Here is a 57,671-nt window from a genome sequence, read left to right as displayed (position 1 = left end):
TGAATGGGAGGTCCATCGGCATCGCCCTGACGGGCAACTTTTCTTCCCGGGACAACCCCTCCGGGAAAAAGGGACATCCCGAGCCCACCACCGCCCAGCTGAAGGCTCTGAAAAACCTCGTCAGCTTCCTTACGGACGTCTACTCGATCCCGCCTTCGGCGGTGCTCAAGCACTCGGAGGTGCCGGGAGCCAGAACCGAGTGCCCCGGCGATAGATTTGTTTTTTCTTTTTGGCCTTGACATCGAACATACGTTTGGTTATAATTGTCTTAAAGTTTCGCCTTCGCCAGATTTTGGGAGGTGGATGGCCAATGAAGGATGCGGAGATTTTGATAAAGGCCGGTATTGCCGCCGTGGTGCCGGTATACGAAGCCGGAGCGGGAAACGCCACCAGGGTGATTACCTCGGACGGAAAAGAGCATTTGATAGGAAATACCTGCAGGACAGTGATAAGGCGGATTGCCAGGGCTTACGGGGTGGATCTCGCCGCCGTAAGGGAAAATTACGGCAGGGCCGTCAACAGGAGAAACTACGTGCCGGTGCCGCTCTCGCCCTCCCTCATACTAATTCCCGTGAAATTCCGGGAAAGGCCCCTGGGAGAAAACGACGGCACCGTTGGTTACCTTTCCTTTTACGAAATCCGGGAGATCGAGGAAGACGGCTCCTTTTCCAGGGTGCTCCTCGCCTGCGGCAGGTGCCTGAGGGTCCTTTTAGGCAAAGCCACCCTGCTGGAGTATATGAAGGACGCCAGACTTATAGCGGGAATCTACGAGGAAAGGCACCGGGCGGCAATAAAGGCCGGACAGGTCCGGGAGCCGGAATCCGCTTACCTGCAGGACGGCGGAAAATTGAGGGAGGAACTGATAAACCTCCTGATAAGGATCCTCAGCAAGAGCGGCGGATGAAAGAATCCGCCGCTTAAATCACCGGTCCCATTTCGGTAAACAGTTTGACCAGTTCAGGGTCGAACTGGGTGCCGGCGCACCTTTTCAGTTCTTCTACAGCCTCCTCGTGGCTCAACGGTTTCCTGTAGGGCCTGTTGCCGGTCATGGCTTCATAAGCGTCTATTATGGCAAAGACCCGGGACAGAAACGGTATTTCCTTTCCCCGCAGCTTAAAGAGATAGCCGCTGCCGTCGTAGTGTTCATGGTGGCTCAGGATCAGGTCCGCAATCCCGGAAAGCGACGGCACGGCGATGGCTATCCTGTAGCCGGCGGTGCAATGCTTTCGCCATATTTCCCTCTCTTCCCAGGTTATCCTCCCCTTTTTAACCAACAGGTCCTGCGGAAGGCTTATCTCTCCTACGTCGTGATAGCGGCAGAGCAGTAAAAACTTTTCCATATTCTCCTGCGAGAGATCCAGCTTTTTTCCGAAGGCCTCGGCCAGCTTGATCAGCCTCTCGATACGTCCTTCCCGTGCGCTGTTTCGCTCCCGGAGCTTCCTGGTTATTATGAGAGATATAGCGTTTTTGGCAGTCTGCCGCATCAGGAGCTTGTTTCTGTACATGTTATTGCCGGCTTCGTTGAACACTTTGTAAACGTCCTGAATACCGCTGTACTTTATGGAGTAGCCCACAGACGCCGACAGGTACAGGTCCTCATGTTTCGAATTAAAATCCTCGATTTTCGCCGCGATCCTCTTTATGACGGAATCAACGGCCTTTTCATCGCAGCCCCTCATTATAATGCCGAATTCGTCGCCGCCTATCCTTGCCGCCACGTCCTTTTCCCTGAAACTGCTCTTCAGGATACCGGCAAAAGCCCTGAGCAGTTTATCTCCGGTTTCATAGCCCAGCACATCGTTTATGAGCTGTAGCCCATCCAGATCGTACACTATTATGGCCACCGGTAGTTCGTCGGTCCGCCGGAGTTTTTTCAATTCCTTTTGGAACATCCACCGGTTGTAGAGATCTGTCAGCTCATCGCATATGTTCAGCTTCTTGATCTGCGTTTGCTTTTTTTTCGTTTCCGTGATGTTTATATGGCAAATTGCCGCGGTGACGGGATTCGAATCGATCCGGGACACCACCATCAGGTACCACCGGTCCTCGCTATCCGCGTGGCAGGGGTATTCCAGGTAAAACTCTTCTCTCTTTCCCGCCAGAATCTCCCTTATACCCTCCAAGGCAACCCTCGCCAGGCCCAGATCCATATATTCGTCGCGAACGGCATTTTCCAGTACTTTTAAATAATTGACTCCGGGACCAACCATTCTAACATCGGCAATGCCATTTTTTCGGGCAAATTCCTCCCATTTCCTGTTGACCAGCAGGATTTTCCCGCTTTCGTCTATAACGCACAGGTTTACCTCAATCGAATTCAACAACAATTTTAAAAAATCGTCCGTAATCCCGTTACTCTTTCCCATTTACCATCCTCACCCCAGCCAGTTCGGTTAATTTAGCCGGTATCTCGTAACTCGGAAGTACAAACTCGGCCCCTCCTCTTTCAATCGCCGCCCGGGGCATCCCGAATATCACCGCCGTCTCGCGGGACTCGGCAATAGTCCTGCCGCCGGCTTTTTTTATTCTGACCATCGCCCCGGCTCCGTCATCGCCCATACCGGTCATAATAACGCCTATAGTATTTTCGCGGAATACGGTGAAAACCGAATCCATCGTGACATCCGCCGAAGGCATGAACCGGTTTTTCGGGGTGTCGGTCAGCACCAGCCTGCAGTTTTTTCTATCGCCAAAAAGCAGTAGATTGTAGCCTCCTTTGCCCACGTAGCAGGTGCCGGGTTTTACTTCCATGCCGTCCTCGGCTTCCACCACCTTTATGCTGCAGCGCTCATCCAGCCTCCTCGCTAAGGGTCCGGTGAACGCCGGAGGCATGTGCTGCACCAGGAAGACGGCTGCATTTATATCCGGGGGAAGGAAAGGCAGAACGTGCATTATGTTCCTGGGACCCCCGGTGGAAATCCCGATGACCACGGCCTTCATTTCGGAAGTGAAATGTATGCTGGGCACAGGCGGATTTACCGGCCTTTCCCGGATACTCCCGGCTTTAAATCCGGCCTTCACTTTGGCGATTATCTTATCCGCGAATTCCTTTATATCGGGCGATATGCTCCCGCCGGGCTTTGCCACGAAGTCAAAGGCGCCCATCTCCAGGGCCTTGAGAGTCACCTCGGCGCCTTCTCGGGTCAGTGAGGAAAGCATCAATACTTTGCCCAGTTTTTTTTCGTTAATCTGTTTCAAGGCCGAAATCCCATCCATTTCGGGCATCTGGACGTCCATTGTAATGACGTCGGGCTTGAGCTTTTCAGCTTTCTCGACGGCTTCCCTGCCGTTTCTGGCGGTATCCACCACCTTTATCTCGGGGTCCTTTTCCAGCAGGTCCTTTATCATGAGCCTCATCAGGGCAGAATCATCCGCGACCAGAACCCTTATCACGACGATCACCTCGAACTAGTTAAAATCCGGTCGATTTATGTCTCCCATAAACCGTTGTCCTCATATGCATTTATTAATACTCTTATATATAATACCAATAAATGTAATAATTGCCAATGACCGTATCGATTTTCTGTTATAAAAAATCTCTACCGTAATAAAAATTTTAAAACCGGGGTTGAAAAACCCCGGTTTATTTTATCGTGCATCGGCGCACCCGTACGTTAAAACTTCGTCTCGATGCCACAGTCTTCGAGAAATTCAACCACGCGGTCCACCGGCCATTTCGTTTCCTCCGACAGGAAATCCGGATCATTTTTTTCCAGCACCTTTACTCCTGTTTTTTGCAACGCATTCTTTATATAAGACCGGCGAAGCTCATCGAGGTCAACATCTCTGTATCCCAGCTGCGATATGCTTTCCGGTATGATTATGTTTTTCCCCGGAATATTCTCGGAAGGATGGCCGCGCCTGACCTCTATGCCGTTCCTCCGTGCAAAAGACAGCTGGGCCAGCGGGTGTTTGCCGGCGCCGGTATATTCCGTTTCCTGTACCACGATAATCTGGTCCCTATCCATCTCTTTTGCAAGGGCTATGGCAGCCGCCAGGGAAGTATTCCCGGCGGGTCCTCTCTCCAGCCCTTCCAGCCGGGCCAGGACTTCGGTGGTGAAGAATACTTCTCCCTGAGTAACGGTGACGTACCTGTCCAGGTACCTCAGGGGTCTTGCCGCATTCCTGGGCACGTCGGACCTGTCCGGCCATACGGCGAAGGGCACTCCGAACCCAGTATGGCCCGTGGTAAACGACTTTTTGTTGAAATCGCCGTCGGAGGCCATGTGAAGCCCCGTCAGGTCCACCGACGCCCCTATCACCCGAGTCTTTACCGCTCCGGCTTTAAGCAGGCCCCTGGCGGTGCCTGTAACGTTTCCTCCACCCGCATGGGTGATCACTACGGCGTCAGGGAACCGGCCCTCCCTTTCTTTGATCTCTACCGCAACCTCGTATCCCAGGGTCTCGATACCTGCTATGCTGTAAGGGGTATAAAGGGATGCATTGAAGTACCCGGTTTCTTCCAGCAGCATCAGGAAGACGTAAAACAGCTCCGGCCCCACGGTGAGCTGCACCACCTCGGCACCGTAAGCCTCGCACTTCCGCGCTTTTTCCAGTATTTCGGGCTGGCCCACTTTCCTCGAATCGTAAACTTCCTGGACAACTATGCACTTTAATCCCCTCTGTGCCGCCTGAGCGGCCACGGCGGCGCCGTAATTCCCCGATGTGGCTGCAATCACTCCTTTAAACCCCAGCTTCTTGGCGTGATATACCGAGAGGGACGCCCGCCTGTCTTTAAAAGACCCGGAACAGTTGGCGGCTTCATCTTTAATAAAGATTCTCGCCCCCTTGCCCGGCGGGGAGTACCGCCGGATAAGAGAAGTCAGGTTTTTGAGTTCAAAAAGCGGCGTCTTCCCCACTTTGGTTTCCGCCTGGATTTCTGCCACCTGTTCAAGGCTGTAAGGCACGCTTTTCATGAGGCCTTCATAATCGAAGGAAAGCCTGCCGTATTCCAGCACCGCATAATCTATACCGACGGATTTCTTCATTATCTCTTTTTTCCGGGCCATTACTGCCTGATAAGAGTTATCCTTCATTGGAGTCTTCCTCCTTCAAAACCATCTCCAGCTCTTTTTTGAGCCCTTCTCCCGCCTGCAAGAGCTCTTCCACGCAATCCCCAAAATCGTGCTCGTGTCTCGGATTGATCGCGACGAGCTTCCCCTCCACAATTCTGCCGGCCAGGGTGCGGACCTTTACGCGGTCCCCCAAAAAAGCCTCATTAGACTCCAGGAAACCCTTTACCCACATGACCAGAGGTACACGCTTCGTATCTTCCGGCACATGAGGTGCCCGTTCTCCCGGTTGAAGCACTGTGTTTTCTATTTCCACCCACATGCCTTTTTGGGCCTGCAAAGCAATCATCTCCTTCCTTATTAATTGGCAGCCCATGATCCGCGGTTATAATATACCGGGCGCCCGTCCTCTCCTATATATTCCCTGCCCCAACCAGTAACGACGGCAAATATCATTACAGCGAGGAGTATCCAGCAGTATATGATCCAGGGGGTCATCTGAACCGTGTTGAATACCGGCACCATACCGCCAAAGGTTTTATTGGCTTCTTTTGCAAGAGACTGAGTTAAAAGCAGCGCAGGAGTCCAGGGCATAGAGTAGACCAGTGTGCACGCCGTGGCATCTAGCAGGTTGGCTCTGCGGTAGGGATGGATGTTGTATTTTTCCCCGATGGGCTTTGCAAAGGAGGTTCCCACCGCCAGAATCGGCGGAGCGTTGAGCCCCATGATGGTGGACATCGCTATAACCAGGAACACTATGGACGCTTCAACACCCCTTACGGTCTTTACAAACACACCCGCCAGTTCCAGCAGTTTCCGATCACCCCCGCCCGCCTGCATTATGTGGACACAGGAGAGCACCAGCAGGGCAAGGATGCAGATATCGACCATACCTGCCACACCGTTGACCAGAGCGCCTCCCACTGCTCCGTCTTTCACGAAAAACAGCGTGTTGACGTCCGCAAGGCCGAACAGAATTGCGAAGGCGGCCGCAGCAACGGTTCCTATGGTAGTAGCTATGATTATGTCTCCTTTTTTCACGGCCACGTATATGGTAAGTGCGGCCGGTATGAGCATTATCAGACCTTTGGGGTTCATATACGCTGCCAGGGTCTCGTAGGGCACGCTGGAGACACTCCCGCCTCCTCCGAATAAAACCAGCAATACGAGAGTGGTCACACCGGCGGCGAGGCAGTATTTCAGCCTGGTCATCACCACTCCCCCGACGTCGGCACCCTGGCTGGCAGCGGAACATATGGTGGTATCCGATACCGGCGCCAGATTATCGCCGAAGGCGCCGCCGCCCACAATCGCCCCTATAAGCGCCAAGGGATTGGCACCTAAAAACACTCCTGCCGGGTAAAGTACCGACATTCCCGCAACTATCGTGCCGAATCCGGTCCCCGTTGCTGTTGAAAAAATACAGCATGCTAAAAAGGTGACAATTACGAAAAACGTTCCCTTTGCACCCAGGTGATATGCCGCCCATATGATGCCTTCCACCAGTTTGGAGGATCTCAATACGGCGGCAAAAGCGCCTGCAAAAATCCAGCAGGCTACCGGTACTATCGCTATCGGGTCCGCCATACCATCGATGACTACTTTTGCGTAGGTTTCTTTGTCTTTTGCAAGGAAATAGGTAAACATTATTCCCGCCAGGGCTCCGATCCACATACCCCGCACATCGGGAGCTTTAAGAAAAGAGATGTAAAGCGTAACCGTGAGAAAGATCAAAAAAGGAAGAAACGAAACCCAACCTCCCCCGTAAAACTCTATTCTCTTTTTTTCTTCCATAAAAACCCTCCTTGCTGAATATATTGATTTCCGGCTGTAAATCCAATTTTGCAAAAAGTATTCCAATAAAAAAACCCCGCAAAATTGCGGGTGTTGGGCACAACCATTATAATTTAGCAGGAAATAAAATTCCCGGGTAGGAAATAAATTTCCTACTTTATCGAATACTTTTTTATCTTATTGAAAACCTGCCGGCGGCTTAACCCGGAGAGCCGGGACACCTGGGACAGGTTGCCGCCGCTCAGTTCGAAGAGCATGCTGAAATACCGCCTTTCAAAATCTTCCTTGGCGGTTTCGTAGGCGACGGGAGCAGGGGCCTCCCCGCCCCTCCCCGGTGATTTTTGCGCTCCCTGAAGGCTTCTTTTCACATCCTCTTCGGTTATGATACCGTCGCAGAGGACGAAAAGTCTTTCGATTATATTTTTAAGCTCCCTTATATTTCCCGGGTAATCATAGGCCGCCAGCAGCCGGACAGCCCCCTCTTCCATCTCGGGGTATTTGCCCATGATCCTGGAATAACTGTTCATAAAAAACTCAATGAACCCCGGAATATCCTCTTTTCTCTCTCTGAGAGGAGGAATTCTTATCACGATGGTACTGATCCTGTAATAAAGGTCCGGTCTGAAGGTCCCCTGTTCTATGGCTCTGTCTATATCATTGTTAGTGGCGCAAATCAGCCGGAAATCCACACTCACGGGCTTGTTCGAACCCAGCCTTTCCACCGTCCGGGTCTCAAGGACTCTCAACAGCTTTACCTGGACGTCCGCCTCGATCTCGCCGATTTCATCGAGAAATAAAGTACCACCGCCGGCCTCTTCCAGTTTCCCCTGCCTTTTCGAGGTCGCCCCCGTAAAGGCTCCCTTCTCGTGGCCGAAAAGTTCCGATTCCAGTAGGCTCAAAGGGTAAGCCTTGCAGTTTATCGCCACAAAGGGCATAATGCTTCTGGAACTTTTTTTGTGGATCAGCTTTGCAATTACTTCCTTTCCCGTTCCCGATTCCCCCAGGAGAAGCACGTTTGAATCGGTCCGGGAAACCCTCTCTATCATCTCCAGGACTTCCATCATTTTCGGATTTTTCGTCGATAAAAAGACGTCTTCTTCGAGAAGGCCGTATTTGAGCATGGAATTTTCGGCTTTCAATTCGAACATTTTCCTGACCTTTTCCACTTCGGCCAGCATTGACTCTGGATCGGAACTTTTTATGAAGTAACCGAAAGCGCCTAGCTTGACCGCCCTGACTGCGTTCTCTATGGTGCCGAACCCGGTGACGATTATGACTTCAGTCCTGCTGCCGTACAGAGCCTTGACATTTTTCAAAAACTCCATGCCGTCCATCCCCGGCATCACCAGGTCCACCATTACCAGCGGGAAATACTCTTTTTCCAGCAGGCAAAGAGCTTTCCGGGGCTGGGATTCGCATATCACCTCATAACCCTTTTCGGACAACAGTATGCTGTAGGCTTCAAGAAATTCAGGTTCATCGTCCACAACCAGGATTTTAAATCCTCTCTTCATTTTTACTCCTCCGTTTAGCCGGTATCCTCACTCTGATTTCGGTCCCGATCCCTTCTTCACTTTTTACAAATATTTCGCCGTTCAGTTTTTTAATTTCCGTGTAAGTTATAAAAAGGCCGAGGCCTGTGCCTTTTCCAGGCTGCTTTGTGGTGAAAAACGGATTAAAAATGTGGTCCATGTGTTCCTTTTTTATTCCTTCCCCGGTATCGGCAAAGGTGACTGAAAATCCGTCGGCCTTGTCTTCAATCTCGACCGTCAGAGAGCCTCCTTTATGCTTCATAGCATCTATAGCGTTAGCGATGATGTTCATCACTATATGGTGCATGCCGTCGACACTCGTGTAATAAAGAAAAGCGGTTTTATCTTCGATCTTACTGCTTATCTTGTATTTTTTAATATAGCTCTCCTGGAGTTCCAGGGTGTCCCTGATAAAATCATTCAGGTCTACCCATTCCCATCTTTCACCCGGGATCCTGGAAAAATTCAGAAGGTTGTTTATTATCCTATCAGCCCTGTCCACGGCTCTGTTTATTTCGAATATGGATTTGGCCGCCACGCCGTCTCCCTCCGGAAGGCGGTTGCGCAGGATATAGTTATACGTCCGTATAATTCCCAAGGGGTTTCTTATTTCATGGGCGACGCCCGCCGCCAGCTGGCCCACAGCCATCATCTTATTGGCCTGCAGGACCTGGATTTCATTGAACCTCCTGATGGTTATATCGTCTATAATCACCAGCACCTTTTTCGAAGACAGGCTCTGGTTCCTCAGGTTGTAGGTACTTATACTGTAGATTTTATCTCCCGCCTTGAACTCGCAATTTTTCAGAGGTTCATCGATACATTTCCTGAATATGCAGCAGGAGCAGTCCTTCCTGCAGAATACCCCGGCGGCGTCGCACATTTTCATATTTTTTAATACATCCAGCGGCTTGGCGGTAAACTGCTGGAAATTTTTATTGGCATCTATTATGGACAGGTCCTCCGAAACAACAGCGATCATCTGCTCGATGCCGTCAAAAATGGTCTGCAGGTGGTTCTTGCTTATCTCCAGGTCTCTCGTCCTCAAATATACTTCCTTTTTTAGCGAATGGTTTATCACCGCAAAAAACGCCATTACCAGCACCAGTATCACGGAGATGGGCATCAGATACCTGTTGATATTCGAGGTATCCTTCCTCACGATTATGGAGGTGGATAGCCCGAACCATTTCTGCTGGATCTTTTCCAGCACGTTTTTGCCGTTTATCCTGTCGATCCCCTTGTTTAAAATAGGTACAAGGTCCGCTTCACTCCTGGAAACCCCGAATACAACCGGCTTCTCGTAGAGCGGGTGGTCCAGGACGTCCACTACCCCCTCGAGCCCCATTTTGTTTATAAAATATAGGACGACGGGCTCGTCACCCGCTACAGCGTCGACTCTGCCTGCCGAAAGAAGATCCATCGCCTGTTTTATATCGTCCACGTATAATATTCGGGCACCGGGGAAATTCCCGGCAAAAAATTCATTGGTGTAATCGCCTTTTTCCAGGGCGACAACCCGCTTATCTAAGTCGGCAGGTTTTAATATCTCCTTGTTGTTCGACCTGACCGCAACCACGCCCCGTAAATTGTATATGGGCTTTGTGAAAAGATATTTTTTACTCCTTTCCGAGCTTTCAAACATGTCACAGATATCGGTCCGGCCGGATTCAAGTCGGCCCAGAGCCTCGGTCCATAAGTACGGTCTTGTCTCGATGTTTACTCCGAGCTCGATCGAGAGCGCGTGCAGGTAATCGATTACGAGCCCTTTATACTGCCCATCGCTCTCATCCACGTATCTGAGGGGCGGCGCGTTGATGTGGGCTCCGTAAACGATTTTCCCCTTTTTTAACAGGTAATTTCTCTCCTCTTCGGTGAGGCGGACATCCCCGGTTGAGATTTTTATTATTTGAATTATAAAAAAAGCTATCAGTATTAATATCAGAGACAGCGGCAGATAGAAAAAGGCCTTTGATCTGAAAAAAGACAATCCACTTCAGCTCCCATATATCACTTCAAATCTTATTCTTCAAAAACGCTCCCAGCACCTTGTCAGTTTTTTTGATGTGGTTTATAAGCCAGTCGATGAGGAAGTGGTTTATTTTTACGACCAGGTCTACCGTAGGACCGTTCTGCTCCATCTTTCTCTTTACTTCATTAAATTCCGTCACAAAGCCGTCGTGCTGCTCTTTATGTGCCCTGTAGCCGGGAAAATCGTTGTCCTGCATGTATTTTTCTTCGGCGCCGAAGTGCATGACGACGTATTCCCCCAGAAAATCCATGACCTTTACGATCTCTTCCCTGCCTTTCCCTTTCGAGCAGGCCGCAATCAAATCGTTTACCCTTTTAAAAAGTTCCTTGTGCTGTTCGTCGATCTGGCTAACTCCTGTTGAAAGGTCTTCCGTCCAGATAATCGCCATAAAATATCACCCCCATCGTTATTACGATAAGTATTCGCCAAAAAAATCTTTTGTCCTGTTTCAGCGGTGGGTCCCTTTCCAATTTTGCTGCCGCAGCTTAAATCCATGATACCAGCGACCGGTAGCATTGTAAATGCTATTTTTCTGATATGGAAAAATATAACTTGACTATGTAAAAGCGAAAAATGTAAAATATTTAGTAGTATTTTCAACGAAAATTCGACAATATCTGCCGATAAGGGCAAACCTGTCGAAAGGCAGGGGCGCAAAGCCATGGGCCTAAGGCTCCCTTTATTATCGGGGCTACGGCTGCCAGGTTGCCGGCTCGTATAAAACAATCGGCCGAGAGAAAGATCCCAACCAGGGCAGCCAAAACACTATTATTCGAAGGCTGCCTTTTTTATTACAAAACTAAAAGGCTTAAAGCCGCTGGAAAGGAGGGAGCACTTGAGACAGATAGTTGTTTTCGGCCTCGGAGAAGAACTTTACGGTATAGACATTTTCGATCTGCAGGAGATCATCAGGATGGTGGAAATAACGCACATCCCCAGGGCTCCTCATTTTATCGAGGGTGTAATAAACCTGAGGGGCAGAATAATCCCGATAATCGACCTCAAAAAGAGGTTCGGCCTTGCGGACGGTGAAATAACAAAAGACTCCAGGATCATCGTTGTCAATATCGATGATGCCGTGGCAGGCCTCATAGTAGATCACGTTACCGAAGTGGCGGCACTGAAAGAGGAAGATCTGGAAAAACCGCCCGAGGCTTTGACTATCGATGCCCGCTTCATTCAAGGACTGGCAAAAATGGGAGACAGGATCGTAATACTTATTAAAACCAGCGAAATACTCAATGTCACAGAAAAACACCAGCTAAAATATTTCTCAAAGGAGGATACATATGAAGAAGCCGAACGGACCTAAATTAAAGGGTGGAATAAGGACAAGACTGACCGTTCTGTTCCTGCTAATATCCCTCGTACCTCTCATAATTCTGAGCCTCTTCAACTACATGACCTCAAAAAACAACCTGACCCATGCGGCAGACCGGGAACTGCTCGGAAAGGCCGTATCCACAACCGGCGTTATCGACCTCTGGGTTAACGAAAGAATGGGGATATTGGAAACTCTCGCAGAAAATCCCATAATTAAAAGCGGCAACTTGGAAGGTATAATCCCCATATTAAAAACAGTGCAGCCTGCAGCACCGGACATCCAGCTCCTCTGGTACGCCACGCCCGACGGCAAAGTTTACTCGTACCTGAACGAGGACATCACCAAGGAAATCGCCGACATCAACGACCGGCAGTATTTTAAGGATTTAATGTCCTCGGGCAAAACCATTGTGTCGGATATCGTCGTTGACAAGGTGACCGGCGACAAAATTCTGGTCATAGTAGCCCCCGTAAAAGGTCAGGGCGGTATAACCGGCATAGTCGGTGCTGATGTAAACGCGAATGCGCTCGGCAACATCGTAAACTCGACAAAATACGGCACCACGGGGTACGCATACCTGGCAGACAAGAAGGGTACCGTCATAGCCCATCCCGACGAGAAGATGGTTATGACCATGAACATAACAAAGACCGAGTCCGAGTCGCTGAACAGGGTCGGGGAACGCATGATAAAAGGCGAAGAAGCCACCGTAAGGTATGATTTTAATGGAGAATACAAACTGGCTGCCTTCTCTCCGGTTAAGAGCACCGGATGGTCCTTATGCGTCACTGCTTCGGCAGCTGAAGTATACGCCGGCTTGAAGAGCTTCTACTGGACCACCATCACCCTGATCCTGGTTGCAGCGATAATCGTCATCACCGCAGCCCTTACCTTCAGCCGGCAGATGTCTTCACCCATACTTAAGCTCACGGCGGTGGCCGATACCATGTCAACGGGGGACCTTAGAGTGGACGTACCCGAAGGGTTTTCCGGCGAACTCGGAATCCTCGGTAACTCCCTCAAGAAAATGCTGGATAACACCAGGGCGGTGCTGGGCGTCATGAGCAGCACCATAAACAACCTGGAAAGGGCTATAAGGGACATATCCCAGGGAGCCCAGGATACCGCCCAAGCCGCCGAACAGGTGGCGGAAACCGTAAATCAGATTTCCGCCGGCGCCCAGGACTTGGCCCAGAACACCGGAAATATTTCGGCGGCTGTCGAGGATAGCACCAGGCAGATGCAGGACCTGGTGGAAAACCTGGAATCCATTACACAAAACACCATGGATACGGTGAAGAGAACCGAGCAGGGCGAGAAGATCATGAAAGAGCTCGCCCAGAAGATAGAACTCACCACCTCCAAGGCCGAAAATATCAAGTCCGCCATGGCCAGCCTCATAGAACAGGCAAAAGAGATAGCGGGCATTACCGACATAATAACGGGCATAGCCGAACAGACCAACCTCCTGGCTCTCAACGCCGCCATCGAAGCAGCCAGGGCCGGCGAGGCCGGCAGGGGATTTGCGGTGGTGGCCGAGGAAATCAGAAAGCTAGCCGAACAGTCCAGCCAGCAGGCAAGCCAGATAACCAGAATAGTTAAACAGGTCACGGAGAATATTGACCTTTCGGATAAGGCTACCGAAGAAGCGGTAATCCTCATCGAAGAACAGGCGATCATAGGCGGCGAAGCCCTAAACCATTTCATGGAAATATCGGTAGGTGCCAGGAAGGTAGCCGACCTTCTGAGGGATATCGAGGAAATGGCCAGGACCGTCAACGAACACAGCAGAAAGATCAACGAAGAAGTATCCAACGCCGCCGCAATATCGGAAGAGAACGCGGCGTCTTCCCAGGAGATAGCCGCATCGGCAGAAGAGATGAGTTCGGCAGCCCAGACCATAAGCGCCAGCGCCACGGAGCTCATCGACCTGGTGGAAAAGCTCAAAAAGGAAAGCTCAAAGTTTACCCTGTAAAGTCAAGTCGCACCTGCTTTCCTGAGCGGAAAGCAGGTGCCTTTTTAGCAGCAAAGGAGGCTTCACGAGTTGAAACTCCCCACAACCCACCTCCTGCCCGGAATGAAACTGGCAAAACCCGTATACGGTAACTGCGGCGAGCTGCTGTTGAACCGGGGTGTCGTCCTGACATCGCGCTACATAAACGCGCTCAAGAGAAATAATGTCATCGTGGTGGATGTGGACGGTCCGGTACCTTATGATGAAATGGAAATCAACGAGACCCTTTCGGAAAAAATAAGGGTCGAGGCGATGCGAGTGCTGAACTCCTGGGTGAAAAACCTGGAGAATACACCCATTTCCAGCATTTTTGAAAGTGTGGAGGCCCTGCTCGACGAGATCCTTTCCGGAAAAGCAGTAATCGACCACCTGACCGACATATGCTCCAGTGACCTTTACACCTTCGCTCACTCGGTGGACGTGTGCACCTTGGCCATCCTTACGGGCATAAGGCTGGGCTACAGCAGGGAAAAGCTTTTCGCCCTGGGCGCCGGAAGCCTGCTTCACGATATAGGCAAGACCTTGATCGATCCGGCTGTTCTGAATAAACCAGGGAAGCTCACACCGGAGGAATTTAAAATTATAATGACACACCCGGCCAAAGGGTGGAAGCTGATAAAAAATAAAAAGGGGGAAAACGAAGTTCACCCCCGGTCAATGAACATCATATTAAACCACCACGAAAGGTACGACGGTACCGGCTACCCCAGGAACTTGAAGGGAAGCGAGATCGACGAATTCTCGATGATATGCGCTGTGGCTGACGTGTACAACGCCATGACCACGGACAGGGTCTACAGGAAGGCCTTTCCTCCGAACGAAGTCTACGAGATGTTTCAGGCTTCGGGCAATACCAAATTCGACTTGAGAGTGATAAACGCCTTTTTATCCTGCGTAAAACCCTACCCCGCGGGTACGCTGGTCAGGCTCAGCAACGGCACAATCGGCTGCGTAGTTTCCGCAAACCCCCCGCTTCCTTTCAGGCCCAAAGTCCAGTTGATACCTTCGGGAGAAATCCTGGACCTGGAAAAAGAACTCTCCTTAGTTATTGAGGCTCCGCTGTCACCGGAAGAAGCTCAAAAATTTGTGATCTCCTACGGTCCCTGATGACACGCGTTTCAATTCAGGTTCACATCGGCGCCGATCACACCGACCACGCTGCCTTCCCCGTTTCTGACGGGCACCGATATGGTCACCGTCATGCGGTTTGCCGAAATGTCGATGTAGGGTTTTGATATGAATTCGTTTCCACGGATCGCTTCCTGAAACCACGGCCTGAAAGCCAGGTTTCTTACGGGGATGTCATTGGTTACGTAAATGATGTCACCTTTGTTGTCGAGAGTAACTAAATCAAGTATTCCCGGCGTTTCCCGTTTTATCTTTTCAAATTCACGCCTCTGGGCGTCCACATCCCTGTTTACGACGAAGTCCTCCCGGGCCAGCAGGGAAAGCTGCTGTTTTATGGCGGATAGCTTTTCCCTGGCGCTTTCAGGTATCCTATAGTTCCGGGTGTACGCCTCGGATATTTCCATGAGTTCGGAAGACATGTGCGACAGCCTGCCGGCTTCCTCTGATATAGCGCCGACCAGATTTTTCTGTTCCTGGCTGGATGCCGCTATTTCTTGCACTCCTGCCGCAGTCTCCTCGGACACGGCCGCCATCTTCTCCGCCGCCTCGGATACCTTAACCACCTTCTCCACCTGCTCCCCGACCATCCTGTTTATGCGCTCGATGGAAACTTTAAATCCGTCTATTCCCGATACTATATCGTCAAAGGCAGTCATGGACTCGTTGCCTTTTTTGATGTTCTCATTTACTACTTCGAGGTTTTTTTCCACCTGTAACGCCGTTTCCCGGGCCTCTTCCTGGATTCTCTCCGACAGTTCCTTTATCTCTTTGGCAGCTTTTGCCGACTGCTCCGCCAGCTTTCTCACCTCACCGGCTACCACGGCGAAACCGCGCCCCTGTTCCCCGGCCCTGGCCGCTTCGATGGCGGCGTTGAGCGCCAGCAGATTGGTCTGGTCGGCAATATCGGTGATTACCTGGACAAAACCGTTGATCCTGGTTGTCAGGTTTTCCAGGTCCCTCATCTTGGAAGCAGAAAGGGAGCTGGTCTGAGACGACAGGCTCAGGTTGCTGATGAGGCCTTCCAGTACCTCCCTCGTCTCCCTCACCTTCTCGACCATCGCCTTTATGCCCTGTTCCCCTTCCCTGGTCTCCCCGGCTATTTTTTCCGCAAGGGCTGAAAGTGTATTGATATTATCCGATGTCTCCTGGGCGGCTTCAGCCTGCTCTCCCGCCCCCAGCGCTATTTCATCTATGGAACCGGCAATCTGATGAGCCGCCTGGTTTATCTGGTCCATGCTCTCTGTAAACTTACCGGAAAAGTAATTTATTTCTTCTGCAGCCCTCTGCATCCTGCCCATTACGGTGAACACGTGTTCGAAAGCCTTCATGACCGGGGCTACGAGGAAATCGAAAAGGCCCCTGCCCCGCCCCAACCTGCTTATGGAAGGGATTTCACCCCGGGAAAATTCCCCTATAACTTCGGCCAGTATGTACAGCTGTTTTACCGCAGAGTTCAGTATGAAATAATTCATAAAGGGCATAATTACAGCGGCGGCGGTAAAGGAAATCAGCTGCACCCTGAAGGGGACTCCTGCCGCAAGGTTTACCGCCGAAACTACCAGGGAAGGCAACAGAGAAAGCTGAATAACAAGCTTTATAATGCCCTTTTTTGAAAACTTCATACAGAATCCTCCCGGACAAATTAGTGTAATAGATCCACTTCTATTCCAAGCCCCATTTCCAAGGCCTTTTCATAAATCCGCGCCGCACAGGCCACATCCTGGACCGCTATCCCCACAGTCTTGAAAAGGGTTATCTCGTCATCGCTTTCGCGCCCCCGCAGTCTCCCGGAAGTGATCTCTCCCAACTCTCCGTAAATACCTTCCGGCGAGAAATCTCCGCTGTTAATGGGTATTATAAAATCCCCCGCTTCCGAGAGCACCGCCTCCCGCGAATCCACCACGATCTTCGAGGCCTTTTTCAAAAGCTCCGGCGGGATTTCCTGCATCTTTGGCGTATATGCTCCAATGGCGTTGATGTGGGCGCCCTTTTTTACGCTGGCGGCGGAAAAGACGGGTGTCTGGGAAGTCGTGGCGGTAATGATTATATCGGCTTCTCTTACCGCCTCGTCGGCACTGCCGCATTCCACAAACCTGACCCCCGGCAGCCTGGCCTTCATTTCGGCTATGTAATCCCCAACCCTTTTCGGGTCCCGGTCATAAATCCGGGTCTCCTCGATGCTCCTCACACAGCTCACGGCCCATAGCTGGGTTGTCCCCTGGACGCCGGCCCCTATTACGGCGGCCACCTTCGAGTCCTTTCGCGCCAGGTGCTTCGAGGCGGCTCCCGACGCCGCACCGGTCCGCAGCGCCGTCAGGTAGGCACCGTCCATCAGCGCCACGGGTTCTCCAGTTTCCCGGTCTTCCAGCACTACCACGGAGCTGATCGTCGGTTTGCCAAACCTTGCGTTGCCCGGAAAAACCGACACTAACTTGACCGCCACGCCGATGCCCTCTACGTACCCCGGCATGAACAGGGCGTCACCCTCCGCACCATCGACGTGGATTGCGGTTCTGAGCGGAACTTTAGCCCTTCCCGCCGAATAAGCTGCAAAGGCTTCCTCCATGGCATTTATGGCCTCTTCCATTGAAAGGGCTTTTTCCACATCGCTCTTTTTAAGAATAAGCATCCTGCAACATCCTCCCGGTAAATGATGGCGAATTTAGTTAGATATATTATATCAGATTTTGTACAAATTTGGAAATAATAATTGAAAATTTCCGAAAGTCGACATTTCTGATAATTGTATAAATTCCTTGCCCTAACAGGCCGCTTTATATATAATGGTAATTGTAAAGGGGGAATGGAAATGAAGGTAGGGGTATTCTGGAGAAAATTCCGCAATGTGGAGCTCCAGCTGAAACTTTCCGGAGAAAGCATTTACGACGACGCTTATGAAGAGGCCTACCAGCACTACTCGGCAATAAAGGAAGCGGGTTACGACGCTGTAATGATAGAATGGAAAAAGGACAACCCGCAGGAAACCCTCAGGGAAGTGCTGGAAGAAAAGGTGGACCTGGTTTTCAACGCCTCTTCGCTCCAGGAAGTAGCTTTCCTCGAAGCCTTTGGCATTCCCTTCGCCGGTTCCGGGCTGGACCTGGTGGCGATAGACAAAGCCGCGCGCAAGAAGATAGTAGCGTACCACAAACTTCCCACGCCGAGGTTTGTGCTGGTGGAAGACCCGCGCAAAATACCCGATCACGACCTGAGATACCCGCTTTTTGTCAAGCCTGTCCGCGGTCGGGGCAGCGCCGGTATAAGCGAAGAAAACATCGTCGAAAGACCCGAAGACCTGCCTCGAGTCGTATCAAAGATAACAGATAAAATCGGCCAGCCCGCCCTCGTGGAGGAATTCATCAGGGGCAGGGAGATCACCGTGGGAATAATAGGATATGCAGATCCCCGGGTGCTGCCGCCGGTTGAAATCGAATACAATTCGGTCAGGACGAACACCTTCGAACACAAGATGTACGACAACGAGATAATCCACTGTCCCGCGAGGCTCTCCCCCGAAGAGGAGGAGAAAGTAAAAAGCACGGCATTGAGCATCTACAGGGTCCTGAACGCCAGGGATTTTTCCAGAATAGATATGATCCTGGGGGACGACGGTACCCCGTACTTCCTGGAGATAAACACCTTCGCCGGACTTACCATGTCGCGGGACGGTACCCATCACGGTTACATGGGCTACATGGCCAAGGTCCAGAGCATGACGCGGGCTGAGTTCATCGGCTCCATAGTGAAGAGCGCCCTGGAAAGGTACGGCCTTTAATACATCCATAAAATCATTCAGGGCAAAGCCGGCCGCCCGGCTATGAAGGCGGCCATCTGAGGGGCTCTCGGTACGCCGGAAAAGCACCCCTTATCGGGGTGCTTTTATTTCAAGGAAGCGGGTGGATTCTTTCCACCGGCGTATATCCGTTTTCGCCCTTTGGGCAGAGACAGCAACCCTTCCAGAAATAGCGCAATCCCATCCTCGTCGTTGCGGGCCGTCACAAAGTCCGCTTTTTGCTTCACCGCATCGGGGGCATTGCCCATCGCCACCCCCAGCCCGGCGTATTCCAGCATCTCCAGGTCGTTCATATTGTCGCCTATGGCGATTATTTCTTCCCTTTTTATCCCCAGGTGCTCGGCGAGAACCGACAGGCCCCTGGCCTTGGACACGCCGCCGTCCAGGATGTCGATGCAGTTTTTTATGGCTGAAGTGATGTAGATCCTTTCGCCCAGGACATCCTTCAGTTCTTTTTTGAAGGCCTCAAGTTCCCCGGGATCGCCGTAAATCACTATTTTGGCCGGCGGTTCCGTAAGGCGCCTTTTGACCTCATCGATGCTCCCGGCGTTTTCCACGGGTACAAATACAAAATCCCTGAGGTAATTGTAGCATCCTATCAGGGAGTATCTGCGAGAAAAGCGTAAAAACCGTTTAAATTGCATCATACGGTAATCGGCCCCGGCAAAAAGTTTCCTGTCCTTTAAAAAAACCTGCACTTCGAAGCTGGGGTAGCAGCCCGCGGCTGTAAGAATTGCTTCCGCCAGGTCCTGCGGTACAGGCCTGAAGAAGATGGTTTCGCCGGAGAAGACGTCCCTTATGAGCGCCCCGTCGTTAGATACTATGGGGACGTTTACAGGGATGCACCTGGCCAGGCAACAGGCGCTCCTGAAAAGGCGGCCCGTAGCCAGAGTAACCAGCATGCCATTGTCCATAGCTTTTTTCAGGGCTTTTCGGGTGCGCCGGGTGAGGGTATACCTGCTGGTTATGAGGGTACCGTCGATGTCCAGGGCTATCAGTTTATACGGAGCACTCATGAGCCCGCCCCCTTTAAAAGGCCTAAGAGCTGCCTTGCGTTGATGACGGCCGACGCGTTGAAATGGTTGTTCATCGATATAAATACGACCTTTGTCTTGCGGGAAAGTTCTCTTATTCTGGGCACCCATTCGGCGAGTTCCGTCTCGGTGTACAGGTAATCGTAGCGCTCGTATGATTTCTCGTGGTTATACCATTTCTGTATGTTCCTGCCGTGAAACCGCACGTATCCTATGGAACTGGTGGCCACCACCACCGGCGGCAGAAGTCCCCTTATGGGCGGCTCGTCTACGCATACGAAGGCCATATCGTTTTCCCTGAGCATCTTGATAATGTCAAGTCTCAGCCAGTCGTCGGACCTGAACTCGACGGCCAGGGGCAGATCCTTCATCCTCTCCCGCAGCCTTTTCAGGTAATCCCTGTTTTTTTCGTTATTGTGAAAACTGTACGGGAACTGGGCCAGCACGCAACCCAGCCTTCCCGCTTCCACCAGCGGCTTTAAGGCGTCCCTGAACTTCCCCACCGTTATATCGCTCAGGTCGCCCTGGTGGGTCATGCCCCCGTAAGCCTTGACTACGAAGATGAAACTCTCGGGGGTTTTTTTCATCATATGGTAGAACATATACGGGGTCGGCATGCTGTAGTAGCTGGAGTTCACCTCGGTAAAGGGAAACTCCCGGCTGTAAAAGGTCAGCATGTCACCATCCTTCATGTCCTCGGGGTAAAACCTTCCCTTCCAGTCCCTGTATGCATAACCCGAAGTGGCAACTAGTATCAAGGCCATTCCTCCGCAATATTTATACTCATACTTTAACAATATCGTGTTTTATCGCCAAAAGCAAGGCCTGAGTCCGGTCGGTTACCCCCATTTTTTGAAAAATATTCGTGAGGTGATTCTTTACGGTCTTCTCGCTGATGAAGAGCTTTTCGGCTATATCCCTGTTGGAAAGCCCCTGGGCCACATGCTGCAGCACTTCTATTTCGCGTACGGTCAGGTTGAAGGCGTTGAAGGGCTCCTCCTGATTCCGGGAGAGGCGGTTGAATTCCTGAAATACCTTGGGAGTCAATGAAGGCGGTATAAAAGCCTGGCCCTCCACCACCCGGCGGATGGTTTTGATGAGCTCGTCGGGGCGCACGTCCTTCAGCACGTATCCAGACACCCCGCTCCTTATCATTTCGAAAAGGTAGTCCTCCTGTTCGTGAATGGTAAGGGCGATTATGTTCACTTCGGGCTTTTTTCCCTTGATTATTCTTGTGGCTTCGATTCCGTTAATTTTTGGCATGTTGATGTCCATGAGTATTATATCCACGTCCATTTTTACGGCAAGGTCGACGGCCTGCTCACCGTCTTCGGCCTCTCCTACCACCAGGATATCCGGTTCGAGGGACAGGATCTTCACTATACCTTCCCTCACCAGGGCATGGTCATCAGCCACAATTGTCCTTATTTTCTTTAACTTTTCACCGGGCATATCAATCCCTCCGGCTGCCAATAGAGAGTTTCTCGTTGTTTACCACCGGAACACTGAAGGCGATCTCCGTCCCGTGACCGGGAGCAGATTTTATCTCAAATTTGCCTTTTAAAAGCTGTATTCTTTCCCTCATGCCTACTATACCGAAAGCAACACCCCGTTTTTCGGAAAGCACCCTTTCCACATCAAATCCGATCCCGTTGTCCCTCACCACCACGTTGACCCTGTTTTTCGAAAATTCCACCTTTATTACCGCCTGCGATGCCCCGGCGTATTTTTTTATATTCGTCATGGCCTCGTGGATAACCCTGAAGATCGCTACGGCCTGGCAACCGTCCAGGGGATACTCTCTGCCCAACACGGTCAATTCCACGTAAATGCCGCAATCGTTCCTATACTGTTCTACATATTTCTTCAGGGCGGGCACGAGGCCGAGGTCGTCCAGCGACATGGGGCGCAGGTCGAAAATTATCTTCCGCACGTCCTGCAGGCTGCTTCGCACCAGGTCCATCAGCCCAAACAGCTCTTCTTTCACCTTTGACGGGCTTATGTCCATCAGCTTAAGGCAGTACTCAGCCCTCATCACGATGTTGGCCAGGCTCTGGGCAGGCCCGTCGTGAATTTCCCTGGCCACCCTCTTGCGTTCTTCCTCCTGAGCCATGATGATGGAAAAGCCCAGGGCCTGCCTCTGCTGCATCTCACCTATCTCCACGCTGAGGGATTCCAGGTCCCTGCCCAGGATCTTCAGCACCATGCTCACGTTGGCTATCAGTTCCTCCGAGCGCCTTATGGTGGTCTCCAGGTTCTTCAAATTGCGCTCCAGGTGGTCTCTAGTAAGCCTGAGCAGTTTTTCCTTTTCGCGCTTGCTCAAAAGTTCCAGCTGCTTCGCATGGGCCGCCTCGTAGGCGCCTTTGATCTGTTCCTCGCTGTGCCTGTTGAAGTCCCTGCTGACCTCCATCAGGTACAACCTGGCCTTCGTGTATTCCCCCTCCAGTTCGTCCACTTCTCTTATGAGGTCGGAAATCTGGTTTTTCACCGAATCCAGTTCGTACCTCGTGCGCTCATATTCCTGACGGGCGGTCTCGCCCAGACGGTAAAGTTCTTCCCTGCTCTTCTCCACTATTTTTTTCGTCTTGTTTATAATCCTTTCGAGGTTTGACACATTCACCATTTACAAATCCCGCCTCAATCCCGCCAATTTTTGTCCCCTAAAATATAATTCGCTGCATCCTGCCCGATTCCCTTTTAGAAAAACTACGAATCCGTCTTAAACTGCTGCACCAGGGAGTTCAATTGATTGCCCATGCGGGTGATGCGCCTTGCGGCCGAATTTATTTCCTTCATCAGCTCGGACTTTCTCCCGGCGTCGAGCCCGTTGCCGTCGTACTGTTCGATGTAGGACGAACGCTGGCCGATCAGGTCTGAACTCTGTATCATGTCCTTCATGATGTTTCTTATGTTCCCGAACAAGAGTCCCAGCTGGTCCATCATAGTGTTGAAAGCCTGGGCCAGCCTCCCGAGTTCATCCCTGCTCACTACCTCCAGCTTGTGGGAAAAGTCACCGATAGATACCCTCTCCGTAGCGGCAAGCAGGGATTTCACGGGCCTTTCCACGGCGTTCAGTATTACGCGCCGCACCAGTACGACTCCTGCGAGGCACGCTATTATGTAATTGACGATTATGTAGTACATCGTTTTCTTCAGATGGTCGTTGATGGGGTTGAAATCATACAGCACGTAAAGGTAACCGGCTACCGTACCCTCCTCGCTGGTGACAGGCGATAAAAATGAAACCGCCTTTACCCTGCCCTTTTCATCCAGCAGTGCCTCCGACTTCCCCGCGGAAGACAGCTCCGGATTCGACGGCGGCTTGATTCTCGACCCGGCGTACGTGACGACCCTGCCCTTCGGGTCCAGCAGGGCTACCTGCATCACATATTTTTCCTTTACAAGGCTGTTTACGATCCCGTTTAAGAGCTCGCGGTTGCCGGTCTTTACGGCCTGGTAGGCGTATCCGTTGACCGCCTGTACGACAGCCCAGCCGCGACCGGTGAACTCTTCTATGAACGCCTCTCTGTCCCGGACGTATATCGTAAATCCCATTGCCCCCAGCAAAAAGGTCAAAATCAGGGTAAACCCCATGCTCAATCTGAAGCCTATTGAAAAATTCCCAAACCTTCGCCCGGCTTTTACCATTATATACCCACCTCCTGTACAAATTCGAACAGATCCCCTTCTTCAGTGGAAGTCCCGCGGCAGGTGCCCGCAGGCAGCTCCAGTACGGCCCGGGCTTCTTTCACCACAGGCCCGAAGGTATAAGGAAGCATCGTATCAATAACCTTCACCACCCTGCCGGACCCGTCCAGATAAACCGCATCTATGGCATACCTCATAAAATACGTGTGGACGGCCCGGCACGGTATTAAGAGGAGCCCCGAGCCGCGCTCCAGGCGGTCCGTGCCTATGAGCCCTACCAGCCTCTCCCGAAAGGTCGCAGCCAGGATGAGTCTTTCCGCCAGGACCGTGTTCTTGCTCCTGTTAACCGCCTTCAAAGGACACCACCGCCTATCTGCCGAATACCCGCATGATCTGTATGGCGGCGGGCCCTAAAAGGATCACGAATAAGGCGGGAAATATAAAGGCCACTATGGGGACCAGCATCTTTACCGGCGCCTTCATGGCCGTCTCCTCGACCCGCTGGCGCCGCTTCTCCCTGATTTCCCTGGACTGAAGCCGCAGCACGTTGCCCATGCTTATTCCCAGCTGTTCAGCCATTATGACGGAACCCACAAAGCAGGACAGGTCGTCTACCGCAAGCCTATCGGCCATTTCCCTCAAAGCTTCCCGCCGCGGTTTACCCATCCTCACTTCCGTCAGAACCCGGGACAGTTCCCCGGCCAGTATGCCGCCGGACTTCTCCACCACCTTCATCATCGCTCCTTCGAATCCGAGCCCGGCTTCTACGCATACGGTGATGAGGTCCAGTACGTCGGGAAGCTCTCTTTCCACCTGCTCCTTCCTGTTCCTTATTATTGAGCTGACGAGCATATCGGGCAGGAGCCACCCCATCAGTGCTCCAGCCGCGGTGACGGCCACATGTTGAACTAAAGGTAAAACCAGGAGGCCGGAAGCCGTATACAGGGCAAAGCCCGAAAAGCCCGCCAGCAGACACTTGACGGCCATGAATTCCCGCGGGGAAAAACCGTAGGGCCTACCTGCCTCGACGAGCTTTTGCGCCATGGCCTCCTCGCCGAAGGCCGGGATAAACCTCACTATGATTCCCGCAACACTCTTCAGGATAGGTTTGAAAAAGCGCTGGAACAGGGGTGCGGAAAGCTCCAGCTCCCGGATGGGCCTGGGATGTCCTGAACCCACCACTTCCGTAAGCCTCTTTTTTTCCGCCGCCCGCCTTTCCACCAGGGATTTTAAAAGATAATGCGCCGTTATAAAAGTCAAGCCGGAAACACCGGCTGATATGAGGTAAAGCTCCACACCGCCACCCCCTACACATCGATATCCACTATCTTCCTGATCAGCCAAAACCCCACGGCTTCGCCCATAACTGCGGTCATGAGCATGGCGCGGCCTACAGGATCTGTGAAAAGCTCCATGATGTATGACGGGCGCGTAACGAACAGAAACACCCCCAGCATCACCGGGAGCATACCTATAATAAGCCCCGACATCCTGCCCTGGGCAGTCATTGCCCTTATCTCGCGCTTTATCCGCACCCGGTCCCTGATGACCGAGGCTATATTATCCAGCACCTCAGACAGGTTGCCGCCCACCTGCCGCTGAACCAGGACGGCCGTCACCACCAGGTCCAGGTCCCTGCTGTTTACCCTTTCGGCCATATTTTTCATAGCCTCCTCGGTGGGGGTACCCAGGTTTATCTCGCTGATGGTCCTGCCGAATTCCTTCCCCACCGGGCCCTGGAGCTCTTTTTTCACCAGATCCATGCTCTGCAGGAAGCTGAAACCGGAACGCAGGGAGTTGGCGAGGATGGTGAGGGCGTCGCACATCTGTGCGTTGAAAAGGGACAGCCACCGCTCCCTCCTGCTGTTCACCGCGACGAAAGGCACAACGCCGGCTGCCGCGCCGGCCAGTACACCGGCCCTCAGGTCGAAGGTAACGGCCAGGGTAAAAAGGCACGCGCCCAGAACCAGGACAGCGACCAGCACGATGAATTCCCCGCCCTTCAGTGGAATATCCGCCTCCGCCAGCTTCTTATCCAGGAATTTCCCGAGGGACCTGGTGGCGGAAAGGCTCCCGGCCCATTTTAAAAGGTCGCGCCAGAATTTCCTGAACTCCACCCTGCCCGAGCCCCTCGCCTTTTTCTTTTCGCCGCCTGCGGCCAGCTGCCTCAGGCGCTCATTCAGTCGTTCCCTGTCGGGATATATTATTTCACTTAACCCTATCGCCGCCAGAAATACGGCGGTAAAGGTTAATGCCCCTGTCGTTTCCGGAGACATCGGATACCTCCTCTCCGGCGTATGGATAGAATATCTCCCTCGGGAGCTTTATACCGTAAACCTCAAACCTTTCCATGAACCTGGGCAGCACCCCGGTGGTTTCAAAAACCCCCTTGACCCTACCGTCCTCTCCTACTCCGGTCTGCCTGAAGGTAAACAGGTCCTGAAGCAGGATTACGTCACCCTCCATGCCCTGAACCTCCACTATATGGGTTATGCGCCTTGATCCGTCTTTCAACCTGCTCTGTTGTATGATGAGATCTATTGCCGATGCAATCTGCTCTCTGATAGCTCTCACCGGAAGGTCTACTCCGGCCATCAGTACCATAGTTTCCAGGCGGGCCAGCATATCCCTGGGGGAGTTGGCGTGACCCGTAGCGAGAGAGCCGTCGTGGCCGGTATTCATAGCCTGGAGCATGTCCAGAGCTTCACCGCCCCTTACCTCGCCCACTATTATCCGGTCCGGGCGCATGCGCAGCGCGTTCCTGACCAGGTCCCTTATAGTTATCTCCCCTCTTCCCTCGATGTTTGGAGGCCTGCTCTCCAGGGTAATGACGTGAGGCTGCTGGAGTTGAAGTTCTGCGGCGTCTTCTATGGTCACTATCCTCTCCGTCGCCGGGATGAACGAGGACAGTACGTTCAGCGTCGTGGTCTTACCGCTGCCGGTGCCTCCGGAGACCAGGATGTTCAGCCTCGCCTTGACGCACGCCTCCAGGAACGTGGCTATCCGGGGCGTCAAAGTGCCGAAGTTTACCAGGTCCTCCACCGTGAAGGGTTCCCTGGAGAACTTCCGGATGGTTATCACCGGCCCTATGAGTGATATAGGCGGTATTACGGCATTCACGCGGGAACCGTCGGGAAGCCTGGCGTCCACCATGGGCATGCTCTCGTCGATGCGCCTGCCTATGGGAGCCACAATGCGCTCTATGATGTTCATTACATGCTCATCGTCCCTGAAGACGACGCCGGTCAGCTCTATGACGCCGTTTCGTTCCACATAAACCCGGTTGGGGCCGTTCACCATGATTTCGCTGATCTCCGGGTCGTTTATCAGCGGGGTTATGGGGCCGTAGGCCAGTATTTCGTCTATCATCTCGGCTGTTATTCTGATCCTGTCACTTTTTGATACGCGGTTTTCCCCCTCTTCGGCCAGGTACTTTTCCACCAGCCGCTCGATGTTCTTTTTCAGCATTTCGTTATCCTGTTTTTCACCGGCGGGCAGTTCCTTGAGCTCGTCCACGATCTTTCTGTGCAGCTCCGCCTTGAAGGCGAGTTCCAGGTTGTGGTTGTTTTTTTCCGGAAAGTTTTTTCTGCTTTCAAGCCTCTTGAGAAGGGACACGATTTATCACCCTCACAAACTAAACATACGCATGATTATCGATTTTTTCCGGGGTTCTTCCGGGCTGTTTTCATCTTTTATCAGCTCGAGTTTTTCCATGAGCTCCCTTACGCCGTCCGATACCCTCGCGTTGGGCTGTGCCATGACGAAGGGAACACCCCGGTTTATGGCGTTCTTTACGGTTCTGGAATCTTCCGGTATAATCACGGCCAGCGGGCTTCCCAGCGTCCTCTCGACGTCCTTTACCTTGACACCGTCTCCGTCCTGACCGTTGAGCACGAATTTAATCTTGAACTCGCAGTTAAGCCTTTTTAATATGTCGGCATCGGTTTTTACGTGCTTAAGCGTCGTCAGTTCCTGGTTGAGCACCAGCACCACGGTATCGCTCAGTTCAAGCACCGCCAGGTTTATTTCGTTGTAAAGCGGCGAGGTGTCGATTATTAAATAGTCAAAATTTTCCCTCATAACTTTCAACAGCTGTTCCACGTGGTTTGCGTTTATGAGTTCGGCCTGTTCCGGCGACGGCGGAGCCGGCAGCACCCGGACTCCCGAGAGGTGGGGAATCAAAAACCCTTCCACCAGCTGCATGTCGAAATTCTCCTGCTCCTGGGCCAGATCCGCCACAGTCACCTTTGCGGAGATGTTGAGCATTACAGCCACGTCCCCCGAGTCCAGATCCAGATCCAGCAGAGCCACGTTCTTTTTGGTCTCCTGGGCCAGCATCACAGCCAGGTTGCATGCCAGAGTGGTCCTGCCGACTCCTCCTTTGGAAGAAAAAAAGGTGACGATTTTACCCCGCTTTTTACTCGCCCCGCCGAATACGCTCACCGGGGGAGGGGCGGTTATAAGGGCGTTCCTGCGCTGCTGGGCGTCGTGTACCCGGCGGATGGCGTTGGCCAGGTCTGTGGCGGAAAAGGGCTTCACCAGGTATTCCCTGGCCCCGGCGGCCATGGCCTTCCTCAGGTACTCGTATTCGCCCTGAATGGAAATGATTATAATAGCCGTTTTGGGGGCAACCATTGTAATCTGCTCGGTGGCCGCTATACCGTCCAGATTGGGCATATTTATGTCCATCAGGACCACATCGGGCTTCAGCTCACCTACCATCCGCACCGCATCCTGGCCGTCAGCGGCCTCCCCCACGACCTCTATATCCTCCTCGAAATACAAAAGCCGCTTTATGTCTTCCCGGGTTGTAGGTATATCGTCGGCAATTAAGACCCTTATGGGCATTTTCAACACCCCATCATTCTAACAATTTTTGCAGGTTGACCGGGTTTACAGGGTTTTTGCTGTTGTCGGACGGCGACCGCAGCACCAGCTGAACGCTCCCCTGCTGAATGGCCAGAGCGATCTTCTGGGCGTCCCGCGGCTCTACCATGACGGTAACGGTTTTCGGCTCGTCTTTCGGCTGGGTAGAGGTCTCCAGGCTGGCGTTCACCGCCAGCACCGGCACGTTCTGCACGATGCCGGCCGACACGGAGCCTCTCTCTCCCGGGGGCGTGAACGTAACAATTATGTCCACCCTGTCGCCGGTGTTGACGAGCCCGTGTAGCGCCGTTACATTGTTGACGGGAATCGAAATGGCCCTCTTGCCGGGTTCCACTTTGGAAGAAAGCCCGGCTCCGGCTGAATTTCTATCCAGGAGTTTGTTCTGCAAAAGGAGTTCCCCCGGATATATATCGGTACGGCTGAGCTTTCCCACGGCATCCTTTTTACCGGTGACGGCGCCTGCAGGGATGTACGCCGCCGGCATTTCCTTCATTTCGATCATGTCCTCACCGATTACAATCCTGGCGGGGATTTTCTTTTTCGCCACAGCCACCGGGGTGAAATTCCCGGAAGAAGTATAAGCCATTTTCAGGTCACCCATATACTTATATACTCCGAAGCCCGCTGCAAGGGCGAAAATTAAAGCCAGAAGAAAAATAAATCTATTCTTCATGTTCATCCTCCGCTCTGTTAGTTACTCCACGAGCCGCGAAGCCGTAAATCCGTAGTCGGTCTGACCGGGATCTATCGTAAATTTGAGCCCGTCCTGAGGCACAATCCTCAGGAAATACCCGGACACTACATTCTGGTTGCCCGAACCTTCCACTCCTTTGAGGAGGAAGGCGGCAAACCCCACGATTTTTACCTGGTCCCTGCCCGATGACAGGGAATCGGGATCAAAAACGGGCACCATCATCACCATGGGGCAGTTGGGATCGTAATTGTCCACCGTGCACTTCGGGTAATGGCTGCATCTGCTCAAACGGTAATTGACGCCTTCTTCCGTCGGGCCCGACATGTTGCCCGGTTCGGTTAATACCCAGTCGCCGACGTTTATCATGCCCTGGTAGCCGTACTTCATGTTGTTCTCGTAGCTGGCGGCTCCCCTGAATTCCAGGGCCAGGGCGCCGTAATTGCCGGGGGAGTAATCGTCCGGGGGAGCCGACTTCAGCCGGTATTCCCGGCCGAATTCCAGCTGCTGATCGGGAATGCCGAATGGCACTATGCCTGTCATTCCGGAAACCGCCCCGAACACGGCGGAAGACCTGGCGCTGACCTCGCTGGATTCAAACCCCAGCACCCCTCCGAAACTGTGGCTCACGCGCCTGCGGGCTTCAACGGTTATCCGCCCGCCGACGGTGTCTACGGTTATCGAGGCCTCTTCCGGTGACACCCCGTTGTACTCCAGGTACTCCATGGCAGTCCTCTCGGCCGCGTCCGCGGAAGGCAGTTCCCTGGCCGCAGCCAGAGCGGCCGCGTCACAGGCGTTTTTGAGCCTCGCCCTCTCCAGCGCCATTTTCCCCACGTCCACCGTCATCGCCGTCATCCCCAGAATTCCGGCGATCACGGCCGCCGCCAGCAGCGCCGCCACGCCCCTTTCATCTTTTTTTAATGTCGTCAGCATACCCCATACCTTTTTCATCTCACTCCACCCTCATAACGGTTCTGGATTTGAGCACCACCGGATCGGGGAGAATGCTGGAAAAAACGGGCGTCGCGGGAGTAACGTAATAGGTGACCTCCACCGTAAGAGGAGTCCCAGGCGCCCGCAGGTTTTCTTCCGGTTCGAGCCTGGTTATCTGGAGCCTGGTGTCGGATTCGGGCAGCGCCGCCGCCTCGTAAATTCTGGCTCTGATTTCGGAATCCGACCTTCCTACAGCCCCTAACCTTGCCCCTTCCCTGGCGGCGTTGGTTATCACTATGTATGAGTGAAAAATCCTTCCGAACTCAAGGATGCCGAAGAGGATAAGCACCAGTACCGGCAGCACCAGGGCAAATTCTACCACCGCCTGGCCCCTCTGGTTGCGGAAAAATTTTTTCAACCGCATCACGGCATTCACCTCGCTAGAAAGTACGCCAGAATGGTGCCCGCAGCTATGGCAACGCCGTATGGAAAAGACCCGGTACTTCCGGTCTTCGGATGCCCCAGCAGGTTCAGTCCCCTCGGCATGACACCGAGAATTGACAGAAAGGTGTAAAAGACCGCCCTCAACCGCAAAAGGAGTCTGCCCTCGGCGGCCATCACCCCCAGCGACAACAGGCCTCCCGCCAGGGCCGAACATATGAAGGCCGTCCACACGAACCCGGGCCCCTTAAAGGCTCCCACAACTCCCATCAGCTTCACATCCCCGCCGCCCATCCCTCCTAGAGCGAAGGGCACGAACAGGAAGGCCATACCGAGCATCATTCCCTTCAGGCTGTCAAGGCCCCCGGCGGCCCCGAAAAGATATAGGTTCCCCAAAAGCGCGGCAGCCGCCGCGGGTGCAAGCACGGCGTTAAATATTTTATTATACTTCAAATCGGTGTAAACGCTTATGCCGAGAACCGCAAACAGCATCGCGTCAAGGACCATGTGTCATCCCTCTGTGATAATTTTCTTTTGAGTTGTAAATCGGCCCTACTTAAAATTAAGTAGGGCCGCGGAAAGCAACCACCGGGCTTTACTGCGACGAATTAGGACCTATTGTATTACCCACTTCTTCAAATCTGGCTTTGATATTGTTTCCCAGAGTCGTCAGGGCTATGATGACCACCACGGCCACCAGCGCCAGGATCAGTCCGTACTCGGCCATGGCCTGTCCTTCCTGATCCGCCCATAGGTTCCTGATGAGACCCAGCATTTCAATCTCCTCCTCAGTCAAATTTTTTTACTTTTCTCCATTTTTAACTTAATGATAATCTATTTTGAAAAATATTCCATGAGGCAGAGGTCTCAATTTCGCCTGGCAAGAGGTCCTAGAGCCGGACTGCCCTTTTGGCCTATAAGGTCCCGGGACTTCAACTTCGCCCGGAAGATGGCGTCGTCCCCGAACCTGTCCCTTATTTCGTCTATAACCCGGTTGAGCCTCTTTTTCTTTTCGTCGGCCTCAAATACGGAAATCTGGTCGAATTCCCTCATGAGGCCCGAAAGGCTCACACCCAGAAGCCTCAGCGGCGTCCTGCCGTCCCAGTTGGAGCGCAAAAGCCGCTTTGCGGCGGCGTATATATCTTCGGTGGCGCTGGTGTAGGGGATCGAGGAGGAACGGGTTATGGTGGAAAAGGAAGAGTCCCGGAGGGTGACGGTCACCACCCTGCCAACGTAGTTTCCCCGCCGCACCCGCCTCCCCACCTGCTCCGCCAGGGACAGCAGCACCGCCTCGGCCTCATCCCAGGTGTCCACATCCCGGGGGAGCGTGATCGAGTGACCCATGGACCTGGCATCGTCCATGGAGTGGGGATCTACCGGTGAATCGTCTATGCCGTTAGCCCACTGGTGAATGTGCCGTCCCACCAGCCCGAAAGCCGCCTCCAGCATCTCGACGGGCACTCCTGCCAGGTCGCCTATCGTGGTTATGTTCATCTTCTTTAAGCGTTCCGCCAGCCTGGGGCCCACGCCGTAAAGTTCATCCACCGGCAGGGGCCATATCACGTCGGGCACGTCTTCGGGCGTTATGACCGTGATCCCCATGGGCTTTTTCATGTCCGAAGCCATCTTGGCCAGCAGTTTGTTGCAGGAAACCCCTACGGAACACGGCAGCGAGAGTTCCTCCATCACAGCCCTCTGGATCTTCTCCGCTATGGTCACCGCATCCCCGAAGAGCCCCTCGCAGCCGGTGACGTCCAGCCATGCCTCGTCGATGCTGAACACCTCCACGAGGGGAGAAAATCTGTTGAGTATTTCCAGCACCCTGTGGCTGGTGGCGACGTAAAGCCTGTAGTCGGGTTTTATGAATACGGCGTGGGGGCACAGCTTTCTGGCCTGCCAGTTGGGCATGGCGGTCTTTACCCCGAACTTTCTGGCTTCATAGGAGGCGGTGAGCACTATTCCGTTTCGCTTCTTGGGGTCTCCGGCGACTATGACCGGCTTGCCCTTTAAAGACGGGTCCAGGGCCTGGTGGCAGGAGGCGTAAAAGGCGTTCATATCCACGTGGAGGATCGAAAGCATAGGCCTCATCTCCTGAACATTTGTTTGGTTATAATTATATCACCCGTGGTCGATAAAATCAATGACCGGAGCCGGTGTGTGCCTCGCCGGAAAATAAAAATAATGATATAATATTTTCAGGTGATATACATGACATGTAAGGATAATATTATTTCTGTATTACGCAAATATTTGGCTTCAAAGGATAACGTACAGTTTGCATACCTGTTCGGCTCGTATGCTGAAAACAGAGATAGAAAAGATAGTGATATAGATGTGGCTGTATATTTGTCTGGTATCCATGAAGATGAATTTTTCAAGTACAAATTGGATTTTAAAACAGAATTAGAACAGATTTTTAAAAAACCCGTTGATGTAATCATTATGAACAATGCACCGCCTCTGCTAAACCATGAAGTGTTCAAAAACGGTGTGATTGTCAAAAACAGTGACCCTTCTGCACTCTCCCAGTTTCGAGTGAAAAACTTTTATTTTTACCTGGACCAGATGTATATAATCAATACCTATCTGAAATCAACAAAAGAAAGAATAAGGGTGACATTAACCGATGGTTAGAAAAGAAATAATCTCTAAAAAAATAAATTCAATAAGATTTCATTTAGATAGGATCATATCAAAAAGCAATATTTCGCTGGAACAGTTTTTGCGCAATGATGATGTAAAAGACATAGTTTGCCATAATTTGTTTATCGTACTTCAATACATCATCGACATCTGCAACCATATAATTTCCGACGAGGGCATGGAGGAACCCGTTTTTTTATCGGATATGGCGGATATCTTAGCAAAAGAAAAAGTGATCAGGGAAGAACTTGTAAAGCCTTTAAAGAGTATGATAGGATTGAGAAATTTGCTTGCCCACCAGTATGGAGATATAGATTTTAAGACGATATATAATATTGTTAAGTATGATTTGAAAGATGTATATGTTTTCTTGGAGGATATAATAAGCTATTCCAAATTGTGACGAGGCGGGAGCGTTGTAAATGCCCCAATAGGAGGTTAGGCATTGAAAGAGGATTTCATGGGAGTTGTTATTTCCATCTTATTTGTCTTCGGCGTCATAATGATTTCGGAAGTTTTGAGAAAAGCCGGAGGATTCGGCTCCGAATTCACCAGGAAATTTGTACATATCGGGGTTTCCCACTGGTGGCCTTTGGCCATGTTTCTCATAGATGACCTAAAATACGCCCTCATACCCCCCACCTTATTCGTGGCGGTAAATTATTACTCCCACAAGAAAAATGTATTTAAAGGCATGGAAAGGCACGGGGGCGACTCCGACCTGGGGACGGTGTATTTCCCCATATCTCTGATAGCCCTCATCCTTCTAACATGGGATGGAGGGCTTTGGGGGAGGGGTTTTGAGTATCTCGGCCTCGCCGGAGTCCTGACCATGGGATACGGCGACGGGATGGCGGCGATTGTGGGCGGGAAATTCGGCAAATTGAGGTACAGAGTCTTCAAAAACGAAAAGAGCCTTGAAGGCTCTGTGGTTATGTTCGCTTTTTCTTTTGTATCTATTGCAGCCGCCCTGGGCCTGTTTGCGGGATTTAGCCCGCACGTCGTCAGGACAAGTTTTGTGACAGCGCTCCTTGCTACAATTTCGGAAGCCCTGGCGCCCTCCGGCACGGATAACCTTACAGTCCCGGTCGTAACCGCCCTGGCTTCCCATTATTTTTTGCATATACTCAAAAATTCGAACCTGTTCATTTTCATTTACATGGCCGGGATAGGTTTTGTGCTGAGTTTCTTCATAGCATACGCCGCATATATAAAGAATTCTCTCACCCTTGACGGTTCCGTAGGCGCCACATTCCTCGGCACCATAATGTACGCCACGTCGGGGATCTTCGGTTCGTTTTTAATGGTGCTCTTTTTCATATCCTCCAGCCTGCTTTCCCATTTTAAAAAGAGCGCAAAGAGCAGCGCAGCACGCCAGTTCGACAAAACCGGGCGCAGGGACGTTTTGCAGGTGCTGGCCAACGGCGGTGCGGGACTTATTTATTCGGTCCTCTATTACATTACGAAAAATCCATCGTATCTGGTATTGCTGGCTATATCCTTTGCGGCTGCCAACGCCGATACCTGGGCTACCGAGTTGGGGATACTGAGCAAAGCCCGGCCCATTTCGCTCAGGACCTTTAAGAGAGTGGAAAAGGGCACTTCCGGTGCGGTAAGCCTTTCGGGGACTTTCGCAGCATTAATGGGCGCCATGCTCATAGGTATATCCGCCGCCGCGGGGTTTAAATTGATATATTTCGGGAACCTGCCCTTTACCCACATTCAGAGCTTCACCATGGTAACCCTGGGGGGATTCCTGGGGTCGGTAATCGATTCGATCCTCGGCGCAACCCTTCAGGGTGTATACTATTCGGAAGAACTGGAAGGAGAGACCGAAAAAAGGTTTTCTAACGGCAGGCCGAACCGGCTCGTCCGGGGATTGGGTTTTGTAAACAACGACCTGGTCAATTTCCTCAGTATCGGCATTTCCAGCGCCCTGTTCGCGGGGATTGTATAAGAAAAGTCCGGGAATAATGCAATAATAACCCGGACTTTTTGTAAAGGCGTATTTTTTATCCTGATTTTTTATACAATATGACTTAATTATTTAACTATATTCATAAAGAGTACAATTATACCTGCATTGAAAAAGTCAATAAACAAGCTTCCGACCAGAGGGACTATGAAGAACGCTTTTGGTGCAGGGCCATACTGTTGTGTCAGCGCTCGCATATTGGCCATTGCATTGGATGTCGCCCCCATACCGAAGCCGCAATGTCCCGAAGTTAATACCGCCGCCTCGTAATCACGCCCCATAAGATTGAAGGTTATAAAATACGCAATTAACATCATTAATATAGTTTGTGCCACCAGCATTACTATAAGCGGTAATGCCAAATCCGCCAATTGCCATAGTTTTAATCCCATCAGGGATATAGCAAGATATAATGACAGCGATATATCCCCTATAACTTTAATTTCACCACCGGGTATTTTAAACGTATCCGTAAAGTCTGACAGGTTCCTAATTAAGGCTGCGGAAAACATGGCGCCAATATAAGGTGGAAAAGTGAGCCCTAGTTTTTCAAATAAATATGAAATCATAGTGCCAATGCCCATAGCAAGAAATATTTGAGCGATTGCCGTATTGATGTTTTCACTTCTTACTTCATCTGCTTCTTCAGATACAGCTGCCTCATCAGCTATTCCGGTTTCTATATAAGCTGCGGTTTCGCGGGTCTTTAAAAGGTCATGCCTTTCAATTAATTTCTTGGCTATGGGGTTGCCGATCACGCTGCCCATAATCATTCCAAAAGTGGCTGAAGCGACGGCAACCGTTGTAGCTCCTTGTACACCAGCTTTTTCCAGCAAAGGTCCAAACGCTCCCGATGTACCGATGCCGCCGACCATGGGTATAGAACCTGTGGCAAGGCCTAATAAAGCGTTTAAATTAAATAATTTGGCAAGGGCTATTCCCGCAATATTTTGCAGGAATATAAGTACTACGGATATTCCCAAAAAAGCAATTACCGGTATACCGCTTTTTTTAAGAAGTTTTAGGCTTGCTGTGAATCCTATTGTGGTAAAAAACATGTTCATAAATAAATTTTGCAGTGTTGTATCCAGGGTGAACGTCATTATACCAAGCTGTCTTAAAATAAGAAATAAAATTGCAAGAGATAATCCTCCGATCACAGGTGAAGGTATGCAATATTTTTTAAGAGCAGGGGCTTTGTTTCTAATGGATTCCCCAAGATATAATACAATGACCGCCAGCGCAGTAGTTTGAACCATATCAATTTTTAAGGTCATTGCAAAACCTCCGATGTTTCGAAAATTTGTTAAGTATATTATACCGGCGGCCTACATCAGAATACGTCATCCTACACAAAATACCGAACAAAATTTTACGTTTTGATTAATTATTGCGAATATCTCAATTTAACTATTATTCCTTCTATAAACTTTTTAATATTTATCTTCCCGGGCTCTTCGTTTGGGTCCTCTATATGCCGCATCTGCTGCCTTACTTGTTTAAAATCGAACAGGAGTGTGCTATATTCCAAAAATATGTCATTGTCAAAATCACTGGAGCCCAGTTCGGCTAACGTCTGCAGGGCCTTTTGAATTGTCCTTCTAACCCTTTGCTCTAAAGACTTTACATTAAGTTTTTCTATATTGTCACCATATTCTTGCAGGACTTTTTCATATATATCCTGGAGTTGATATTCGGCATTAGGATTTTCCAGCTTCAGCTTATGCACTGTGTATATGACTTTCAATAACTCCTTACTGCCTGCAGCACCGATAATTCCCAGATCACTAAAAATCTTATTTATTCTTGTCTCAATGTTTATATCAGATTTTATATCTTTAATCTGATAATTTTCCGCATCACAGTTCATAACGGTATTTTTAATCAATGCCAAGGAGTTCTCAAGGTCGATATTGCAGCATACGCCTTTTATGACGCTGACCACTTCTATATTGTTTATTGGTTTATTTATGAAAAATAATATACCGCTTTCATAAGCCTTCGCCACCATCTTTTCATCTTCCACCTGGGATATCATTATAAATTTGCCCTTATATCCTTTTGATCTAGCTTCATTTATAACCTCGATACCATCCAGGGCCGGCAGCAGCAAATCTATAAGCACTATATCGGGGTTAAAGAAAAGTATTTCCTGAACGGCATGCTTTCCACTATCTAACTCTGTCAGCACTTTGCCAAGTTTATTTTTTCTTATAAGCAAAGCTAACATTTTTCTGACATTAATGTCATCATCAATAATCATAAATGTTTTGTCCATAGGATCACCTTACCAAATTTTTTTTAGGAATTAATATCTTAAATTTTGTACCGGCCCCCGGTTTAGAATCTACCTCAATGCTTCCACCCAGCTCCTCTACAATATTTTTCACATGCGAAAGTCCAATCCCTGTATGAGGGCTGCCGGTATTTTCATCATATTTTGTCGTAAAGCCCGGATTAAAGATATACGGCAGTATATCTTCTTCAATTCCCTCACCACTATCCTTAACCTCAAAATAAACATTCTCTTCCAAATTCTTTTCCACAACGGCGATTGTGTCGCCACTTTTACAAGCATCAATACTATTTGTTAACAAATTATTTAATAAAGTAAACATATTATAATACGGCCCTACTGAAAAATCACTTTCATGACTGAAAAAGATTTTTATCTCCTTATTTGTTGCCTTGAGGTACCTTTGTATATTGTCCTTTATTATAGTAAAAATATCCGACAGCTTCATAAAATCCTCATTCTCGAAGCTTTTTAAGAAGGATTCAAATCCTATTATGACTCTATAATAATCCTTTTTAATTTCATGAACATCCTTTGCAATGTCTAAAGCCTTCTCTTTCAATTCATTGTCCAATTCATGACTTTCGTAAAGGCTATAGCTTTTTCTCATCACATTTTCTATATCCTTCATAGATTTTTTCAGATAAAACATTTCAGCCTGTATATTGGAAATCAACATATTCAGCTGAGTGTATCTTTTTTGGTGTTCAGAGCTCAAAATAAAAAGTTTTTGTCTTTGATAAAGTTCATATATGAAATAGGCCAAAAGGCTTCTTAAAAAACCTACTAATAAGATCAGCTTTAAGCCTGAGGGACTTATCTCATTCCTAATCGCTGCTTCAAATAAATTGCTGGAAAAGTCCACAAAAGAAAGTAAGATGATCACTCCAAATACACAGTCTTTTCTTTTTTTTATACCCGATATTTTTACAAGAAAGGCATATATCATATAATAAACTAATGACGGGAGATTAACAGCCAACGCCATGTCAAAACTTGTCCCTTTAAAAAATAATACCGCGGCTCTTACCGCAAATATCGCCAATCCACTCAAAATTACGATCCAAAATTCCGATATATTATCCATAGCAAGGATAATAAGGTTCAATATAATAACTCCCGCCGAGAATTTAAAATTACCTTCGAAGGGATAAAAATATATTTCTGCGAAAAAAACCACCAGCAAAATTAAATAACCGTACCGCTTGATCTTGTAAATAAATTCCCTCACTTTTATCCGAATTACCTCCCGGTCGAACATTTTTCTCCGGCTGCAGGTTGTTTATCGCCCAACCCCTTTAATGGCGTGCGCAAAGGGTGACAGCCCATCTGTATATATCTAATTATATCGTACAGGCGATGGAATTGCAGGCGCCGGAATTGAAGCCTCGCCGGTTTTTATACCGCATAGCTCAGCCTTTCCGGTGATGATTTTCAAAAAAACATAATGTAACCTCTAAAAAACAATAAGCATATATTGTAGTAGATACTAACATAAGGAGGGTTTAAAATGTCAGACGTTAGCGGAGGAGGCTTCTTCAGCGATCGCAAGGCTTTTCTCGTGTTCCTGATCCTGATCCTTCTCTTACTGGGCGATCATTTTTAAGCTGAAAGCCGTGCTTCAGAGCACGGCTTCATTTTATATTGCTTTCAACCTGCCGGCTTTTTACTCACTCCCCAAAATATAGGGGATGAAAGCCGGGCATTGCTTATTATCATTCATTCTGATACAATACAGATAAAGGAATAATTTACCACACGAAAGCCCCTTCCTCGCGGAAGGGGCACGGAGTAGTGATAAAAAATGGATCCGGTAAGATTTTACAGCGATATTATAAAAAGAAACATGGATAAACCGGAAAAAGTAAATAAACTAATAAATTTCGGCCTTGCCGCTGCTTATTATTACGTGAACTTTTTCAAAGACAAAAGGAGCCCCAAATCCCTCCATTACCTGAATAAATACTGCATAAAAAGTATAAAAGACTCGCTGAAAAATCCTCAAAATTCTGCCTGGGTAAACCTTTTTTCTCCCTGTGAATTTTTAATAGCCATGGATATAAAGCCCTTATTTATCGAAGCATATTCTTCTTTTATGTCCGGTTTTTTTATTGAAGACTATCTTATCGATACCGCTGAATCAAGGGGTATATCAAATACTTTATGCAGCTACCATAAAACCTTTATAGGGGCAAATGAGCTTAACATTCTCAGAAAACCCGAATTTATGATTACTACTTCCATGATCTGCGATGCAAATATGCCTACCTTCAGGTATCTTTCAAGAAAATACGGAGTTCCCCTGTATATCATCGATATTCCCTATAAATATTCTGAAGAAGCCTTAATTTATGTGAAAAACCAGCTTTTGGAAATGGTAAAAAGGCTTGAAGAAGTTTTTAAGAGAAAACTCGATATTGATAAATTAAGGGAAGTTGTAAAAATAGAAAACAAGACAAGAACGGTTATGAAAGAGTATCTGGATTATTTAAAAGAAAAAACCCTTTTAACCAGTATGACCTTTGAAATGTACATGCTTTTTGCATCCCATGTATTCATTGGCAGCAGAGAGATATTAAGTTTTTATCAAATGCTTATCGACGATATAAAAAGAGCTCCTGAAAGAAGGGGAAAAAGTATATTTTTTGTTCACCTTCTTCCGATGTTTGAGAAAAATTTCAAAGATAATTTTAATTTCAATAATAACTTTCACATCGCCGGAAGCGATATAAATTATGATTTTCTCGGCGAAATCGACGAAAAAGATCCATTCAAAGGAATCGCTGAAAAGCTTATTTTAACTTCTTTTAACGGCGAAATAAATAGAAAAGTTACACGAATCAGGGAACTGATAGAAAAAGTAAAACCCGACGGCATTATACAGTTCTGCCACCTGGGCTGCAAGCAGTCCATAGGAGGAACATTTATAATTAAAAATCTTGCCTCAGAAATGGGTATCCCGTTCCTTTATTTGGATGGTGACTGTGTAGATAAAAGAAATAATCAGGAAGGGCAGAACAGGACGAGGCTTGAGGCTTTTCTCGAAATGCTTTAGCAAAACCCTTCAGGGGGGGCGAAAAATTGATAGCATACGTTTGCAAATACACACCCGTAGAAATAATCGAAGCCTTTGGAGAAGAACCGGTGAGGCTTGACTCAGGGTGCAAGTCTTATGAACGCGCTGAAGCCCTGATTCATTCGAATATGTGCAGTTTCGTAAAAGGAGTCCTGGAAAATATTGTTGAAAATAATATCGAAGAGGCCGTATTAACCAGCTGCTGTGACAGCATAAGAAGGCTTTATGATGTGTTAAAAGACAGAATAAAATTTATCCATATATTGGACCTGCCCAGAAAAAAAGACTCTCTTGCAGTAGATCTTTTTTACAACGAAATAGCCGAATTTATAGAAGCTTACAAAGCATTCAAAAACAGGAGTTTTGCCGAAGAGGATTTGTTGAAAATTTTAGAAGGCAAATCCTTCAAAAAGAAAAAAGAATCCTCCGGAAGCATCGCTATATTGGGCGCGAGGCTAAAAGATGATGTCGTAGAAAAAATTAAAAATTCCTGCACAGTAAATATAATAAATTTTACGTGTACGGGTGAAGAAAGATTATTCAATATCGGAGCAAAAAATAATTTATTAAAAAGCTATGCGGAATCGCTGCTTAATTTAACGCCGTGTATGAGAATGGCGGAAGACCGAAGTAAGTTAATCAATAAAGAATTCAAGGGAATAATATACAACACTATAAAGTTCTGCGATTTTTATTCCTACGAATACGCCGAACTTAAGAATAAAGTAGATATTCCCCTATTGAAAATTGAAACCGACTATACCGATTCCAACAGCGGGCAGATTTTAACAAGGGTGGACGCGTTTTTCGAATCAACCGGCATTAAAAAAATTGAAAAAAAGGAAGCCTTAAAAGGCTATTTTGCAGGAATCGACAGCGGTTCCACTTCGACAAATGCGGTCATAATTGACGAAAATAAAAATATAATATCGTATTCCATTATTCCGACAGGCCCCAGGGCTGTAGAAAGTGCTTTTAAAGCTTTTGAAATAGCTTTGTGCAACGCGGGACTTAAAGAAAAGGATATCACATCAACAGTAGCGACGGGATACGGAAGAGTGAGCATCCCTTTTGCCGATAGAATCGTGACCGAAATTACCTGTCACGGCAAAGGCGCATTTTTTATAGACAACGCGATCAGAACCGTTATAGATATAGGCGGGCAGGACAGCAAAGTGATAAGGCTCGATGACAGCGGCAATGTCATCGATTTTGTAATGAATGATAAATGTTCAGCCGGGACAGGCCGGTTTCTGGAAGTAATGGCGAGGACTTTGGGCGTCTCAATAGACGAAATGGCAAAAGTACGTAAGGAAGTAAAAGAAAATATCACAATTACCAGTATGTGCACCGTATTTGCAGAATCTGAAGTAATATCTCTTATTGCTCAAAATAAGGACCAAAGGGATATAATATACGCCCTCAATAAAGCCGTCGCTTCAAAAGCAGTTTCCCTGGTCGACAGGATAGGAAGAAAAGGAAAATACATGATGACAGGGGGCGTTGCAAAAAATCAGGGAGTAGTTCATGCCATTGAAAGCAGACTCGGTGAAAAACTTGTAATTCCATTTGAACCCCAAATTATCGGAGCACTCGGAGCAGCATTAATTTCCCTTGAAGGCAAATTAGGATGAGGCTGGCTTTCCGAGCCGGGAAGGCCAGCCTCAATTTCAGGGGATGACGTCACTTTTCCGCCCTGATGAGTGCGCCGGCAAAGGCGCCGTCGACCAGGTCCAGGTCTATTTCTCCATAAAGCTCCTGCAGATTTTTTTGCTCCAGGATGTCTCTAATTAAGTCTTTTTTGTATATATTCACAGGCCTTATCTCGATGTTCCTGAAACCGGCTTTTTTTAGCAATTCCTCGTATTCTCCGACTGAAAGAGCGCCGGCGATGCAGCCCACCCACATCTCTGCGCTTTTCTTAAGATTTTCCGGGACATCTTTTAGCATTACTATATCGGCCACCGCCAGCCTGCCGCCCGCCTTCAGTACCCTGTGAGCCTCTTTCAAGACTCTTCCCTTGTCCTCTGAAAGATTTATGACGCAGTTGGAGATCACCACGTCGACCGATTCATCCTCCATAGGGATTTCTTCGATATAACCCTTTATAAACTCCACGTTGTTTATCCCCATTTTCTCTTTATTTTTATTTGCCAGGGCCAGCATTTCGTCGGTCATGTCAAGGCCGTAAACCCTTCCTTCGGGCCCCACGTACTTCGCAGCGATGAATACGTCGATGCCGCCGCCGCACCCCAGGTCCAGGACTTTCTCCCCTTTTTTCAAATCCGCAATAGCTATGGGGTTGGCGCAGCCCAGCGACGCTTCCACAGCTTCTTCGGGGAGTCCAGTGATGTATTCCGGGTCGTAAACCGGTATATCCTTGCATATGTCGTCACCGCAGCAGGAAGAACCAGAACAGCACGAACTCCCGTTCACCCGCTTTGCTATGTCCCCGTAATACGTTTTCACTTTTTCCCTGATATTTTCTCCCATAAAAACTCTCCTTTCTTTAACAGCATTTATTTTTTCGGACGGCCTCTATTAAGATCTGGAGGCTCTCGAGCACCTGCCCCCTTTTTTCTTCGGGTATGGAAGTGAAAATCCTTTCAAAATAATCTTCCATGCTGCTTTCCACAGCTCTATAGACACCGTAACCCTCTTCCGTCAGTCTTATCCTTACGTATCTTCTATCTTCCGGGTCCGTTTCCCTCGAGACGAGGCCCTGGTTCACCAGGTTGTTCACGCTCCTGCTGATGGTACTGTTATCCAGATTGAGCAATTCCGCCAGCTCGTTCAGGGAAATTTCCCCGGCCCTCCCTATCTCAACGATCGCATGGCATTGAGAAAGGGTTGTGCCGCAGCAGGAGGCCTCGCTCTTTTCCAGCACGCCCAGGTTTCTGACCAGCATCCTTATCAGTTCCCTCAAATAATGGCTGCCCTTATTTTCCATTCGGTCACCTCCCTATTATAATTGTAACATAAAAATGTTGTATCTTACAACATTTATAGAAAAAAATTTTTACTACCTTGCGGTATTAAAAATTAAGAATATAAATCTTCAATCAAAAATCACCTCCCAAAAATAGCGATCGTGATTTGCGGATAATACCGGAACTAAAGCGACCTGCGGCTGCCAAAGCTCGTTTTATTTTTCTTCGTCATAATATTCTTGAGCCATTCTTCCACAATCCCGATGACATACTGCAATGCCGCCGCCAGTATAAATTGTACAGGGACGGCAAAACAGACGACTTATCTTTTACCCACCAGCACAGTAAAACGCAAAGGAGTGTTTATATGGAAAAGATATTACACCCCATCAATATTCGGGAATACCAACCCATAAGCCGGGAAGTTTTTAAAATTCTGCGCGAGGCTATTCTCGGCGGGAGCTTGCAGCCCGGCACCCGGCTGGTAGAACGAGAGATTGCCCGCCAGTTAGGTGTCAGCCGTACGCCCGTGCGTGAGGCTATTCACAAACTGGAACAGGAAGGATTGGTCCGGCATATTCCCCGCCGGGGTGTAGTAGTGGCGCAAATTTCGGAGCGTGAAGTCCATGAGGTATACATGATTCGCGCAGTTCTGGAGGGCCTGGCAGCGCGCCTCGCGGCGGAGAGAATCAGCCCCGGCAAGCTCAAACGCTTGAGCGAGCTTATGGAAGCCATGGAGAAGGCCTGTGAACGGAATGACGAGCAAACTCTGCAAACACTTCATTTAGAGTTTAATACGCTCATTTATGAAGCGGCTGAAAGCCCGCGGCTGCATCAGATGATTAACTACCTGGTGGACTACATCGCCGCTTTTACTAAACTCGGCTACAGTGTCCCCGGCCGCATGCGGGCAGCCACGCAGGAGCACAGGGCCCTGGCCGAGGCCCTGACCAAGGGCGACGGCAGGTTGGCGGAAGAAATTGCCCGGCGGCATATCGAAAACTCGCGGGAGGCTTATTTTATGAAGAAATATTTTTCATAAGTTCTTCAAATCGTTCATATATGGTGTACAGGACTTTATTGCGAGATCAGCTATTCCATACAGCATAGGGGGTGATATGCCTATGACCGCAGAAAAGTCCCTCCAGCTACGAGTGTGCGAGGCGGAAATCCAGGACGCTCGTAAAGGGATAGTTCGGATACCGGCAGAGGCCATGGCTGCCCTGGAGCTAAAACCCAATAATGTGGTATCGATAACGGGAAAGCGCACCACTGTTGCCAGGGTACTTCCTGGTTTTCCCGAGAGTTGCCCCGCCGGCTGTATTCAGATGGACGGGATTATAAGGCAAAACGCTGCCGCCGGTATCGGGGAAACAGTTGAGGTGAGCCCGGTCGAGTGTGAACGGGCTAAAGCGGTGGTCCTTTCACCTCTTTTGCCGGGATGGCAGGGTGCGGAGAAGGGGACAGAATTTCTCAAGAAAAATATCCTGGGGCGGGTTGTAATTGCAGGCGATCAGGTAACGATTTCCCAGTTCAGCGGCGGCGATGAGGCTTTCATAGTGGAAGGCACGGCCCCGCGGGGTGCAGTTGTTATTACGCGGGACACGATCGTGCGCTTCAAAGGCACGGATAACACCGGCAGCACCGGGGAGGGGGTAACCTACGAGGATATCGGCGGCCTGGCAAAAGAGGTTAAAAGAATTCGCGAGATTGTCGAGCTCCCGCTGAAGTATCCGCAGCTTTTCCGCCGGTTAGGTATCGAGGCTCCCAAGGGAATCCTCCTGTACGGCCCTCCCGGTACCGGCAAGACGCTGATCGCCCGCGCTATAGCTTCCGAGACGGAAGCCCACTTTTTGCTGGTCAATGGTCCGGAGATAATGCACAAGTACTACGGGGAGAGCGAAGCTCGCCTGCGGCAGGTATTTGAGGAAGCGAAAAGAAAGGCGCCCAGCATCATCTTTCTTGACGAGATCGATGCCATAGCTCCCCGGCGCACCGAAGTATACGGAGATGTGGAAAAGCGCGTGGTCGCCCAGCTTCTGGCACTGATGGACGGCCTGGAGGCGCGCGGCAATGTCATCGTGCTGGCGGCCACCAATGTTCCGGATTTGGTCGATCCGGCGCTGCGCCGTCCCGGCCGGTTTGACAGGGAGATCCTCATCGATGTGCCCGACCAGCGCGGCCGACAGGAGATCCTGGCGATTCATACCAGAGGCATGGCCCTGGCGGAGGATGTTTCGCTGGAGCGCCTGGCCGCTATCACCCACGGGTTTGTCGGCGCAGACCTGGCCGCCCTGTGCAGGGAGGCGGGCATGCACGCCCTGCAGCGGGTGCTGGAGCATTTACCGCCCGGTTTTCCTCCTCCTGCCGAACTGGACCTTAAAGTGACCATGCGGGACTTTATCAGTGCCCTGGACGAAGTGGAACCCTCGGCGACCCGGGAATTTGCCGTTGAACTTCCCGCCGCCGGCTGGGAAGATATAGGGGGTATGGCGGCAATTAAAGAGCGCCTGCAGGCGCTGGTCCAGTGGCCTTTGACCCATCCCGAGCTCTTCAAACTGTTCAGGTTGCGGCCGCCCAAAGGCATTCTTCTATACGGGCCCCCGGGTACCGGCAAGACTTTAATGGTGCGGGCACTGGCTGGAGAAAGCGGCGTAAACTTTATACCTGTAAACGGTTCCCTCCTTTTTTCCCGCTGGCGGGGTCAGGCGGAAAAAATCCTCCACGACGTTTTCCGCAAGGCTCGCCAGGCTTCACCGTGCCTATTATTTTTCGATGAACTGGACGCCCTTGTCCCGGTGCGCCGCGGCGGTGAGGAAACAGCCGGCCGCCTGGTATCTCAGTTTCTCCTGGAGTTCGATGCTCTCGAAGAAATGCGCGAGGTAGTAGTCATAGGAGCTACGAACCGGATTGATCTTATCGACCCCGCCCTGCTCCGGCCGGGCCGCTTCGACGAGGTACTGGAGTTTCCCTACCCCGATGAGGCTGACCGGCAGGCCATTTTCGGAATCCACCTGCGCGCCAGGCCGTTGGCTGCGGATGTGGACCTGGGGCTTTTGGCCCTGCAGTCGGAAGGCCTCACCGGCGCCGAAATCGAAGCAGTCTGCCGGCGGGCGGCTTTCATGGCGGCAGCAGAATTTGCAGCCCGGGGTGATGCGTCAAAAGGCGGCGGAGCCATCCGGAGACGGCACCTGGAACAGGCACTGGAGGAAGTGCGCCGGAAACGAGACTTGATCCCGGTAAAACGATAACCGGGAGGCCGGAGGTCTAAATATTAATAAAAATAATAAAAATATGGCATGCCGCAATATCATAATTATTTCAGTCATAAATTTGAAAATTGTGGCATAACTTTATTCTAGAAAAGACTGATTAAAAGCAATATTATACCGTCCGGCCATATCGTTGAGAACAACAGCTTTAATTTTATTGCGGGTAGTTGGTATACCGTATACCAGAGAGACACGCCCACGATCCCAGGGATGACCCCTTCATTTACGCGTGGGAGGGGCAAAAATCCCGGTACGCGTAAGGGACAGTCCCGAAAAGGAGCAGGCAGGCAAAAAAGGAGGTGAAAATTAAAGGAAAAAACTCCATATCAGGCAGCATAAATCCTGGAAGAGAGGAGGAACGCAAGTGTCTTCCAATGAGCTTTTTATTGAACCCAATTTAAAACAGATCACCGTCTGGTCCCGGGGCGTCATTATGAACAAGGACGCCCGTGACGTCGTGGTAGCCCTCACCGAGGCTGCATCAAAAGAAGGCAAGTACGTCCAGGCTTGGGAGAATTACGTGGACCTGCCCGACCGCATCAACGTGCCTGTGCGGGCGTACGCGCGCATCAGCAGTGATCCCATAGCCAGCAGGTACGTGTACGAAAATGAGGCCCCCGATATTGTGGTAGTACTCGAGGAAACGCTGGTAAAAGGCGTGCCGGTACTCAAGGGTATCAAACCCGGCAGCACCCTGGTTGTCAATACCAGGCGCAGCATCGACACCATCCTGAAGTTCCTGGGAGATACCGGAAACCTGGGGCAGATTGCAACAGTAGACGCCAGCAGCATGGCGGAAGCTGTAGTGACCCTTTCCGGTTCCGAGGGCGCCACCGATGCCACAGGCATAGGCGCCGGAATTGCCGCCCCCATTGCCGGAGCTGTAGCCCGGGTCACCGGCATCGTCGATGTAGAAAACCTAGCCCGGGTAGTAAAGAATCCGGCGGCGATGCGCCGCGGCTACGAAGAGGTTCAGGTGAGAAAGCTCGAGGTACGGCCTGTTGCAAAGGAAAGCCAAACGACGGCTAAAGAACTCCTCAGACAGATGCCTTTTGCCGGCACCGTTCCTTCGCCGCAGGAAGAAAACGAAGGCATGGTAACCGGTAACTGGCGCATGAAGCGGCCGATACTGAACACCGAAGCATGCACCCAGTGCTGGACCTGCTGGATCTACTGCCCGGACTCCTGCATTAAAAAAGGCGAAGACGGGCCGCTCTTTAACCTGAAATACTGCAAAGGCTGCGGCCTGTGTGCTACTGTTTGCCCGACAGGAGCAATAACCGAAGTGCCGGAGCTAGATTTCGAAGACTAGCGGTTCTGGGAGGTGAAAAATATGGGTAAAGTAAAGAATATTTCCGGTTGCGTAGCAGTGGCCAACGGTGTACGCCTGGCCGATGTGGACGTGATCTGCTCCTATCCAATCCGGCCGTATACGGGGATAATGTCCGAGCTGGCCCGCATGGTTGCCGATGGCGAACTCGACGCCGAGTTTGTGCACGGCGAAGGAGAGCACGCCCAGCTGAGCGTGGTATACGGAGCTTCCGCTGCCGGCGCGCGCGTCTTTACCGGCAGTTCGGGAGTAGGCGTAACCTACGCTTTTGAGGTTTACTCCCCCATTTCCGGCGAACGCCTGCCGGTTCAGATGGCGATTGCCGACCGCACGCTGGATCCGCCGGGGGATTTCGGCTCGGAGCATACCGATGCAGAATGCTGCCGGGATCAGGGATGGATTCAGGGTTGGGCTTCTACACCCCAGGAGGCCCTCGACAACACCCTCATCTTTTACCGGGTCGGCGAAGACCCCCGGGTGCTGCTGCCACAGTTCGCCTGTCTTGACGGTTACTTCGTAAGCCACATTCTTGGACCGGTAGACATACCGGAACCGGAGCAGGTTAAAGAATTTCTGCCGCCGTACAAGAACCACCATGTACTCGATCCCCGCAATCCGCAAATCATAGGTCCCCAGATCGAACCGGCAATGGGACCGCCGTTGCAGTATCAGCGGTATCAGGTTTTGAAAAACGTCTTTAAGGTTCTGGAAGAAGCCTGCGACGATTTCGCCCGGATCTTCGGCCGGCGTTACGATCCTTACATGGAAGAATACTGTACGGGAGACGCCGAAGTGGTCATCTTCGGGCAGGGAGCCCACATGGAGACGGCCAAGGCTGTAGTAAAGCGCCTGCGCAATTTAGGGGAGAAAGTAGGTGCCGTCCGCCTGCGCACATTCCGGCCCTTCCCGACCGAGCAGGTAAAAGAGCGCCTGTCCCGCTTCAAAGCCGTGGGTGTTCTCGACAACTCCACCAACTTCGGAATTTCCGGCGGTGGCGGCGTGCTCCTGTCCGAGGTGCGCACGGCCCTGTACGACTTTGGAGACAAAGTTAAGACCGTCGGCTTCGTTGCCGGTTTGGGCGGCGAAGTGGTTACCCACGACGAGTTTTACCGGATGTTCCAGAAGCTCCAGGAGATTGCAAAGACCGGTAAGGTAGAAAAAACGGCCTACTGGCTGCCCTTTGAGTTATAGAAGCTGCCTGGAAGGAGGGAAAAAAATGCTGGAACCTATTACTTCATTGCGTAAAGCACCGGAGGAAGAATATTACGTTCCCGGACACCGGACCTGCGCCGGTTGCGGGCCGGCTCTATGCTACCGGCTGGTGGCCAAAGCCGCCGGACCCAACACGATATTTGTAGGCCCTACCGGCTGCATGTATGTGGCCAATACGAGCTACGGGTGCGGTCCCTGGCGGGTGCCCTGGATCCACGCCCAGATTACCAACGGCGGAGCAGTAGCCTCTGGTATTGAGGCAGCTTATAAAGCGCTTATCCGCAAGAAGAAGACCGACGCCGAGTTCCCCAACATCATCGTCATGGCCGGCGACGGCGGCGCGGTCGACATCGGGCTTCAGGCGCTCTCCGGTATGCTCTACCGCGGCCACGACGTGCTCTTCATCTGTTACGACAACGAGTCTTACGCCAATACCGGCATCCAGACCTCACCCAGTACGCCTTACGGCGCGGCGACGACCTTCACCCCGCCCGGCCCGGTGGTTCCGGAAGGCAAGAAACTGTTCCCCAAGGACAATCCCAAGGTCGTCGCCCACGGACATCCCGAATTAAAGTATGTGGCCACTGCATCGATCGGCTGGCCCGTCGACCTTATGAATAAGGTGCGTAAAGGCCTGAATCAAAAAGGCCCGGCTTACCTGCATATCCATGCACCCTGTCCGAAAGGCTGGCAGTTCCCTGCCAGTAAGACCGTTGAGATGGCGAAACTGGCCGTTGAGACCGGCATGTTCCAGCTCTATGAATACGAAAACGGCGAATATAAACTCTCGGTTAAGATTGAAAAGCGCAGACCCGTCGGCGAATACATGCGCCTGCAGGGCCGGTTCAAGCATCTAAAGCCCGAACACATTGAAAAAATGCAGGCCTTCATCGATGCACGCTGTGCGGAGGTCGGCCTTACGGTTCCAGTGGTGGCTCCAACAACAAAATAACTGCCGAACCCGGCAGGCAGTAACTGCCTGCCGTTCTCTCCTCTGCCCCAGGTTTTATCAGCCTGGGGCAGGTGTCCTTGTCCACAACCAGGCAGTCCATTGAACTGGATGGCCATCTTAATTTTTCATAATATTTATAATTTTTATTAAATATCAATTAAGGGGGTGCCATTAATGACAACGGCAGCACCGCAGACCTCAGATCCAAAAGAGATCTACGGTCCGTTCATCGGGAACAAGTGGACGCAGCTTATCCTGGCAATGGTCGGTATGATCATGATTGCCAACCTGCAGTATGCATGGACGCTCTTTGTTCCCGAGCTGGAGAAGGGGTTCAATGCCTCCCGTGCGGCTGTGCAGCTGGCGTTTTCTCTTTTTATCGCCCTTGAGAGCTGGGGGCAACCCATAGCCGGTTACTTCATCGACCGCTACAGCCCCCGTTTGCTCCTCACCATCGCCGCGCTCATGGTAGGAATCGGCTGGACGGCGATGGGAATAGTTAAATCGCTGTCTGCCCTGTATGTGGCCTACAGCCTGGCGGGTATCGGAGCGGCTTTCATCTACAGCGGCGCCGTTGCCGCCGGGGTACGCTGGTTTGAGCCTGCACGGCGCGGTTTAGCCTCGGGTCTCGTATCGGCAGCCTTCGGTTCGGGAGCCGCCCTCTTTATACCGTTCATCGCCATAGCGCTCCGCAACCAGGGTTATGCATCGGCGTTCGTGACCACGGGGATTATTCAGGGCATCATAATCTTTGTCGCGGCCCAGCTGATGCGAGTGCCGCCGAAAAAGCCCGCCGGCGGCGCCAAAGCGGACACGGACAAGGAACAGCACCAGTTTACGACCCTGGAGATGTTCCGGACATTGCACTTCTGGCTCATCTATGTAATGTTCCTATTTATCGTTACCGGCGGTATGGTGGTAACCGCCCAGACCAAGCCTTTCGGGCAAGACGCCGGCATCCCCGCCGGGATTATCGTCCTAGCCGCCACCGTCAATACTGTTGCCAATGGAGCCGGACGTATCTTCTGGGGGTCTGTCTCCGATAAACTCGGCCGGTACCAGACCATGTTCCTGGCCTTTACCCTGAACGGCGTAGCCATGGCCCTGGTGCCGTTCCTGGGGCACAGCCCGGCCATGTTCGTCTTCCTTTTTGCGATGATAATGTTCACATGGGGCGAACTCTACGCCCTCTTCCCGGCGGTGAACGCTGACATCTTCGGCACCAAGTACGCAGCAACCAACTACGGTTTCATGTACAGCGCCAAGGGCGTGGGCGGCATTGTTGGCAGCTACGTGGCGGCTCTAATAGCCCAGATGAACGGCTGGTCCCCGGTGTTTTTCACCGGCGCAGCCATGTCCGTTCTAGCCGGGCTCGGCGCGCTCGTCCTGCTCCGCCTGCCCCGACCGGTACCCCCGAACACCGGAAAGATCAATACCGGCGCTTCCACCCCGGTGTAGTAGAATGTTGGCTTAAAATCATGGTAGTATAAACTTCTACCGTAGAAAAATTGATGAGAGATCCCATACAGCCGTATCCTTGCGCATCCAATTCCGGCAAGGATAAGGAGTGGGGATCTCTCATGCCATTGTTAGGGTACCCGGATTTATAAACCCATTATTTTATAGATTGCACCCATATCGAGGGACTGCCTTAAAATTCTGGCCCAGTTATTGAATTGTTCTTCTTTAAATTTCCAAAAGTCGATATTTCCTACGGCCGGTTTCAAACTTTTTCGTTCGTATAAAAAATTCATAAATCTTTTTGTAAACTCTCCGCTTTCAAAAATTCCGTGGACGTAAGTTCCTAGGACATTGCCGGTTTCATCCACAGCACCATCCGGCAGCTCCTCGCTTTCCCCTTTTCTTTTTATAAGGGAAAAGTTCTTTCCCGCTCCCATGTTTAACGTTTTCCCCATATGTATTTCATACCCTTCAAAGGGAGAATTTGATAGATATGCAGCAAGCCCTTTTTTATGTTCCAGCACATGCCCCGCGGCTTTTTTTGTAACTTTTTCTCTTGTAACTTCTGTTTCCACATCCAGCAGTCCAATGCCCTCAATTTCCCTTATATCCCCTTCGACGCCGTAAGGGTCTTTTATCGATTTTCCCAGCATTTGAAAGCCGCCGCAGATGCCTACTATTACCGTCCCCTTTTTTGCCAGTTCTTTTACCTCTTCATCCCATCCCCATTCTTTGACTTTAAGAAAGTCGCCTATGGTGTTTTTCGTACCGGGTATTATTACTGCATCCGCATCACCAATGACTTGACCCGGCCTTACATACTCGATAGATGCATTTTCGAAATTCGAAAGCGGAACGAAATCCGTAAAATTTGAAATATGCGGCAGTAGAAGAATTTTTATCACGACACTTTCACGAAACCCTTTTTTGAGTTTCAACCTGTACATCTCAAAACCCGGATCATCTTCCTCATCGATATAGGAATAATCGAAGGGGACAACTCCCAGAACAGGCCTTTTTATCAAATCTTCCAGCATTTTGATTCCCGGTTCGAGAAGCTTTATATCTCCCCGGAATTTATTTATAACAACACCTTTTACCCTTTCCCTTTCTTTTTCCTCAAGAAGCATTATGGTGCCGTAAAGGGAGGCAAAGACGCCGCCTCTATCTATGTCACCCACCAGAACTACCGGAGCGCCGGCTATCTCCGCCATGCCCATATTTACAAGGTCATTTTCCCTTAAATTGATTTCCGCCGGACTCCCGGCTCCTTCTATGACGATAACCTCATACTGGCTCTTCAATTCATCGTAAGCTTCTTTCACTACCTTTTTTAACTCGGCTTTGAACTCATGATAATCCATCGCCGATAAATTGCCGTAAACTCTGCCCCGGATGATAACCTGGCAGTTCTTATCGGAAGTAGGCTTAAGCAACACCGGATTCATGAGAACCGAGGGCTCTACTCCGCATGCTTCCGCCTGAGTGGCCTGCGCTCTGCCTATTTCCAGGCCTTCCCGAGTAATGTAAGAATTTAAAGCCATATTTTGGGCTTTAAACGGTGCTACCTTGAACCCATCCTCTTTTAAGATCCGGCAAAGCCCCGTTACTATTCTGCTTTTGCCGACGGATGAGCCGGTGCCCTGTATCATAATACACTTTGCTCCCACAGGTTCTCCTCTCCCATTTTAATTTTTTAAAAGAGGCTTTCTTTTTGATAAAGGCGAACCGCGCCTGACGATATCCCTTTCCGTGGAATGGAAATATTCTTTTTGCCACAAAACTATTGATAAATTCAAATTAAAAGAGTTATAATATTAGTAAGGTGCCGATGAGGCAAGTGTGGAAATTGTTGGAAGATATTATTTTGCCATAGTAGCTTTTTTCAGCTACTTTTTCTTTATCTTAATTTTTACTTCGATTTCAATTTTCAGTCCTAACGATAGAACGGCGTTTATAGCCCGTATCATATCCCCTCACCCCCTCCATTGACGGTGGGAATTTCCTTTCCACACCGCCACGCACCGGCATCCCAAAGTGAGGCTGTCAGGCTTTGAACCCTTCAGCCTCTCGACAAGGGAGGGGGTAATTTACCACTTGCCTTAACAAGTTAATTATATCAGATATTTACGGAGCCGGACAACAACGGCTTTTTTTATTTTCAGCTCACTTCATCGCCCGGCTTCCTCGGTATGCTAAATTCTGACATGGCCAGCTAGTCCAGGCTATTTTACCTCTTCAATATAATCCAACCAAAGGCGTACATTAGCAGGCATTATATGCTTAAAACTCCAGATGAATTTTTCAACATCATCTCTCTTTAAAGTTATTACATGCCCGTAGGAATTGGAGGGGGTAGTGTAACCAGCGGGACTGAACAGGAATATTTTATGCGGAAAGTGTGCGTAGTTATCGGGATTCAATACGACATTTGCACTTTTAACTTGTACAAAAGCCGGCTCTCCGGACGACCTGTGAATAAGCTGAAACTCATAAAAGGGTATATCATTTCGGCTTGATTGCATGCTTGGAATAAGCGAATACCCTTCATGTTGCAGAAAAAGGGCCACTACATCCCCTAAATCGGTGTCCGTAAGAAAACTGAAAATATCTCTTTTCCCATAAATTTCGCGTTTTGTATCGTAGATTTCTTGTCCTGCCAATTTATTATAAACAAAGCGTGAAAATAGATTTACCGCTTGGTCATTAATTCCCTGTACAGTACCCCTTGTACGAAAACTGTTGCTCACTCCACCGGGGACATTAGCGCCAACTTTGAATAATTTACACTTGCGCACATTTACAATATCAGCCTGCAAAAAAATAAGCTCATCCCGGTATTCCCAATCGTCTTCAATTCTTCCGAGGTAATAAATTCCCATTAAATCCCTTATCCACACCAGGTCACCCTCTTTCATCTGAAAAAGGAAGGGAGTTGCCGCTCGTACCCAGTCCGCATCTTTAGAATATATTGCTTTTGCCTTTTCCCAATAGTCTTCCTTGGAAGTTGGCCTGCTGTATATACGCCAGCCGATTCCAATAATCCCTTCATCAAGGCACAGTTTTACCGGGTCCACCTCTCTTTGAACATCGGGCTTGATATCGATCCGCCAAACATTTATAATTTTTGTTTCAGTAGTATACATAGTTCTTAACCTCCTTTAAAAAAGTAGCTTAGCCGGCAGGCAGCACATCGTCCCTGCCTGAAGGCTATAATTTACCCGGCAGCAAGCCGGGGTTGTCTTTTTTCTATTCTTTTATAATCTCCACCGCTCCGTTTTGTTCCATAATCTCCATGACCCGGGCGGCGTTTTTTTCCGGAACCTCCAGGCTGACCAGAATACCGTATTTAACTCTGTCCGAAAAAGCATCGGTATAAGGTTCTTTTTCCCCAAGGCCTTCCCGCTCGGTTTTTATATCGATGATTTCGTCGGGATCTTCTTCAAACTTACTCTCCGACTTTACCATATCGGTAATGATCATATCCTTTCTTCTAAAACCCATATTTTCTAAAGAGTCCACCAGGGCGCCCACCTGATCCTGCCTCGGGATTACTGCCGTTATTCTCATAAAAACACCTCCAAAAGTATTTTCCCGAAAAATTTTCAGGCTTATTCCGGCGTACAAGGTAGGACAATTTCTCCGCTGACAAAAAAATCTATCCCCGTGCGGGATAGATTTACCACCATCAAAGCTTTACGTTTGTAAAGTTGTAGTTATTGAAGACAATGCTTTGCGTTTTTAGCTTTTATTTATTTACTTTTTCAATAATAAGCTTAGATGCAATTTCTAATCTTTTATGATAATTTTTTTGAGTGTGCCCCTGTCCAGTTATAAAAGGTGAAACCACGCATGGTATCCCATTTAAAAAAATATATTCACCTTTTTCAACTACATCTTATACTCTAAATCAAAAAGCAGCTTAAGGGGTTGTCCGCCAAGAAGTATTATAAGGTCAGGTTTACAAAAATCTATTTCGCTTTTTAGGAGACTCTTACTTGCTTCTTTATTAAAGCCTTTTTTATTTTGCAAGTCCGACCAATATACCTTCGAAGCATCTGTTATGTAGCAAAATTCCAAATTTATTTTCCACTTTATTAGTTGGCTGTAGACTCTCTGCCATTTGTTATATTCAAAAACTTTGGGGTCAGCAAGGTGTTCGGTAAACCTGTCTTTCCTGTTTTTCACTGAATACCCCCCTCAGCAATTTTCAACTCTCATTTCGATGTATGACCATTTACCTTTTCAACACGTTCCTTTGACCTTTCTTGATATTACGTTATTTTTAGTGTATAATAATAGTGCATAAAAAGTGAATACGGGGGCGTTTGGTCTCGACGGGGGCAGCGGAGATAAGAGCTGCAGGCCGAGCTTTCCGACTCGTTAATCCGGAAGCACGTATAAGTGCCAACGAAGAATTAGCTCTTGCTGCTTAATTAAATTCGCAGCACGCTCTTTCCGGCATGCCCGGTTGCCGGAAAAGGGTGTCATAACTCCGGGCTCTTCTCCCGCTGTTTGCTTTGGCAGCCGGAGAGAACACTGACAAAGCTGGCCGGCGTTCAATCCTGCCCTCGGGAGTGAAGCCGGCGAGATCAAAACGAGGGATAAGCCTGTAGAGGCTTTTATCGATGCGCCTTCGGACAGGGGTTCGATTCCCCTCGCCTCCACCAAATGTAGCCACAATTATGTAAAGTTTGAAGAACACTGTGATGTGATCTTCATAAACAAGTACTTTTTCTACATATTGATGAATTTGAAAACCTCACGGGAGCTGAAAATGCTCCTGTGTTACATAACTGAGCAACCTATTTCTACTGCTATTGCCTGTTTCTCCTGCACTCTTTATCACTTTATTTAAATAAGGGTAAAATAAAAAAGATCAGATACTTATTATCTGATCTTCCCAGAAAACAATCTACTTCACTTCTACTTTAATCGAAAAATACTTGCTCTCATATTTGAAGTTGAACTTAAACAATACACAGAGCGCCAAGAAGAAAGTTGGAACAGCCATAATATACAATAACCACAGCATTTTTCTCACTCCATTGCATATAATTTATACAGATGGTATAATATAATTAACAAGGGGATACTTCGGGTATTTGGCTTGCCAAGTATTGTGGAGAGACACTAACTATGCTTCAAGTGTTTCTTTTTTTGTTCTTTTTTTATTTCTATTTCTATGTTGTGTAATTTGATACTTATGTGTATGCTATGTTTAGTAAAGCATATAACCGTCAAGACTGCTGTAATTGTAGCACCGACGATTACTGCCATCATTAGCTGTTTGTCCCACATGACATCACCTCCTTTCGGCGATTTTCCCCCGAAGTATCCCCATGTGCTTTTGGAGGTGATGTCCTACACTTGGCAAGTACTATTTCTGAATATATTATATCATTTTTCTGGTAATTTACAAAACACCCCTTCTTCGTCTCTTAAAAAAGCACCAATAAACCATTTTAAGGGAGTTCGCAAAGAAGATTAAATTTTTTAAAGCCAACACTCTTTTCTTTTGCTTTCCATAAAGATCTCTATTATTAGTGAAATAAAAAAAGAGCCCAATGGGCTCTATCAGACTGTCGACAAAGTAACTGTCGACAGTCTTTTTTTGCAAAAGTGTTTTTTGCAAGAGGAAATTCCCCATTTTTGCAAAGGTTTTTCCCCAGGCACCGGTGGGGAATTTTTATGTTAACTTAATTGCCTCATGAGTGATTGCCTCATCCGGTAGCTTTGACCATCAAAGATCAATAGGTAACTGTGGTGTATTAGCCGGTCAATCATTGCTGCTGTCATCTGCTCATCGTAGAAAATGCTCGCCCAGCGGCTGAATTCCAGGTTAGTGGTAATTACTACACTGCGACGTTCATAGCAGTCCGAAATCACCTGAAAAAGTAGCTGCGCCCCTTCGCGGTCCAAAGGAACATAGCCCCATTCGTCGCAGATCAGAAGATCTGGTTTGGAAAGCTGTTTCAGTAACCCGGAAAGTTCACCTCCCTTCCGGGCTTCCACCAGCCGGTTTACCAGCGCTGCAGTGCGGAAAAACTTTACGTTGTATCCTTTTTTACAGGCCTCCACTCCTATGGCGGTGGCAAGATGGGTTTTGCCGGTTCCCACGTTGCCGTAAAGGATCAGGTTTTTCTTTTCTTCGAGAAATTTGCAATCTTTTAGGTCCTGCGGTGTAAGCCCCTGCGGGAGTTTGATTTCATCGAATATGTAGCCGGCAAAGGTCTTTATCGTGTAAAAGCCCGCATTTTT

The 57,671-nt window shown here is 49.7% G+C and carries 52 protein-coding genes, 1 other RNA gene, 1 pseudogene and 1 riboswitch (1 of these 55 running past the window's edge); of the genes and pseudogenes, 18 read left to right on the top strand and 36 right to left on the bottom strand.

Annotation, left to right across the window (positions count from 1 at the left end; genetic code table 11):
- Together LZ11_RS07435 and LZ11_RS07430 are read left to right on the top strand one after the other, a co-directional pair.
- Nucleotides 1–239 carry the 3' end of a peptidoglycan recognition protein family protein gene (locus LZ11_RS07435; RefSeq protein ID WP_148867269.1) on the top strand. It extends 277 nt beyond the left edge of the window, so only the last 239 of its 516 coding nucleotides appear in the window; the start codon falls outside the window, past its left edge; the stop codon is at nucleotides 237–239.
- A 71-nt stretch (nucleotides 240–310) separates the two neighbouring features.
- Complete coding sequence (locus LZ11_RS07430) at nucleotides 311–904, top strand: hypothetical protein (protein ID WP_148867268.1); 594 nt, start codon at nucleotides 311–313, stop codon at nucleotides 902–904.
- Nucleotides 905–917: 13 nt separating this feature from the next.
- On the opposite strand, the gene LZ11_RS07425 is transcribed toward LZ11_RS07430, so the two are convergent.
- The 8 genes from LZ11_RS07425 to LZ11_RS07390 all read right to left on the bottom strand — a co-directional run bounded on the left by LZ11_RS07425 (nucleotide 918) and on the right by LZ11_RS07390 (nucleotide 10,761).
- Nucleotides 918–2,366 (bottom strand): HD domain-containing phosphohydrolase, encoded by a 1,449-nt coding sequence (locus LZ11_RS07425; protein ID WP_148867267.1) that lies wholly within the window; start codon nucleotides 2,364–2,366, stop codon nucleotides 918–920.
- Nucleotides 2,353–3,393, bottom strand: coding sequence for a protein-glutamate methylesterase/protein-glutamine glutaminase (locus LZ11_RS07420; RefSeq protein WP_170240327.1), 1,041 nt, complete (start codon nucleotides 3,391–3,393; stop codon nucleotides 2,353–2,355). Before LZ11_RS07420 ends, LZ11_RS07425 begins: the two co-directional genes overlap by 14 nt.
- Before the next feature lie 224 nt (nucleotides 3,394–3,617).
- Nucleotides 3,618–5,039 carry a 2-amino-4-oxopentanoate thiolase subunit OrtB gene (ortB, locus tag LZ11_RS07415; RefSeq protein ID WP_148867266.1) on the bottom strand — a complete coding sequence of 474 codons (1,422 nt, stop codon included), beginning with the start codon at nucleotides 5,037–5,039 and terminating at the stop codon, nucleotides 3,618–3,620.
- Nucleotides 5,029–5,364, bottom strand: a complete 336-nt coding sequence (gene ortA / locus LZ11_RS07410; protein WP_187695061.1) for a 2-amino-4-oxopentanoate thiolase subunit OrtA — start codon at nucleotides 5,362–5,364, stop codon at nucleotides 5,029–5,031. The genes ortB and ortA overlap by 11 nt, the downstream gene beginning before the upstream one ends.
- 11 nt (nucleotides 5,365–5,375) lie before the next feature.
- Entirely contained in the window at nucleotides 5,376–6,809 is a 1,434-nt protein-coding gene (locus LZ11_RS07405) for a Na+/H+ antiporter NhaC family protein (protein WP_148867264.1), read from the bottom strand.
- 152 nt (nucleotides 6,810–6,961) lie between these two features.
- Nucleotides 6,962–8,323: a sigma-54-dependent transcriptional regulator gene (locus tag LZ11_RS07400; protein ID WP_148867263.1), complete on the bottom strand. Its 1,362-nt coding sequence runs from the start codon at nucleotides 8,321–8,323 to the stop codon at nucleotides 6,962–6,964.
- The gene (locus tag LZ11_RS07395) at nucleotides 8,307–10,331 is read right to left on the bottom strand and encodes a transporter substrate-binding domain-containing protein (protein ID WP_148867262.1); all 2,025 of its coding nucleotides are present in this window, start codon (nucleotides 10,329–10,331) and stop codon (nucleotides 8,307–8,309) included. The genes LZ11_RS07400 and LZ11_RS07395 overlap by 17 nt, the downstream gene beginning before the upstream one ends.
- 25 nt (nucleotides 10,332–10,356) lie before the next feature.
- Nucleotides 10,357–10,761, bottom strand: coding sequence for a bacteriohemerythrin (locus LZ11_RS07390; RefSeq protein WP_148867261.1), 405 nt, complete (start codon nucleotides 10,759–10,761; stop codon nucleotides 10,357–10,359).
- A 230-nt stretch (nucleotides 10,762–10,991) separates the two neighbouring features.
- A riboswitch (cyclic di-GMP riboswitch) is annotated at nucleotides 10,992–11,086 on the top strand.
- Nucleotides 11,087–11,208: 122 nt separating this feature from the next.
- Between LZ11_RS07390 and LZ11_RS07385 the strand changes: the two genes are divergently transcribed.
- The 3 genes and pseudogenes from LZ11_RS07385 to LZ11_RS07375 all read left to right on the top strand — a co-directional run bounded on the left by LZ11_RS07385 (nucleotide 11,209) and on the right by LZ11_RS07375 (nucleotide 14,818).
- A complete protein-coding gene (locus tag LZ11_RS07385) occupies nucleotides 11,209–11,685 on the top strand; it encodes a chemotaxis protein CheW (protein ID WP_148867260.1) in 477 nt (158 codons plus the stop codon).
- A 133-nt stretch (nucleotides 11,686–11,818) separates the two neighbouring features.
- A pseudogene (locus LZ11_RS07380) lies at nucleotides 11,819–13,672 on the top strand (methyl-accepting chemotaxis protein); the annotation flags it as partial.
- Nucleotides 13,673–13,741: 69 nt separating this feature from the next.
- Nucleotides 13,742–14,818, top strand: coding sequence for an HD-GYP domain-containing protein (locus tag LZ11_RS07375; RefSeq protein ID WP_148867258.1), 1,077 nt, complete (start codon nucleotides 13,742–13,744; stop codon nucleotides 14,816–14,818).
- Nucleotides 14,819–14,829: 11 nt separating this feature from the next.
- Here the strand turns inward: LZ11_RS07375 and LZ11_RS07370 are convergent, their stop codons facing one another.
- Entirely contained in the window at nucleotides 14,830–16,461 is a 1,632-nt protein-coding gene (locus tag LZ11_RS07370) for a methyl-accepting chemotaxis protein (RefSeq protein ID WP_148867257.1), read from the bottom strand.
- A gap of 20 nt (nucleotides 16,462–16,481) precedes the next feature.
- Nucleotides 16,482–17,468: an ornithine cyclodeaminase family protein gene (locus LZ11_RS07365; RefSeq protein WP_148867256.1), complete on the bottom strand. Its 987-nt coding sequence runs from the start codon at nucleotides 17,466–17,468 to the stop codon at nucleotides 16,482–16,484.
- Between the two features lie 180 nt (nucleotides 17,469–17,648).
- Here LZ11_RS07365 and LZ11_RS07360 point away from each other — a divergent pair, with 180 nt between their 5' ends.
- Nucleotides 17,649–18,611 carry a D-alanine--D-alanine ligase family protein gene (locus LZ11_RS07360; protein ID WP_148867255.1) on the top strand — a complete coding sequence of 321 codons (963 nt, stop codon included), beginning with the start codon at nucleotides 17,649–17,651 and terminating at the stop codon, nucleotides 18,609–18,611.
- Nucleotides 18,612–18,715: 104 nt separating this feature from the next.
- On the opposite strand, the gene LZ11_RS07355 is transcribed toward LZ11_RS07360, so the two are convergent.
- The 16 genes from LZ11_RS07355 to LZ11_RS07280 all read right to left on the bottom strand — a co-directional run bounded on the left by LZ11_RS07355 (nucleotide 18,716) and on the right by LZ11_RS07280 (nucleotide 32,342).
- Nucleotides 18,716–19,645, bottom strand: coding sequence for a Cof-type HAD-IIB family hydrolase (locus tag LZ11_RS07355; RefSeq protein WP_148867254.1), 930 nt, complete (start codon nucleotides 19,643–19,645; stop codon nucleotides 18,716–18,718).
- Entirely contained in the window at nucleotides 19,642–20,421 is a 780-nt protein-coding gene (locus LZ11_RS07350) for a DUF72 domain-containing protein (protein WP_148867253.1), read from the bottom strand. The genes LZ11_RS07355 and LZ11_RS07350 overlap by 4 nt, the downstream gene beginning before the upstream one ends.
- A 25-nt stretch (nucleotides 20,422–20,446) precedes the next feature.
- Nucleotides 20,447–21,115, bottom strand: a complete 669-nt coding sequence (locus LZ11_RS07345; RefSeq protein WP_148867252.1) for a response regulator — start codon at nucleotides 21,113–21,115, stop codon at nucleotides 20,447–20,449.
- A gap of 1 nt (nucleotide 21,116) precedes the next feature.
- Complete coding sequence (locus LZ11_RS07340) at nucleotides 21,117–22,286, bottom strand: sensor histidine kinase (protein WP_148867251.1); 1,170 nt, start codon at nucleotides 22,284–22,286, stop codon at nucleotides 21,117–21,119.
- 83 nt (nucleotides 22,287–22,369) lie between these two features.
- The gene (locus LZ11_RS07335) at nucleotides 22,370–23,311 is read right to left on the bottom strand and encodes a methyl-accepting chemotaxis protein (RefSeq protein ID WP_148867250.1); all 942 of its coding nucleotides are present in this window, start codon (nucleotides 23,309–23,311) and stop codon (nucleotides 22,370–22,372) included.
- Complete coding sequence (locus LZ11_RS07330) at nucleotides 23,311–23,667, bottom strand: DUF192 domain-containing protein (RefSeq protein WP_148867249.1); 357 nt, start codon at nucleotides 23,665–23,667, stop codon at nucleotides 23,311–23,313. The genes LZ11_RS07335 and LZ11_RS07330 overlap by 1 nt, the downstream gene beginning before the upstream one ends.
- 13 nt (nucleotides 23,668–23,680) lie before the next feature.
- Nucleotides 23,681–24,607 (bottom strand): type II secretion system F family protein, encoded by a 927-nt coding sequence (locus LZ11_RS07325; protein WP_148867248.1) that lies wholly within the window; start codon nucleotides 24,605–24,607, stop codon nucleotides 23,681–23,683.
- Nucleotides 24,608–24,618: 11 nt separating this feature from the next.
- Nucleotides 24,619–25,587: a type II secretion system F family protein gene (locus tag LZ11_RS07320; protein ID WP_148867247.1), complete on the bottom strand. Its 969-nt coding sequence runs from the start codon at nucleotides 25,585–25,587 to the stop codon at nucleotides 24,619–24,621.
- A complete protein-coding gene (locus tag LZ11_RS07315) occupies nucleotides 25,520–26,926 on the bottom strand; it encodes a TadA family conjugal transfer-associated ATPase (RefSeq protein WP_222927213.1) in 1,407 nt (468 codons plus the stop codon). The genes LZ11_RS07320 and LZ11_RS07315 overlap by 68 nt, the downstream gene beginning before the upstream one ends.
- A 12-nt stretch (nucleotides 26,927–26,938) precedes the next feature.
- Nucleotides 26,939–28,159: a CpaE/TadZ family protein gene (locus LZ11_RS07310; protein ID WP_148867246.1), complete on the bottom strand. Its 1,221-nt coding sequence runs from the start codon at nucleotides 28,157–28,159 to the stop codon at nucleotides 26,939–26,941.
- 13 nt (nucleotides 28,160–28,172) lie between these two features.
- Nucleotides 28,173–28,871, bottom strand: a complete 699-nt coding sequence (cpaB, locus tag LZ11_RS07305) for a Flp pilus assembly protein CpaB (protein ID WP_170240326.1) — start codon at nucleotides 28,869–28,871, stop codon at nucleotides 28,173–28,175.
- A 21-nt stretch (nucleotides 28,872–28,892) separates the two neighbouring features.
- Nucleotides 28,893–29,840: a pilus assembly protein TadG-related protein gene (locus LZ11_RS07300; protein ID WP_148867244.1), complete on the bottom strand. Its 948-nt coding sequence runs from the start codon at nucleotides 29,838–29,840 to the stop codon at nucleotides 28,893–28,895.
- Nucleotide 29,841: 1 nt separating this feature from the next.
- The gene (locus LZ11_RS07295) at nucleotides 29,842–30,246 is read right to left on the bottom strand and encodes a TadE/TadG family type IV pilus assembly protein (RefSeq protein ID WP_148867276.1); all 405 of its coding nucleotides are present in this window, start codon (nucleotides 30,244–30,246) and stop codon (nucleotides 29,842–29,844) included.
- Nucleotides 30,247–30,254: 8 nt separating this feature from the next.
- Entirely contained in the window at nucleotides 30,255–30,770 is a 516-nt protein-coding gene (locus LZ11_RS07290; protein ID WP_148867243.1) for an A24 family peptidase, read from the bottom strand.
- Nucleotides 30,771–30,858: 88 nt separating this feature from the next.
- The gene (locus LZ11_RS07285; protein ID WP_148867242.1) at nucleotides 30,859–31,038 is read right to left on the bottom strand and encodes a Flp family type IVb pilin; all 180 of its coding nucleotides are present in this window, start codon (nucleotides 31,036–31,038) and stop codon (nucleotides 30,859–30,861) included.
- Between the two features lie 92 nt (nucleotides 31,039–31,130).
- Nucleotides 31,131–32,342: a DNA polymerase IV gene (locus LZ11_RS07280; protein ID WP_148867241.1), complete on the bottom strand. Its 1,212-nt coding sequence runs from the start codon at nucleotides 32,340–32,342 to the stop codon at nucleotides 31,131–31,133.
- A 129-nt stretch (nucleotides 32,343–32,471) separates the two neighbouring features.
- On the opposite strand from LZ11_RS07280, the gene mntA reads away from it, so the two are divergent.
- From mntA to LZ11_RS07265, 3 genes are read left to right on the top strand one after another with little or no spacing between them, the layout of a single operon-like run.
- Complete coding sequence (gene mntA, locus LZ11_RS07275; RefSeq protein ID WP_148867240.1) at nucleotides 32,472–32,897, top strand: type VII toxin-antitoxin system MntA family adenylyltransferase antitoxin; 426 nt, start codon at nucleotides 32,472–32,474, stop codon at nucleotides 32,895–32,897.
- Nucleotides 32,890–33,309 carry a type VII toxin-antitoxin system HepT family RNase toxin gene (gene hepT / locus LZ11_RS07270; RefSeq protein WP_148867239.1) on the top strand — a complete coding sequence of 140 codons (420 nt, stop codon included), beginning with the start codon at nucleotides 32,890–32,892 and terminating at the stop codon, nucleotides 33,307–33,309. Before mntA ends, hepT begins: the two co-directional genes overlap by 8 nt.
- A gap of 42 nt (nucleotides 33,310–33,351) precedes the next feature.
- On the top strand, nucleotides 33,352–34,863 hold the full coding sequence (locus tag LZ11_RS07265) for a DUF92 domain-containing protein (RefSeq protein WP_148867238.1): 1,512 nt from the start codon (nucleotides 33,352–33,354) through the stop codon (nucleotides 34,861–34,863).
- Between the two features lie 86 nt (nucleotides 34,864–34,949).
- On the opposite strand, the gene gltS is transcribed toward LZ11_RS07265, so the two are convergent.
- The 3 genes from gltS to LZ11_RS07250 form a co-directional block, all read right to left on the bottom strand.
- Nucleotides 34,950–36,158: a sodium/glutamate symporter gene (gene gltS, locus LZ11_RS07260; protein WP_148867237.1), complete on the bottom strand. Its 1,209-nt coding sequence runs from the start codon at nucleotides 36,156–36,158 to the stop codon at nucleotides 34,950–34,952.
- A gap of 110 nt (nucleotides 36,159–36,268) precedes the next feature.
- Nucleotides 36,269–37,159, bottom strand: coding sequence for a DNA-binding domain-containing protein (locus tag LZ11_RS07255; RefSeq protein ID WP_148867236.1), 891 nt, complete (start codon nucleotides 37,157–37,159; stop codon nucleotides 36,269–36,271).
- 4 nt (nucleotides 37,160–37,163) lie between these two features.
- A complete protein-coding gene (locus LZ11_RS07250) occupies nucleotides 37,164–38,285 on the bottom strand; it encodes a sensor histidine kinase (protein WP_170240324.1) in 1,122 nt (373 codons plus the stop codon).
- Nucleotides 38,286–38,981: 696 nt separating this feature from the next.
- Between LZ11_RS07250 and LZ11_RS07245 the strand changes: the two genes are divergently transcribed.
- Both LZ11_RS07245 and LZ11_RS07240 read left to right on the top strand, forming a co-directional pair.
- On the top strand, nucleotides 38,982–40,232 hold the full coding sequence (locus LZ11_RS07245; protein ID WP_148867234.1) for a 2-hydroxyacyl-CoA dehydratase subunit D: 1,251 nt from the start codon (nucleotides 38,982–38,984) through the stop codon (nucleotides 40,230–40,232).
- A gap of 26 nt (nucleotides 40,233–40,258) precedes the next feature.
- The gene (locus tag LZ11_RS07240) at nucleotides 40,259–41,887 is read left to right on the top strand and encodes an acyl-CoA dehydratase activase (RefSeq protein ID WP_148867233.1); all 1,629 of its coding nucleotides are present in this window, start codon (nucleotides 40,259–40,261) and stop codon (nucleotides 41,885–41,887) included.
- A 49-nt stretch (nucleotides 41,888–41,936) separates the two neighbouring features.
- Here the strand turns inward: LZ11_RS07240 and arsM are convergent, their stop codons facing one another.
- Both arsM and LZ11_RS07230 read right to left on the bottom strand, forming a co-directional pair.
- Nucleotides 41,937–42,746 carry an arsenite methyltransferase gene (gene arsM, locus LZ11_RS07235; protein ID WP_148867232.1) on the bottom strand — a complete coding sequence of 270 codons (810 nt, stop codon included), beginning with the start codon at nucleotides 42,744–42,746 and terminating at the stop codon, nucleotides 41,937–41,939.
- Nucleotides 42,747–42,762: 16 nt separating this feature from the next.
- The gene (locus LZ11_RS07230; protein ID WP_148867231.1) at nucleotides 42,763–43,203 is read right to left on the bottom strand and encodes a MarR family winged helix-turn-helix transcriptional regulator; all 441 of its coding nucleotides are present in this window, start codon (nucleotides 43,201–43,203) and stop codon (nucleotides 42,763–42,765) included.
- A gap of 347 nt (nucleotides 43,204–43,550) precedes the next feature.
- On the opposite strand from LZ11_RS07230, the gene LZ11_RS07225 reads away from it, so the two are divergent.
- From LZ11_RS07225 to oxlT, 6 genes are all read left to right on the top strand, one after another.
- The gene (locus tag LZ11_RS07225) at nucleotides 43,551–44,225 is read left to right on the top strand and encodes a GntR family transcriptional regulator (protein WP_148867230.1); all 675 of its coding nucleotides are present in this window, start codon (nucleotides 43,551–43,553) and stop codon (nucleotides 44,223–44,225) included.
- Nucleotides 44,226–44,307: 82 nt separating this feature from the next.
- Complete coding sequence (locus LZ11_RS07220) at nucleotides 44,308–46,434, top strand: CDC48 family AAA ATPase (protein WP_246110747.1); 2,127 nt, start codon at nucleotides 44,308–44,310, stop codon at nucleotides 46,432–46,434.
- A gap of 385 nt (nucleotides 46,435–46,819) precedes the next feature.
- Complete coding sequence (locus LZ11_RS07215) at nucleotides 46,820–47,767, top strand: oxalate oxidoreductase subunit delta (protein ID WP_148867228.1); 948 nt, start codon at nucleotides 46,820–46,822, stop codon at nucleotides 47,765–47,767.
- 21 nt (nucleotides 47,768–47,788) lie between these two features.
- A complete protein-coding gene (locus LZ11_RS07210) occupies nucleotides 47,789–48,976 on the top strand; it encodes an oxalate oxidoreductase subunit alpha (RefSeq protein ID WP_148867227.1) in 1,188 nt (395 codons plus the stop codon).
- 25 nt (nucleotides 48,977–49,001) lie between these two features.
- Nucleotides 49,002–49,949, top strand: coding sequence for an oxalate oxidoreductase subunit beta (locus LZ11_RS07205; protein WP_148867275.1), 948 nt, complete (start codon nucleotides 49,002–49,004; stop codon nucleotides 49,947–49,949).
- 174 nt (nucleotides 49,950–50,123) lie between these two features.
- Nucleotides 50,124–51,407, top strand: a complete 1,284-nt coding sequence (gene oxlT / locus LZ11_RS07200; protein WP_148867226.1) for an oxalate/formate MFS antiporter — start codon at nucleotides 50,124–50,126, stop codon at nucleotides 51,405–51,407.
- A gap of 146 nt (nucleotides 51,408–51,553) precedes the next feature.
- Here oxlT and LZ11_RS07195 read toward each other — a convergent pair whose 3' ends face one another.
- From LZ11_RS07195 to LZ11_RS07180, 4 genes are all read right to left on the bottom strand, one after another.
- Nucleotides 51,554–53,062, bottom strand: a complete 1,509-nt coding sequence (locus LZ11_RS07195; RefSeq protein ID WP_187695062.1) for a cobyric acid synthase — start codon at nucleotides 53,060–53,062, stop codon at nucleotides 51,554–51,556.
- A 573-nt stretch (nucleotides 53,063–53,635) separates the two neighbouring features.
- The gene (locus LZ11_RS07190; RefSeq protein ID WP_148867224.1) at nucleotides 53,636–54,556 is read right to left on the bottom strand and encodes a hypothetical protein; all 921 of its coding nucleotides are present in this window, start codon (nucleotides 54,554–54,556) and stop codon (nucleotides 53,636–53,638) included.
- A 103-nt stretch (nucleotides 54,557–54,659) separates the two neighbouring features.
- A complete protein-coding gene (locus LZ11_RS07185; RefSeq protein ID WP_148867223.1) occupies nucleotides 54,660–54,980 on the bottom strand; it encodes a hypothetical protein in 321 nt (106 codons plus the stop codon).
- A 321-nt stretch (nucleotides 54,981–55,301) separates the two neighbouring features.
- Nucleotides 55,302–55,598 (bottom strand): uracil-DNA glycosylase family protein, encoded by a 297-nt coding sequence (locus tag LZ11_RS07180; protein WP_148867222.1) that lies wholly within the window; start codon nucleotides 55,596–55,598, stop codon nucleotides 55,302–55,304.
- A gap of 132 nt (nucleotides 55,599–55,730) precedes the next feature.
- Between LZ11_RS07180 and ssrA the strand changes: the two genes are divergently transcribed.
- Nucleotides 55,731–56,080, top strand: a transfer-messenger RNA (tmRNA) gene (gene ssrA, locus LZ11_RS07175).
- Between the two features lie 1,024 nt (nucleotides 56,081–57,104).
- Here ssrA and istB read toward each other — a convergent pair.
- Nucleotides 57,105–57,671, bottom strand: a 567-nt coding sequence (istB, locus tag LZ11_RS07165; protein WP_148867221.1) for an IS21-like element helper ATPase IstB, incomplete at its 5' end; no start/stop codon positions are given.

Origin of the sequence: Thermosediminibacter litoriperuensis (assembly GCF_008124715.1) — a bacterium.
GTDB classification, from domain to species: Bacteria; Bacillota; Thermosediminibacteria; order Thermosediminibacterales; family Thermosediminibacteraceae; genus Thermosediminibacter; species Thermosediminibacter litoriperuensis.
Note: the sequence above shows the minus strand (reverse complement) of the source record. Positions and strands in the feature narration are given on the sequence as shown.

Bases quoted from the DNA above. Each gene is read 5' to 3' on its own strand.
- LZ11_RS07430 (WP_148867268.1), top strand. From the start codon at position 311: ATGAAGGATGCGGAGATTTTGATAAAGGCCGGTATTGCCGCCGTGGTG.
- LZ11_RS07425 (WP_148867267.1), bottom strand. From the start codon at position 2,366: ATGGGAAAGAGTAACGGGATTACGGACGATTTTTTAAAATTGTTGTTG.
- ortB (WP_148867266.1), bottom strand. From the start codon at position 5,039: ATGAAGGATAACTCTTATCAGGCAGTAATGGCCCGGAAAAAAGAGATA.
- ortA (WP_187695061.1), bottom strand. From the start codon at position 5,364: ATGATTGCTTTGCAGGCCCAAAAAGGCATGTGGGTGGAAATAGAAAAC.
- LZ11_RS07405 (WP_148867264.1), bottom strand. From the start codon at position 6,809: ATGGAAGAAAAAAAGAGAATAGAGTTTTACGGGGGAGGTTGGGTTTCG.
- LZ11_RS07400 (WP_148867263.1), bottom strand. From the start codon at position 8,323: ATGAAGAGAGGATTTAAAATCCTGGTTGTGGACGATGAACCTGAATTT.
- LZ11_RS07390 (WP_148867261.1), bottom strand. From the start codon at position 10,761: ATGGCGATTATCTGGACGGAAGACCTTTCAACAGGAGTTAGCCAGATC.
- LZ11_RS07370 (WP_148867257.1), bottom strand. From the start codon at position 16,461: ATGAAGTTTTCAAAAAAGGGCATTATAAAGCTTGTTATTCAGCTTTCT.
- LZ11_RS07365 (WP_148867256.1), bottom strand. From the start codon at position 17,468: ATGCTTATTCTTAAAAAGAGCGATGTGGAAAAAGCCCTTTCAATGGAA.
- LZ11_RS07360 (WP_148867255.1), top strand. From the start codon at position 17,649: ATGAAGGTAGGGGTATTCTGGAGAAAATTCCGCAATGTGGAGCTCCAG.
- LZ11_RS07355 (WP_148867254.1), bottom strand. From the start codon at position 19,645: ATGAGTGCTCCGTATAAACTGATAGCCCTGGACATCGACGGTACCCTC.
- LZ11_RS07345 (WP_148867252.1), bottom strand. From the start codon at position 21,115: ATGCCCGGTGAAAAGTTAAAGAAAATAAGGACAATTGTGGCTGATGAC.
- LZ11_RS07340 (WP_148867251.1), bottom strand. From the start codon at position 22,286: ATGGTGAATGTGTCAAACCTCGAAAGGATTATAAACAAGACGAAAAAA.
- LZ11_RS07335 (WP_148867250.1), bottom strand. From the start codon at position 23,311: ATGGTAAAAGCCGGGCGAAGGTTTGGGAATTTTTCAATAGGCTTCAGA.
- LZ11_RS07320 (WP_148867247.1), bottom strand. From the start codon at position 25,587: ATGTCTCCGGAAACGACAGGGGCATTAACCTTTACCGCCGTATTTCTG.
- LZ11_RS07310 (WP_148867246.1), bottom strand. From the start codon at position 28,159: ATGCCCATAAGGGTCTTAATTGCCGACGATATACCTACAACCCGGGAA.
- cpaB (WP_170240326.1), bottom strand. From the start codon at position 28,871: ATGAAGAATAGATTTATTTTTCTTCTGGCTTTAATTTTCGCCCTTGCA.
- LZ11_RS07300 (WP_148867244.1), bottom strand. From the start codon at position 29,840: ATGAAAAAGGTATGGGGTATGCTGACGACATTAAAAAAAGATGAAAGG.
- LZ11_RS07295 (WP_148867276.1), bottom strand. From the start codon at position 30,246: ATGCGGTTGAAAAAATTTTTCCGCAACCAGAGGGGCCAGGCGGTGGTA.
- LZ11_RS07290 (WP_148867243.1), bottom strand. From the start codon at position 30,770: ATGGTCCTTGACGCGATGCTGTTTGCGGTTCTCGGCATAAGCGTTTAC.
- LZ11_RS07285 (WP_148867242.1), bottom strand. From the start codon at position 31,038: ATGCTGGGTCTCATCAGGAACCTATGGGCGGATCAGGAAGGACAGGCC.
- LZ11_RS07280 (WP_148867241.1), bottom strand. From the start codon at position 32,342: ATGCTTTCGATCCTCCACGTGGATATGAACGCCTTTTACGCCTCCTGC.
- mntA (WP_148867240.1), top strand. From the start codon at position 32,472: ATGACATGTAAGGATAATATTATTTCTGTATTACGCAAATATTTGGCT.
- hepT (WP_148867239.1), top strand. From the start codon at position 32,890: ATGGTTAGAAAAGAAATAATCTCTAAAAAAATAAATTCAATAAGATTT.
- gltS (WP_148867237.1), bottom strand. From the start codon at position 36,158: ATGACCTTAAAAATTGATATGGTTCAAACTACTGCGCTGGCGGTCATT.
- LZ11_RS07255 (WP_148867236.1), bottom strand. From the start codon at position 37,159: ATGGACAAAACATTTATGATTATTGATGATGACATTAATGTCAGAAAA.
- LZ11_RS07245 (WP_148867234.1), top strand. From the start codon at position 38,982: ATGGATCCGGTAAGATTTTACAGCGATATTATAAAAAGAAACATGGAT.
- arsM (WP_148867232.1), bottom strand. From the start codon at position 42,746: ATGGGAGAAAATATCAGGGAAAAAGTGAAAACGTATTACGGGGACATA.
- LZ11_RS07230 (WP_148867231.1), bottom strand. From the start codon at position 43,203: ATGGAAAATAAGGGCAGCCATTATTTGAGGGAACTGATAAGGATGCTG.
- LZ11_RS07225 (WP_148867230.1), top strand. From the start codon at position 43,551: ATGGAAAAGATATTACACCCCATCAATATTCGGGAATACCAACCCATA.
- LZ11_RS07220 (WP_246110747.1), top strand. From the start codon at position 44,308: ATGACCGCAGAAAAGTCCCTCCAGCTACGAGTGTGCGAGGCGGAAATC.
- LZ11_RS07210 (WP_148867227.1), top strand. From the start codon at position 47,789: ATGGGTAAAGTAAAGAATATTTCCGGTTGCGTAGCAGTGGCCAACGGT.
- LZ11_RS07205 (WP_148867275.1), top strand. From the start codon at position 49,002: ATGCTGGAACCTATTACTTCATTGCGTAAAGCACCGGAGGAAGAATAT.
- oxlT (WP_148867226.1), top strand. From the start codon at position 50,124: ATGACAACGGCAGCACCGCAGACCTCAGATCCAAAAGAGATCTACGGT.
- LZ11_RS07195 (WP_187695062.1), bottom strand. From the start codon at position 53,062: ATGATACAGGGCACCGGCTCATCCGTCGGCAAAAGCAGAATAGTAACG.
- LZ11_RS07190 (WP_148867224.1), bottom strand. From the start codon at position 54,556: ATGTATACTACTGAAACAAAAATTATAAATGTTTGGCGGATCGATATC.
- LZ11_RS07185 (WP_148867223.1), bottom strand. From the start codon at position 54,980: ATGAGAATAACGGCAGTAATCCCGAGGCAGGATCAGGTGGGCGCCCTG.